This window comes from Paludibaculum fermentans, from assembly GCF_015277775.1.
GTDB lineage: Bacteria > Acidobacteriota > Terriglobia > Bryobacterales > Bryobacteraceae > Paludibaculum > Paludibaculum fermentans.
Genome location: NZ_CP063849.1, coordinates 7228791 through 7286096 on the forward strand (window position 1 = coordinate 7228791; position 57306 = coordinate 7286096).

The following is a 57306-nucleotide window of genomic DNA, read 5'->3' on the forward strand; positions in this document are numbered from 1 at the left end:
CTGCCTGTCCGGCCGGACCGGCCCTAGGAGATAGCAATGATCAAGCAGTACTCAGATACACCCACAAATGGCACGACCAGCTCGCGGAACCGTTTGGCCCTGAATCGTCTTGGGCCGCAAAAGGGTTCCACCACGCCAATCGAGGCGAGGAAGCTCCCGGAGTCACGCGATCAGGCCGATGACCTCTCCCAGAGCCGCCTCAGCGCCAGGAAACTGGCGGAGGAAAAGGCGCGCGCCAGGACCGTTGCCCGCGCACAGGCCGTGGCGGAGAAACTGTCCACCGCCACAGACCAGGTAGCCAGCGCCATCACCGAGGCCACCGGCGCGGTGGAAGAGTTGGAAAAAACGATGCACACCATCGCGGCCGGCGCAGATCAGGCGTCGGCTGCCGCCGAGGAGTCACGCGCCGCGATCAACCAGATTGAGAAGGCGTCGGACGGTGCGAACGGCCGCGCCGAAGAATCCCTGCGCCGGGTAAACGATTTACAGGGGCTCGTCAGGTCCACGACGACGGACCTCGAAGCGCTCATCAAGGGAGTCGGCGAAGCCGCTGACGCCAATATCGATTCCGCCAAAATGATCGGCGAACTCGAACGGCAGTCCGAAGAGATCGGCAAAATTGTCCATGCCGTAACCCGGATTGCCGATCAGACCAACCTGCTTGCCCTGAACGCAGCCATCGAAGCGGCCCGCGCTGGCGAACACGGCAAGGGATTTGCCGTAGTCGCCGATGAAGTGCGAAATCTTGCCGAGATCAGCGAGAAGAGCGCCCGCGGCATCCAGGAAGTTGTCAACGAGATTCAGAACCAGGTGAAAGTGGTAGCCGGGGACACGGAAGCGGCCGGCAGGAAGGGCCGCGAAGAGGTGGACAAGGCCAAGGTCATCACCCAGGCTCTGCTGGCAATCGCCACGGACTTCGAGGAGATTCAGGCAAATTGCGCGGAGATTCAGAAGAACGCCGCGGAGGCCCTCTCCGGCGCCAAGACCTATCTGAAGGGAGCCGAGGAGATCGCCGCCGCCGCCGAGGAAGCGACCTCTGCCTGCCAGGAAGCGCAGAAATCGACTCAGGAGCAGTCCAAGGCGTATTCCGAAATGAGCGACGCTGCGCGCTCGCTGGCCGAGATGGCGGAATTGCTCAAGACGTCGACCAATGCGCAGAAGTCGGCCGAGGAACTGGCCGCGACAGCCGAGGAACTCTCCACCAATGCCGAAGAGCTAAAAGCGTCGTCTCAACAGATTGCCATCGCCATCGAGCAGATCAGCAAGGCCGCTGGTGCCCAGGCCAAGGCTGCGGAAGCCTCCAACACCTTGGGCGCTCAAATGCGGCATGCCGCCAAAGGCATGAGCGACCGTGCGGAATCGAGCGTGGAAAGAGCCCTGGCGACCCAAAAACTTCTCGCCACCAACAAGGTCAACGTGGATGCGCTGATCGTCAATGTGGGCAAGAGCGCCGTGGCCGCCGTCGATTCCGCCAGAAACATCCTGGAACTGGAGGAACGCACCCGTCGCATCGACAAGATCGTCGACGCGATTGTGATGGTGACGGTCCAGACCAAGATGCTTGCCGTGAATGGAAACGTCGAAGCGGCGCGCGCCGGAGAATATGGCCGGGGCTTTTCGGTGGTGGCTGGAGACATCCGGTCGCTCGCCAACGAAAGCAGCGAAAACGCCGATCGCATCAAGGATCTGGTCAAGAACGTACAGACTCAGATCACAAAGGTCGCGGGGGATATCGAACTGGCCGGAAGCCGGGGCCGGGCCGAAGTGGAACGCGCGAAGGTTTCTACGGCGAATCTGGATCGCATCGCAACGGAATCCAACATCGTCGTGACGGCCATCCGCGAGATCGCGAGAGCCTCCGTGGAGGCTGCCGCCGGGCTGGAACAGGCGGGCAAAGCAAGCCAGCAAATCGCGGCCGCCGCTGAGGAAACAGGCCGCGCCTCCACTGAAGCGGCGGGCGCCTCGGAGCAGGGACTGAAGGCCGCGCAGGAGATCGCTCAGGCCATTGAGGATATCGCTTCCCAGGCCGATGAACTGCAGAACGGGTAATCGGTAGCGAGTTCTTGTCGAAGGAGATCCGAAATGCAAAACGACACTCTACCAGCCTCCGGCGGCCTGAAGGACGAAAGCCAACTGGTCACCTTTCTGCTGAACGATGAAGAGTTTGGCTTCGACATCATGTCGGTCCAGGAAATCATCCGTCCTCCCAAGCTGGCGAAAGTCCCCCGTACACCTCCCTATGTGGACGGCATCGCCAATCTGCGCGGCGTCGTCCTGCCAGTCATTGATATGCGCACCCGCTTTGGAATGGAGCGGGCTCCGCAGACCGATCGCACCAGGGTTCTGGTCGTCGATATCAATGGAGTCAAGACCGGTTTACAGGTGGACCGCGTCAAACAGGTCACCAGCGTATTGCGCAGCGAAATGGAACCGCCCCCCGCGGCGATCCGAGGTACCACTGCGGACTATCTCGAGGGCGTAGTGAAACTGGACAAGGGACAGCGCATCGTCATGGCCCTCAACGCGGCTCATGTCTGCGAAATCGGCGTGACGGCAACGACGGCTTCGTCGAACAAGCTCGCTGCACGCGAAAAGCTCGCCGGCGCGGGATCGACGGGTCCCCTGACAGGCGCCGACGCCAAAGTTCAGAAGGTGGTCACCTTCCGGCTCGCAAAGGAGGAATTCGCCTTTCATATGGAGCATGTCCGGGAGATCCTGCGCGTGCAGACGCCAAAGCAGGTTCCGGACGTGCCCGGCTACGTGTTGGGCGTGCTGACGGTTCGAGGTCAGATTCTCCCGGTCATCGATCTGCGCAGGCTGCTTCACCAGCGTCCGCTGGCGGATGAGTTCGCGGATAGCTGCCGGCAATTGCGGGAGGACTATGAGTGCTGGATTGATCGGGCATCGAAACTCTTCGCAGGCGGGACGCAATCAAAGCTGGAAGCTTCCGTCACCGAGCAGTTCCGGAAGTGGCAATCTGAGACAAACAGTTCCAGCCAACTCCTGATGGAGTCCCTGGCTCAGGCCCGTGGGCTGAACGAGAAAGTGATCAAGCAACTCCAGATGCGGGCCAGGCACGAAGAGTGCGGTGATCGCGACGCCGCGGCCGCCTGCGCCGGCGAGGCGCTCTCGGCAGGCCGTGAGACGCTGGCTGCCCTGCGCCAGTTTGAACAGCAGGTGGCCCAGAACATCCAGGAAGACCAGCGCATCATTGTTGTGGATGCCGAAGGACTCGCCTTGGGTCTGGTGGTGGATCACGTTCATGAGGTGCTCAACGTTCCAAAGAACCTGATGGAGCCGCCGCCTCGCGTTAAGTCGAGCGGCGGCATGGAACTGTCCGGTGTCGCCCGGCTGGATGAAGGCTCCCGGCTGATCATGATGTTGGACGTCGGCAATCTCATGAAAGACCAAACACTACGCGCCGTCCAGGATTCTTCCCTCCATGCGGATGAAGCGGCGCTGGCCGGGGAGGTCTGTAGCACCGGCGCGGGCTCACAGGACTTGAGTGAAGTTCAGCTGGTGACCTTCATGCTCGGCCCTGAAGAATATGGCATTCCTATTTCGCAGATCCAGGAGATAGACCGTCTTTCCAGGATCACCAAAGTACCAAAGGCTGCCGAGTTCATCGAGGGGATCACGAACCTGCGCGGAGAAGTCATCCCCGTGCTGGACACACGGAAGCGCTTCGATCTCGAGGTGCGACCGGCCGACGACCGTACGAGGATCATCATCGTCGATCTTGGCGGCGTGAAGACGGGGCTGGTGGTCGACTCCGTGCGCGAAGTCCTGAATCTTGCCAGGAAGGACATCGCTCTCCCGCCCGATTCGATCGGTTCCGGAATCGATCAGCAGTTCATCTCTGGAATCGGCAAGGTCGATGCCGGCAAGCGAATGATCGTGGTGCTTGACGTGGAGCGGATTCTCTCCCGGCAGGAGCAGGCGCAGCTCTCCGAGACTGCCAACTAGGCCGGAAGAAAGGGCCGGCTTGCCCGGCCCGGTAGCATTCCAATGAGAAAAACCCGAGTGTTGGTGGCGGATGATTCTGCCCTGATGCGGCAGACCTTCAAACGGATCATCGCCGCTTCAACTGATCTTGAACTGGTGGGGCTCGCCCGGGACGGCGAGGATGCAATCTCCAAGGCCCGGCAGTTGCGGCCCGATGTCGTCTCGATGGACATCAATATGCCGAAGCTCGATGGGATCACTGCTCTCCAGATGATCCTCCAGGAGAAGATCTGCCCGGTCGTCATGGTTTCATCCCTCACTCAACTCGGAACTGCGACAACCTTCGAGTGCCTGGAGTTGGGGGCGTTCGATTTCATCGCCAAGCCGGATGGCACGGTCTCCTCCAACATGGGCCTCGTGGCGGACGAACTGCTATCGAAGCTCAGGGCCGCGGCGTCCCGAGGCATCGTGAACCGTCCTCCGCGCAGCCGTGAACGCCGGCTTCCGTCCAGGCCGCCACTCCACGAGGCATTTGCGGGCACTCCACAAACGAGAGCGGTTGCGATCGGAATCTCCACCGGCGGGCCGGCGACTCTGCAGGAGGTGCTGCCACAGATCCCGGCGGATGTGCCCGCCAGCATCTTCCTCGTTCAACACATGCCGCCCTCCTTCATTGCCTCGTTTGCGAAGCGGCTGGACGACCACTGCGCACTCAAGGTGGTGGAAGCGCGTTCGGGGATGCCTGTCGAGCCCGGCATCTGCTATGTGGCGCCGGGCGGAATGCATCTGTGTCTGCATCGCAAAATGACCGGTGAGGTGGTCATCCGCACGCCCACCACGCCCACCACGCTGTTCATGCCATCGGTGGGCGTCATGATGGCGTCGATTCTGAACATTTATGGCTCCGGCACGATCGGCGTCCTGATGACCGGCATCGGCGATGACGGCGCGGACCAGATGGTGGCCATCCGCCAGGCTGGAGGCCACACCATCGCCGAGAGCGAACAGACCGCCGTGGTCTACGGAATGCCTCGCGAAGCCGTCGAACGCGGTGGAGCATGCGTGGTTGCTCCCAGCCACCAGGTGGCGGAGGAAATTCTAAAGGCGGTTCGGAGAACAACGGAATGAGCACTCTCAGGGAACACATCGCGAAGTTGGGCAGCTCCTGTGAAGCAGAACGAATTGATGCGGTGGAGGATATCGGCTATCTGAACACCTCCGGCGGCGCGGCCGTGCTCCTGGATCACCTCTGCCGGGAGCCCTCGCGGACGGTACGGGCTTCCGTTTTCCAGGCCCTGCTTCGAATCGATGGAGACACGGCCATACAAGGCTGTCTTGGGTTGCTCGAAAGCGAAGATCCCCAACTCCGGAATCAGGCCGTGGATGTGCTGCGCCGCAAAGGCCCGAAGGCGATTCCGTTCCTGTCCGCGGCCATGCGGGAGGGCGGCAAGGACATCCGGAAACTCGTTCTTGATGCCATGAGCGGAACTCAGGTCAGGGGCGCCCGGGAGATCTATGCCGCCGGGCTCTCCGATGAGGATCCGAACGTCGTGATCACCGCGGTGGAGAATCTTGGACGGATTCGCGCCCAGGAGTTCCGCGGCCCCATCGAGGACCTGCTCCACGCGGCCTCGCATCCCATGCTGCTGGTCGCTTGCGTAGAGGCGCTGGTCAGCATCGGCCAGCCGGAATCGTTGGCCGCAATCCGGCGCCGGTTTCCGGATCTGACGACGCTGCCGGATCTCTTTGTGCCGGCGTATTTGAAGGCTATGGCCGCCCATGGGGCTCAAGCTGAGTTTGATGAGGTAGTGGGACTCCTGCAGGCGCGCGGCCGGAACTTGCGCCCCGCAATTCTTGGAGCCCTCCTTGCCATGTGCCCGCGCTGCCACACGCCGCAGGCGGGCCGCCATCTGCTGCCCATCCTGGGCGCGGTGGTGGAGGATGGGGGTCCTCCGCTGTGCCGTTACCAGGCGACCAAAGCAATGGGCTACTGGGCGGGCGGCGATGAAGTTTATGCCTTCCTCCTCCAGTGCCTGGCAAGCCCGGAGCGTCTCGTTCGGCTGGGGGCCGTTGAGTCTCTTCGTCTGGCGAACCGGCGCGAAGTAGGACTCATTCTTGCTGCGCATGCGCTTGAGGAATCCGACGACGAGGTCCTGCAGGCGCTGAACTGCAACGAGGAGCATCATGCCAGATATCTCAGTTGAGCAATTCCAGAAGCTCAGCCAGCAGATCTATCAGAAGCTCGGACTGCACTTCGACGACAGGAAGTTCTACTTCCTGAGAACGCGGGTAGCCAGGCGCATGGCCTCGTTGGGCATCGACGACCCCAAAGACTACCTGTTCATGCTGAGTTACGCCGACCCGGACGGTCTCGAGATGCAGGCCCTGGCGAATCTTGTTACTACCAACGAGACGTACATGTTCCGGGAGTATGACCAGTTGCAGGCCTTTGCCAATCACTGCCTGCCCGAGGTGCTATCGGCCAAGCAGGAGCGCGGCGAAAGGACGCTGCGAATCTGGTCCGCGGGTTGCTCCTCGGGCGAAGAACCGTACACCCTGGCGATGATCCTCCAGGAAGTGTTTCCCCAGGCACAGACCTGGGATTGTGAAATCGTCGCCTCCGACATTGATGAGAACATGCTCAGGAGGGTCGAGGCGGCGCGCTACGGACCGCGCTCCGTGAACGAGGTCCCGGATCAGTACCGGGAGAAGTACCTTGCCGAGGACGGCGGGGAGTACGTGGTGCGGCGAAGAACCGCCGGCCTGGTTCGAACCCTGCACCTGAATCTCAGTGACCGGATGGCGATGCGAGCCATGCGAGGGTTTGACTTCATCTTCTGCCGCAACGTCCTGATCTACTTCGATGATCTCTCTCGCAAGGCAGTAGTTGATCACTTCTACAACGCCTTGAGGCCGGGAGGATTCATCTTCCTGGGCCACTCCGAATCCGTGGGGCGAGTGACGACCGCCTTTACGCTGAAGCGGTTCGAAAACCACCTGGTCTATGTGAAGGAATAGCTCTGTGGATACCAAGCAAACGATCCTCATCGTGGATGACTCTGAATTCGTCAGGAACTATCACTCCTACATCCTGGAACAGGCTGAGTTCCGCGTGGTTACGGCGGTGGACGGTAGTGATGGGCTGGAGCAACTGTACACGCATTCCTGCGATCTGGTGATCACCGACATCAACATGACCAACATGGATGGCTACGAGTTCATCCGGCGCGTGCGCGCCAACGGGAAATACCGGTCGCTGCCCATCATCATCGCGTCCACCGAAAGTGATGGCAAAGACAAACTGAAGGGATTTGAAGCAGGGGCCAATCTCTACATTGTCAAACCCTGCGCCCCGGAAGTGATGGTCGAGAACATCCGCATGATACTGCGCGCCGCCTGAGGCATGGACGCGGCGGAGGAAACAGATACAGCCAGGGAAGGTTTCGAACTTGATGCCATTTTCTCTCTCTCGCCGGCAAAACCGGCAGCTTCTTAAGCTCGAAGGTACGGTTACCATCCGGCACGCGCAGGATCTCGCCGCCAAACTCGGCGAGTCCCCGGACTACGGCGCTTCCGTCGAAGTCGATACCAGCAGCCTGGAGGACATCGACACCTGCGTCCTGCAACTGCTGTGTTCACTGCGAAAGACGGCCCCGGCTCTTTCATTTGCCCACCCATCCGATGCTTTCGTCCGCGCCGTGGATCGCTGTGGCATGCGGCGGGAGTTCTTCCGGACGAGGGAATCCTTGTGAAGACGATCTTGACGGTAGATGATTCGTCCAGCCTCCGGCAGATGGTGAGCTTCGTGCTACGCAGCAACGGCTATGACGTCGTCGAGGCCGTGGACGGAGTGGATGGGCTGGCTAAACTCGATGGCCAGGCGGTGGACCTGGTTCTGACCGACATCAATATGCCAAGGATGGACGGAATCGAATTCACACGCCAGCTTCGAGCCATGACGCCCTACAAGTTCGTCCCCATCGTCCTGCTGACCACTGAATCGCACCCGGATAAGAAGCAGCAGGGTAAGGCAGCAGGCGCAACAGCCTGGATTGTAAAACCATTCCAGCCAGACCAGCTTCTGGCGGTGGTAAAGAAGGTCCTGCGCTAGGGCCTGGCAGGGAAATGGAAACCGAAAGCGGCAGTTAACGATGTCAATAGACGTGATGGAACAGATGCGGAGTGCATTCCGGGCAGAGGCTCTCGATTTGCTGATCGAACTCGACTCCGCCCTTCTGGCACTCGAGGAGGTGACGGCTGATTCAGCTCTCGTACATCGCGTCTTTCGGGCCATCCATACCATCAAGGGCTCGGGGGCAACCGCTGGTTTCACGCGCCTCGCTCGCTTCGCTCACTGCATGGAGGAGGCCTTCGATCTCGCGCGGGAAGGACGTCTCACCGTCACTCCGGAGTTGATCGATTGCGGACTGAAGGCGTGCGATGTCATTCGCCTGCTCATTGAGCAGAACTCCGAAGGAGCCGCTATACCCGGAGAGGCGGAAGCGGCCGGCGCGTTCGCGAAACTTCTGCCTGCGTCGTCAAATCCTCCTGCCAGGCAAGGCGAAGATCAAATGCCGGCGACGCTCACTCGCTCGGCATTCGAGATTACATTCAAGCCGAAACGGGATCTGTTCTATTCCGGAGCCGACCCGGTCACGTTGCTCGACGACTTGCGTGAACTCGGACAGGCACACATCACCGCCCATTCCGATCAGGTCCCGCTCCTGCCTTCGCTCGAGCCCGAGCTCTGCTACCTCTGGTGGGAAATCCTGCTTGTGACAGACCGCGGTCCCTCCGCGATCAGGGACGTATTTGTATTCGCTGAGGACGATTGCGAGCTCCGCATCCGGCTGCTGGACGATCAGGAATCGGCGGTGTCCCTGCTTGGTTCCGTGCCCGCGGAGGCGTTTGAACTGTTCGTGCTGGAGTGCGAAGACCACCTGGAAGCAATGGAACGGGACGCGCTCGCCTTGGCCGCTGGTCCGGCCGCAAGGGACGAGTTGGATTCCCTTTTTCGGGGAATCCACAGCATCAAGGGTAACGCGGGCCTGCTTTTGAGCGATGTCAAGGGCGAGACTCTTACTGCCGGCCATCCCTTGCCGCTATTGCTCCGCGTGGCTCACGGGCTGGAATCGCACCTCGATCCCTACCGGGCAGCGGGCGCCGTACGGCCCACGGAGCAGACTGTCCAGACCGTGCTCGAGACTTGTGACGCCATCCGCAACCTGTTGGGAAGGCTGAAGCACACCGGCTCGGGCGGTCCGGCCCCGCTGGAACTGCTCGCGCGTTTGGGCGTTGCTGCGGGAGACGCGCCGGCCGCACAGCCGGCCAACCCCAGGGAAGCCGCTTTTCTGAACACGGCGTCACAGTGCGTGGAGTTGATCGACAGTTGCTTCCAGCGCATCGGCAACGGCGGCGAAGCTACCCGGCCTGTTCTCGAAACCTACCTGCGTGGTCTCAAAACCTTGTCGGCTGCTGTCCAGTACCGGCACTGCCCTGAGCTGGAAGAACCCTTGGCGCAACAACTGCGAATCCTGGATGCCGCGATGAGTGCGGGCTCAGCCCTGGGCGGAGAAGATCGTTTGGCTCTCGACAGCGCGTTTCGCGCAGCCCGTTGCGCCCTGGATCGAATTTCGGCCGGCGGAGCTGTGAGCGGCAAATCGGAACCTGCCTCAGCCGCACCGCTCCCCCCGGGGACTTCGGAGGTTCGCACTGGCGGCTCCGCCTCGCCGTCCACCATTCGGATCGATCAGAACAAACTGGATAACCTGATGCGGATCGTCGGCGAACTGCTGGTGGCGCGCGGCGCCTTCCCCCTGCTGGTGCGGAAGCTGAATGACCGCGAGACTGGCACAGGACTGGCGAAGGATCTCAAGGACGCGGGCTCAAATATCTCGCGCATCGCCGACGAACTCCAGAGTAGTGTCATGTCGATTCGGATGCTGCCGGTCAAAACCGTTTTCCAGAGATTCCCTCGCCTGGTGCGGGACCTCGCCCGCTCGCTCGGTAAGGAAGTTCAGCTCGTAATCGAAGGCGAGGGCATCGAACTGGACAAGACGATTCTGGAGCAAATCGGAGACCCGCTCGTTCACGTTATCCGCAATGCGGTGGATCACGGCCTCGAGCCGCCGGAGAAACGTCGTTCCGCCGGAAAAAGCGTGTCCGGACAACTGGCCTTGCGAGCGCGGCACGAGGCCGGCGGTGTGGTGATTGAGATTGCCGACGATGGGCGTGGGCTCGACGCTGCAGCGCTTAGGAGAAAGGCCGTCGACAAGGGTCTGCTCGCGCCCGAGACCGTCGCTGGGATGAGCGATGAAGCCGCTTTTCAACTCATCTTCCTGCCGGGCTTGACGACCGCTGCGAAAGTCACCGATGTCTCCGGCCGCGGAGTCGGCATGGACGTCGTCCGCAGCAATGTCCGCGCTCTGCACGGTGCCATCGAGATCCGTTCGCAGCCCGGCCGCGGCACCACCTTCCTGATCAAACTGCCCACGAGTCTGATTGTTTCCAAGGGAATCCTGTTGGAGGCGGGAGGGCAGCAGTATGTCCTGCCTTTGAGTAGCATTCACGACATGGTCAAACTGCCGTTGGAAGCGGTGCACCTGTACCGCGGGGTGACCTTGGCCCAAGTCAGGGGCCGGGTCTATTCCATCTTCAACCTCGCGGAGATGCTGGGCCAGGCGCCCGCCCGGCAAACTGAGCTTTCTGTCGCAATTGTGGAAGCAGGCACAGTCCGATACGGTCTGGTTGTCGACAGGTTCATGACTGAAGTCGAGGTGCTCGTCAAACCCCTGACCGGCGGCTTGGAGCAATGCAGGGAGTTTCAGGGCGCTGCCATCATGGGCGACGGACGCGTGGTTCTGGTCCTGAATCCGCTGGAGTGCCATAGTCTGGTCGTCACGGCTTGCACCTAGTGGCTTGACTCGAGAGGGCCGGAAACTGATCGTCACCGCGGTCGCGAGGAAATATCTCCTTTTGTTTCATCCATCCCCGGTGTCGTGCTGCGGCTGCGGCCCGTGCCGTCTGCTACGCTTTGTGCGCGGTGGGGCGGTTTCGGCCGCACTTTTGTGCCGCCTGGTCTTTGAAATCCAAACCTGCGCGTCAATGATGGGGGCCGCAATGGCGGCGGAGCGCCTTGTCTTCTCAGAGGATGCTCCCTTGCCCAAATCGGGCAACCCAATCCACTCTCCCTGCGGCATCAAACCCATCCTGCTCAACCGTCCCCACCCAAAAGGGACCGCCGGGACAGGCTCCGGCAAACCCATTCACTGTTTTTGAGGGATCAAACCCATTCCGCCCAACGGCGCCCGCCCGGGTACGACCGCCAACAACCGAAACTGGCAAGCCAATCCACTCTCTCTGAGGGATCAAACCCATTTATTCCCACTTTGTTCTTCCTTCCGCCGCCGCAGCCTCTTCGCTTTGTTTACTTGACCTCCCTCCACACCCATGGTTCACTATCCCTAGAACTGTACCCCTAGCGTAATAGGTATGCCTCCACAGAACTCCGCCCAAACCGCTCTCGACCTCCTCATCCTCACCCTGCTCGACCGTCGCGGACCCCTCCACGGCTACGCCATCGCCAACTTCATCGAGGACCTCTCCGACGAAGCCCTCAAGGTCGAGGAAGGCTCTCTCTACCCAGCCCTCCACCGCATGGAGGAGAAGGGCTGGGTTGCCGCCGAATGGACCATCACCGGCAGCAAGCGGCGGGCCCGCCAGTACAGCATCACGCATGGAGGCCAGAGCCAGCTATCCGCCGAAACCCAACGCTGGGCCGGCTTCTCCCTGGGCGTCGCCCGTGTCCTGCAGCAGGCGTAAGGAGGTCCCATGAGCTGGCTAACTCGATTCAGGAACGCTCTGCGGCCGGAACCTCTCGAAACCGAGCTGGAAGACGAATTTCAGGAACACCTCGAGCAGCGCGCCAAACGACTGGAGACAAAAGGTTTGTCGCCCGAGGAGGCCCGCCGCGAGGCCGCCCTCCGCTTCGGCAACTCCACCCTCATCCGGGAACGCAGCCGAGACATCCGACTCTGGCTGGGCCTCGAAACCGGCCTCCAGGACCTCCGCTACGGCTGGCGCGCCCTCCGCCGCAACCCGGTCTTCGCCATCACCGCCATCCTCTCCCTCAGCCTCGCCATTGGCGCCAACACAGCCATCTACTCCGTCGTCGACGCCGCCATCCTGCGCAAACTGCCTGTCCCGGACCCGGACAGTCTGATCTACCTGGCCACTCCGCCCATCCAGCAACCCGGCTCCGAGACCAGCGACGAGAACACCTCTTTCAACTACCCTGTATTCAATAGCTTTCGGGAGGCGGCTGGCGATTCCGCCCGGTTGGCCGGCGTCGGCTTTCCCGGCCGGGCCGAAATCAGCGATTCCGCCCCAGGGGCACCCATCGAGAAGGTCACCCGCGCCTATGTTTCCGGAGAGTTCTTCCAGGTATTCGGCGTGACCCCGGCCCTGGGGCGCCTGTTCACCGCCGCCGAAGACAAGGTCCCCGGTGGCCACCCCGTCATGGTCCTCAGCTACGACTTCTGGCAGCGCCGCTTCCATGGCGACCCTGGTGTTATCAACCGCACACTGCTCCACGACAAGACTCTGTACACGATCGTCGGGGTGGCGCGAGAGGGCTTCTTCGGCAATGAGCCCAGCCGCTTCGTCGACATTTGGGTGCCCACGATGATGTATCAGAAGGAGGCCTTCACCAACGATCGCTGGCAATGGATGCGCATTACGGGGCGGCTCGGCCCCGGCACGACGCGCGAGCAGTTGGCCGCCCGCTTCCAACCCGTGCTCAGCCAGTCCAACGAGAACAGGCTGAAGCGTATGACGACGGTGCCTGACGTTGTCCGGAAACAGATTCTGGAGATGAAGATCTTCGTCCAATCCGGTGCCCGCGGCGTATCGACCTTCCGACGGACCTTTGCCCGGCCGCTCTGGGTTGTGCTCTGTGTCGCTGCCGCCATCCTGCTCATCGCCTGTGCGAATGTCGCCAGCTTGCTCCTGGCCCGGGCCTCGGCCCGCGCTGCCGAGATGGCGATGCGCATCTCTCTCGGTGCGGCGCGCTTGCGTCTGGTCCGCCAATTGTTGACGGAGAGCCTCATGCTGGCCGGTCTGGCCGGAGTAGCCGGCTGGCTCATCGCCCGATTGGCGGCTCCCGCGGTCGTCGCGATGCTCGCTACCCCTGGCGACCCCTACCGGTTTGCGCTCGAAATGGACTCTCGTGTCCTCTTGTTCTGTGCGCTCATCTCCGCCCTGGCCACCCTGCTCTTTGGCATGCTGCCCGCCTGGCAAGCCTCGGGGACTCAGCCCATGCAGGTGCTGCGCGGCGCGGCCAGCCATGGCGGACGCCTCCGCCTGGGCCGCCTCTTTGTCAGTGTTCAGGTCGCCTTTGCCTTCTGCCTCGTCATGGCCGGAGCCTGTTTCCTATTCAGCCTAAGAAACTTGCGGGCTGTCGACGCCGGGTTCGACCCGCACCAGTTGGCCCTCTTCTCCATCAGCAACGAGGTGCCCGCCCAGGAGAAGGCCCCAAAGTCTAATTTGATGATCCAGATGCGAGACCGCATGGCGGCGCTCTCCGGAGTACAGGCCGCGGCCGTCGCCCCCTGGGTAGTTCTGGAAGGGAGCACCTGGACGGACCAGATCTTTCTGCCCGGCAAATCGCCCAGTGACCGCGAAGAGATCTTTTACCCGGTGTCGTCCGGCTACATCAACACGATGCGGATGCGCATGTTGGCGGGCCGCGACTTCACGCCGCGCGAGGCGAACAACGATCCGGTCGTCGCCACCGTGGTCAACATGGCCTTCGTGCGCAGGTACTTCAATTCAGAAGACCCGGAGGCCGCACTGGACAAATCATTTCAACGCTCCAGCCAGCCCTCGATGGTGACTCACCGTATCGTCGGAGTCGTCAGCGACTCACATTACTCCAGCTTGCGGAAAGCGCCTGTCCCCATCGTCTACATGCCGGCGGAGGGCAGCAGTTACTACACCCTGCATGTCCGCTCCAATCTGGACCTGCCTTCGCTAACCAGGCTCGTCGAAAGAGAGGCCGCGGCCGTCGGCTCAGGCACCCGTCTGCGCGAGGTCACGACGCTCGACACCCTCGTCGGCAACACGCTTCTGCGCGAGCGGCTGCTGGCTGTCATCGGTGGAACCTTCGCCCTGTTGGGCCTGGTTCTGGCGGCTATCGGCCTGTTCGGCCTGTTGAACTACTCCGTCGCCCGCCGGACCCGCGAAATCGGCATCCGTTCCGCCCTCGGTGCGCAGCGCGGGGAGATTGTGATGTTGGTGGGCAAGGACTTAGCCGGTATGGTAGGGGGCGGATTGCTCACTGGCCTGGTGGCCTCGCTCGGCCTCATGACTCTCGTCCGATCGCTGCTCTTCGGCATACGGACGGTTGATCCGCTCGTCATCGGCTCCGCCACGGCAGTCTTCTCCCTGGTCGCCCTGATGGCCGGAGCCTTCCCCGCCGGGCGGGCCGCCGCCGTCGATCCGGTCGTGGCCCTCCGCGGCGAGTAGGCGCTAGAACTTATAGTTCAGCTCAATGTAGGAGAACTGGGCATTCTGGTCGTTCGGGTAGATCGCCCGCATGGCCGTCTTGCCGTCCACATAGGCGTAGAAGCCCGTGATACTCCAGTTCTTGTTGATGGTCCAGTCGATGCTCGTATCCCACTGATTGGCCAAGCTCTTCGCCTTGCCCGTGTTGCGGCCGATGAAGCCGAAGCTCCACGGCTGGAACGCTCCGCCGCCGACATACCAGAGGTCGTTCCGGTTGGACAGGCTCAGCGAATGGAACTCAGACCGGATGGTCACGGCCTTGTGCGGCCGCAGCGCCAGGATGCCGTAGATGTCCTGGTTATTCATCATGTTATAGAAGGGGATGCGCGCATAGGGCCGTGGCGTCGGCAGCATCTGGAAGTACGAACCGTGCTTGTTGTCCGTCGGGTCGTTGTCGCCGCCTGTTCGCGTAACCCCGCCCATCAGCCACGGCTTCAGCTTCGCCATCACTTTGGGCTGCCAGCCCGCTTCCAGGTCGAAGGCATTCGACCGGTGATCCTGCCTGCCCCACTTGCCGCTCTGCAGCATGCCCCACAGCATGAAGTCGAAGATGCCGGCCGAGGACTCGATTTTGTGCAGATAGTGGCCGCCATACGTCCCGATACGGATGTTGTTCATATCCGCCAGCCGCACGGCCGCCGCCCGGTTGTCCGTCTTCAGGACGTGGCGCCAATCCTGGTAGTACACCGCCAGGGCGCGCCACTCACCCACGTTCTTCCCCTTGCCCACCTGGCCGGTCGCCGAGCCGTACGAGAAGCCGGTTTTCAGGTTGCCCCAGCCGTCCACCTGGAACGCGCCGCGCGTTGTCAGGGCACTGACCACCGAATAGGTGATGGCGCCCTTCGATGCCTTGTACTCGAACCCGTCGAAGCTGCGGCCCACATGCGACCAGCCAAATGGCCCGATCAGCCGCTGGTTGACGCGGTCGCGCTTGAGCGCCGCCAGGGTTGCGTCCTTCGGGGTGACTTCTCCGCCGTCCATCCACTCGAAGCGGCCCACCCGCAGGCTCTGGTCCTTGTCGCCAAACAGCCCCTTAAAGCGCAGATAGCCCTGCTTGGGGAAAATCATCGCGGCATGGCGGCGTGCGCTGTTCGCGCCGAAGTAGTTGCCGCCCAACCCGAGCTGAAGCTGCGGAGCCGGGGCGATCGCATCGTTGGGAAGACCCAACAGGAACGGCGCCGCCAGCTCAAACTGCCAGTCCACCTTCTTCGCCGTCTGCGCGAAGCTCAGCTTGAAGATGTTGCCGCTGAACGCATAGTCGTTGTTGGCCGCCCCCTGGAAGTAGTCCCAGATTTCGGTCCTGGAGCGCAGGCTCCCGCTGATGGTGACGTTGCCTACCTTAATAGGATCCTGGCCGAAGGCGGCGGCGGTCCAGAGACAACTGACGACAAGTAGGGTGTAACGCATGGAGGTGTTGGCAATCCCAGAGATTTAAACGCGACTGTGACCTGGCTACCCGAGGAGGTGTCACCCATCATACTAAGTTCCAATCGACGAAAGATATGCCGGAAATGGACCGACGGTACCGCAGGGTCCAGAATGCATTCCTCAGGCCGCTCCACGCGCCAGGGAGGCGCCGGCAGGCGGTTTCCACCATAAGCGGGATCCAAGTTTTCAATTCCCCTCGCCAGAATCTACCCATTCGATAGCCTGATGGGACGCTACACTAAGGATGACCCATGAACCGTAACGGGCTCCTGCTGTGCCTGATCAGCTCTCTTGCACTCGCCGCTTGTCATGCCTCGGAGGGTCCGGCGACCTCCACCACGAAATCCGCTCCTGAAAAAACCGCGGTTGAACCGGCGAAACCCGCCAACCGCGAAGCCGATGACGCCGCCCGATTCCTCGCCGGCATGCCCGGCCGGGAAGGCAGCGCCTACAAGGCTCTCGAAAGCCAGAAGGCGTGGATCGACCACGCCCGGCAGATGGACGAAGCCTGGGCCGGCTTCGAGAAGCGCCGCAAGGCGGGGATGACCAAGTTCCAGCAGGCTGAACTGGTGGGCGCGCCGGTGGACGGCAGCCCCATCTGGTATCCGTTTTCCGGCGGCGACGCGCTGACCATGCTGGTGTTCTTCCCCGGTCACACTACTTATTCCATGGCCGCGCTGGAACCGCCCGGCCGCATACCCACTGCGGCTCAGTTCGAGAAGCTCGACCTGGGCAAGGAGCTGCCGCAAATCGCCAGCACCCTTTCCTCCCTGCTGGGCAAGAGCTTCTTTGTCACGCGCGAGATGGACCGTCAACTGCGTGGCCAGGTCACCGATGGTGTGGCCGAGCCGATGCTGATCCTGCTGGCGCGGCTGGGCTACCAGATCAATGGCTACCAGTACGTCCAACTGGACGAAAACGGGAAGCTCGTTCCGCGCGGCGTGGACACCCAGCGCGCGGCTTTCGGTAGAAACCGCGGCCTGTCCCTGGACATCGAACGGGCGGGCGAGAAGCCGGCCACCCTCGTCTACATCTCGCTGAACCTGGACGACGCCCACATGAAGGACAACCCGGCGTTTAAGACCTACGTGGCCGGGCTGGGCAAGAGTTGCACGCTGCTGAAGTCGACCTCCTACATGATGCACAGCGACGGCTTCAAGCTCATCCGCCAGATGGTGCTGGACGACAGCGCCCTGATCATCCAGGACGACTCCGGTGTGCCGTGGAAGTACTTCACGCCGGAACACTGGCAGGTCCAGCTCTATGGCGATTACGTGTCGCCGTTCGGCGCGGACTTCCAGTTCCGCACCCAGAAGGACCTGCGGGCGGCCTACGAAGCGCAGCGCAAGGACGTCAAGCCGATGGCCTTCCGCATGGGCTACGGCGCAGGCAAGATCGAATCGAATCTGCAGGTTGCGCGGCGGAAGTAGACTTTACTCCAGCACAACAGATCATTCGTACGGGGCGGAGCCGATCCGCCCCGTACGCGCGTTTGGACGCGAAAAAGCCCGGAGCGCCTGGTCAGGGCGCGCCGGGCTGGAATTCCCGCAGGAGAGGGACAGTTACTTCTTCAAAAGCCGGATATTGCCGTTGGAGCTGGTCAGGTCCAGCAGCGCGCCGCCGCCATTCAGTTGGCCACTCACCTTGGTCTTGCTGAACTGGTTGGTGTTGATGGAGATGTCCGAGGTGATGCTGCCGTTCGAGGTCGAGGCGCGCAGGTCGGCATGGATGTTCTCGGGCACGCGCAGGTTGATGGACGAGTTCGAGGTGCTGGCGCGGATCGCATTGTTATTCCAGGAGTCGAGTGTCGCGTTGATGCTGCCGTTGGAGCTCTCAAGCTCCATCGACCGGCCGGTCTCCAGCGAAACCACCTGGGCGTCGATCGAGGCATTCGACGTGTGGGCATTGAAGGCGCCCTCCACGCCGTCGGCCTTGATGCGGCCGTTGGAGGTGACGAGGGTGGCCGCGCCCTTGAACTTATCCAGCTCGATGCTGGAGTTGGACGTGGTGGCTTCCAGTGAGCCTTCGACGTTCCAGACACGGATGGAGCCATTGGACGTCTTCAGCCGGGCACTGCCCTGGATGGACTCAATCCGCATGCTGCCGTTCGAGGTCTGGATGTTGTCGAGAATCACCTTCCTGGGGAGCTTGATCACGAAGCGGGCTCCGCAATTGCAGTTGCGCTCGATAGGGCGCAGGGCTCGAATGCGAATCGAGCCGGGGTCGGAAATGACGTCGATCTTCAGGTCTTTCATGACCTCTTCGCGCGATGCGTACTTCGTTCCGCTGATGTCGACGCGGTCTCCATCCCAGCCGAGTACCTCAACGGAGCCATTGAAGGTCTCCAGTACGACACGGCCGCCGGGGGTGAGCTTGTGCTGATAGGAGAACTCCTCCTTATACCGGTCTGAGCTGCCCCAGTCCGACGGATCGATGTCGCAACCGGTGAGCGTGAGGGTTCCAAAGACTAGTGAGAGAGCGAGCCAGTTTCGTTGCATAGAGACCTCGTCGTCTTTACTACGGACCAAGCGGTCCCAATGTTCCGAAACTTCGCCCTTGGGATCAAAAAACCTGGCCGGGCGCCGGCGCTCCCGATCCTGGCCAAGCGGCTGGAAACTGGCGTACAGATTGGGTGTCCGGGCTTGGGCGCCATGTTAGCCTGAACTTAATGAAGAAGTTACTGGCGCTGAACAGAGGGGAAATTGCGATCCGGATCTTCCGTGCCGCCAACGAGTTAGGGCTCGGAACGGTGGCTATCTACAGCCAGGAAGACCGGTTGAGCCTGCATCGCTTCAAGGCCGACGAGGCGTACCTGATTGGCGAGGGCATGGGCCCTGTCCAGGCCTATCTGGACGTCGAGGGCATCGTTTCGCTGGCCAAGGAGAAGGGTGTCGATTTCATCCACCCGGGGTACGGATTCCTGAGTGAGAACCCGGCCCTGCCCAAGGCTTGCGCGGCCGCGGGGATCACCTTCGTGGGTCCCAGCGAACGGATTCTGGGGATGCTGGGCGACAAGACCGCGGCCCGGCGCCTGGCGCACGAGGCGGGTGTTCCGACCCTGCCTGGCACCGAGAAGCCCGCGGCGAGCTTCGAGCAGGCCAAAAAGCTGGCTCCGAAGATCGGTTTCCCCTTGATTCTAAAGGCGGCCTTCGGTGGCGGCGGACGTGGCATGCGCGTCGTCAACAAGCCCGAGGAACTGGAAGCGCGGTTCCATGAAGCGACGGCCGAGGCGCAGGCTGCGTTCGGCAACGGCGCGGTGTTCATGGAGCGCTACATCCGGCGCGCCAAGCACGTGGAAGTGCAGATTCTAGGCGATACGCACGGCAACATGGTCCACCTGTGGGAGCGCGACTGCAGCGTACAGCGGCGTCACCAGAAGGTGGTGGAAGTGGCTCCGGCGTTCGGGCTGGACATGAAGATCCGCGAGGGTCTATGCGCCGCGGCGGTGAAACTGTGCTCGCATGCCAAGTACTACAGCGCCGGCACGGTGGAGTTCCTGGTGGACGTGGACTCCGTCGAATGGTTCTTCATCGAAGTCAACCCGCGCGTCCAGGTGGAGCACACGGTCACCGAGGAAGTGACGGGCATCGACATTGTGCGGGCGCAGATCCAGGTGGCCCATGGGCTAGAACTGCACGGCGCTGAGATGGGGATTCCGGCGCAGGACGAGATCCGGGTGACCGGCGCGGCGCTGCAGTGCCGGGTGACGACCGAGGATCCGGCCAAGAACTTCCTGCCTGATTACGGCAAGATTCAGACCTACCGGTCACCGGCCGGCTTTGGTGTGCGCCTGGACGGTGCGTCGGCCTATGGCGGCGCGGTGATCACGCCGTACTACGACTCGCTGCTGGTGAAGGTGACGACGCGCGGCAACAACTTCGTGCAGGCCTGCCAGCGCATGGACCGCGTGCTGCGCGAGTTCCGTATTCGCGGCGTGAAGACGAACATCCCGTTCCTCGAGAACGTGATCCACAACGCGAAGTTCCAGGCGGGCGAGGCGACGACAACCTTCCTGGAGCAGACGCCGGAGCTGTTCCGGTTCAAGGCCCGGCAGGACCGGGCGACCCGGCTGCTCACCTATTTGGGCGACGTGATGGTGAACGGCAATCCGGAGATGACAAACCGCGTGGCGCCGGCGGTGACGCGGGTGGCTCCGGTACCGGAGCACAACGCGGCCGAGCCGCCCAAGGGTACCCGGCAACTGCTGGACGAGTTGGGCGCGGCCGGGTTTGCCGAGTGGACCCGCAGCCAGAAGCGGCTGCTCATCACGGATACGACGATGCGCGACGCGCATCAGAGCCTGATGGCGACCCGCATGCGGACCTACGACATGCTGCAGATCGCCAACTACTATTCGCACCGTCTGAGCGGGCTGTACAGCCTGGAGATGTGGGGCGGGGCGACGTTCGACGTGACCATGCGGTTCCTGCACGAGGATCCGTGGATGCGGCTGCGGCGGCTGCGCGAACTGATTCCCAACATCTGCTTCCAGATGCTGTTCCGGGCGTCGAACGCGGTGGGTTACACGGCCTATCCGGACAACGCCGTGCGGCGGTTCGTCGAGGTGGCGGCGGACGAAGGCATGGACATCTTCCGCATCTTCGATTCGCTGAACTGGCTGCCGAACATGAAGGTGGCCATGGAGGCGGTGCGGCGGACGCCCAAGGTGTGCGAGGCGGCCATCTGCTACACCGGCGACATCCTGGATCCGAAGCGCGACAAGTATCCGCTGGCCTACTACGTGAAGATGGCCAAGGAACTGGAGAAGATGGGCGCGCACGTCCTGGCCATCAAGGACATGGCGGGTCTATTGAAGCCCTATGCGGCGCACAAGCTGGTGAAGGCACTGAAGGAAGAAGTCGGGCTGCCGCTGCACTTCCACACGCACGACACCAGCGGCTTGAACGCGGCTTCCATCCTGAAGGCGAGCGAAGCCGGGGTGGATGCGGTGGACGCGGCGCTGTCGTCGATGAGCGGCTCGACGTCGCAGCCGAACCTGAACTCGATTGTGGCCGCGCTGCAGCATGACAAGACGCGCGGGACGGGGCTCGATTTCGAAGCGCTGAACCGGGCATCGGATTACTGGGAAGTGGTGCGGGCGAATTACGCTCCGTTTGATACGGCGCCGCGGTCGGGTACGGCGGATGTGTACATCCACGAGATGCCGGGCGGGCAGTATACGAACCTGCGCGAGCAGGCCGAGAACCTGGGCCTGGGTCCAAGATGGCCTGAGATTGCCCGGATGTATGCCGATGTGAACCACGCCTTCGGCGACATCGTGAAGGTGACGCCGTCCAGCAAAGTGGTGGGCGACATGGCGCTGTTCCTGATCCAGCACGGGATGACCGTGAAGGAGTTCGAGAACCTTGGCGCGGGCCACAGCCTGAACATACCGAACTCGGTAGTAGAGATGTTCGAAGGGACGCTGGGCGAGCCGGAAGGCGGCTGGCCGAAGAAGATCTCGAACGTGATTTTGAAGGGTAAGAAGGCGGGCAAGGGCCGGCCGGGCGCCAAGCTGGCGCCGGTGCAGTTCGACGAGATTCGGACAGTGGTGGAGAAGAAGACGGGCCACAAGCCATCGGAGACCGACCTGATGAGCTATGTGATGTACCCGGACGTCTTCACAAAGTTCGACAAGGCTCGGGCGGCCTATGGCGACCTGACGGTGCTGCCATCGCCGACCTTCTTCTACGGGATGAAGACCGGGGAAGAGATCACCGTGGAGATCGAAGCCGGCAAGGCGCTGGTGATCAAGTTCGTGGCGGTGGGTGACCCGCATCCGGACGGCACGCGGACGGTGTTCTTTGAACTGAACGGCCAGCCGCGCGAGGTGACGATCCGGGACCGCAAGCTGAAGGCTGAGACGAAGGCGCATCCGGTGGCGGATGTGGCGGTGCCCGGTCAGGTGGGCGCTCCGATTCCCGGTGCGGTGACCAGTATCGCGGTGGAACTGAACCAGGAAGTGAAGAAGGGCGAGAAGCTGCTGGTGATGGAAGCGATGAAGATGCAGACGACGGTGTATGCTCCGGTGGCGGGCAAGATCAGCGCCCGGCATGTTTCCGTCGGACAGACTGTACAGCCGAAGGATCTTCTGGTGGTCATCAGCTAGAAGACCGGCGGCCCCAGGCTGAATAGATTTCGGGCTCTATCCGTTTGGAAGAGAATTATCTTCCTCGCGCATAGAGCCCGATTTGTCTATATCAGGTCAAAATTACCGGCCGCAGTCTAGAAGCGGACGTTTATCAGGAAGTCGACCTGATTCTGATTGGACTTGAAGAAGCCTGTCGGGTTGGAAGCGAAGTTTTCCCAGCCCCAGCGTGTATATCGAATTTGCGGTTCGATCTTCAGTGCCTTGGCGCCCAGGCTGACGCCGCCGCCCACCGAGAAGCCCGGCGCGAAGCTGTTCTTCAATTCGCGCGGCACGAAGGCCGGGGCGTCCTGCGGATTGCCGCTGAGGATTGAGGTGCTGCGTTCTCCTTCAGAGACATACCGGAAGTTGGGACCCGCCACGAGGAAGGGGCTCAACGGGCCCTTGAAGACCCTGTATTTCAACAGGATGGGGAACTCCCAGGTGTTCGAGCTGGTTTTGGTGGTGACGATGCTGTTGAAGGGCGCCGCATCGGAGGTGTAGCTGTAGCGGCGGTAGAGCGCGTCCACTTCCAGGCCCAGATGCAGCGGGAGATTGAACTGGACCATGGGGCCCACGATGTAGCGGTGGTTAGAGAACGAATATCGAATATTCGAGGGTGTCAGGATATCAACATTACGGGAATCGAACGGATCATTCAAGCCGACTCCACCGATGACGCCCACCGAAATGGGACGTTCTTCCGTCTGCGCATTCATCGTGCATGCAAAAACAAGCGCACATGCGGATGCGGCGAAGATGCGGTGAATATTGGGGTTATTTCTCATAAGCATTCCTCTTGTAGGAGAGACGCTGCGGCATTCGCAAGAGTTGCGGAAATCAGGCCTATGATGAAGATGAAGTTACAGACGCAGCAAATCTACACGAATAGTGTATGTGTGCTGTTTGGTGAAAAGAGGAGCGCCTGATTTATGCCAGGCGCAGTTCGTCGCCGATGACGCGGGCGGGAATGCGGCTGTCGCAGGCGCTGCCGGCGGCGCTGAGGATTCGCTCCAGGGGCTCGTTCGAAGACTCGGAGCTGAGGTGGAAGGTCTGGTGGTGGACGGGGAGGACGAGGTCGGCGCGGGCGTCGTTGGCCATCTGCCAGGCCTGTTCGGGGTTGCAATGGACGCGGATCCAGGGGTTGTAGGCGCCTACGGGCATGATGGCGAGGTTCGCGCCGCCCACCTGGCGGAAGGTATCCGTTATGGCCGTGTCGCCGCCGAAGACGACGCGGTAGCGGCCGGCCTGGATGATGTAGGCGTTGTAGCCGCGATAGGTGTCGCTGCGCAGGCGCGCGCCCCAATGGCGCACTTCGAAAGCCTTGATGGTGGCCGGACCGACGCGCACCTGCTGGCCCCAGCCCACTTCCTGGACGCGGCGGTAGTTCTGAATCCGCAGCAGGTCGGACGTGGCGTTGGCCGTGACAACTTCGGGCTTGCGCGCTTCGAGGGCGCGCAGGCTGGGCAGGTCAAAGTGGTCCATGTGAGCATGCGAGAGGAGGATGAGGTCGACCTTGGGGAGCTTTTCGAGCTCCAGGGCCGGCTCCACCAGACGCTTCATGCCGAGGGTGAACGGGCCGATGCCGAGACCGATCCACGAGCTGAAGACCGGGTCCGTAATGATGGTGAACCCATCGATCTTCATCAGAACCGTGGAGTGTCCAAGCCAGGCGGCATGGATGCCCTGGTCAGGCCACTTAGCGGGATCGGGATGTTTGGGCGCCGGGGCGATGGAGGTCCCCAGATCCTTGGCGAACTGTTTCCAGAAGAAGGGCGCGGCCCGGTAGACGAGGCCCGCACCGACTCCGGCCACACCAACGCCAATTCCACCGAGCCAGGCGCGGCGTCCAACACGCCGTTTCGCCGGCGCCATTTGGTCAGTAGCCAAAACGTTCCTCCCGCCAGGGGTCTCCATTCATATGGTAGCCGTTGCGTTCCCAGAACCCGGCTTTGTCGTTCTCGATGAACTCGAGGCCGCCGATCCACTTGGCGCTCTTCCAGGCGTAGAGCCGGGGCACGATGAGGCGGGCCGGGGCGCCGTGTTCGACTGAAAGGGGTTCGCCGTCATGGTGTGTGGCGATCAGGGCGTCTTCCGCCAGGAACTGATCGAGGGGCAGGTTCGTGGTCCAGCCAAAATCGTACCCATGCACTAATACATACCGCGCGCGAGGGGAAATAGTTCCAACGGCCTTCATCAGGTCGCGTGTGGAGACACCCTCCCAGACGTTGCCCAGGCGGCTCCAGCGTGTGACGCAATGGAAGTCGCTAAAGACTTTGGTTCGAGGGAGTTGCTGGAACTGGGCCCAGTCAAACGAGGCTTCCTTTTCGACCAGGCCATGGAGCTCGAGCCGCCACTTTTCCATGTCGATGCGCGGCGGGCCGCCGGCGTCCAGAATGGGCCACTTGCGGGTGCGGCTCTGGCCGGGCGGGATGCGGTTGGCGCGGTGGGTGTCCGGGCTGACGATGATGTCTTCGGGCAGGCCCTCGGGCGTCCGGGGCTCCTCCGTCTGCAACTTCTTCAACTCGAGATCGAACATTCTTTCACCTCACCTGAGAAGATCCGCCTCTGCGGGCCACTAATTCCGGCAGCAGCCGTATGAGACTCCGAATCAGACTCTATCTAGTACTGATGCTCACATTCGCCTGTGGATTCGCCATCGCCCGGGACAATGGGGCGCCAGCCGAGTATCTGGGCGGGACGCTGGCGGCGCTGGAGACCGGGCAGGACGGCCGTCTCAGTGCCACGGATCCGATTTCCTTTGTTTTCAACTCTAAACGTTCGGTGGTGCGGGTGCCGTATGAGCGCATCAACCTGCTGGAGTACGGGCAGAAGGTGGACCGGCGGCTGTGGGAAGCGATCGTGATTTCGCCGTTGCTGGTGCTGAGCAAGAAACGATCGCACTATCTGACGATTGGATATGAAGCGGAAGACGGCAAACAACAGGCGATGTTGTTCCGGGTCGAGAAGAATGCGGTGCGCGCGATGCTGGTGAGCCTGGAGGCGCGGACCGGACGCAAGGTGACCTTCATGGATGAAGAGGCGCGGAAGGCGGGCAAGGGATGAAGTGTCTTGCGCGGCTTTGTTTTGCCTGTTGTTTTGTGTTGGTTGTGCGCGGACAAGCCCCGGAGGAACTCTCGCTCCAGTTGCGGACCCTGAAGCGGGTGTACGTGGATAAGTTCGGCGGTGGCGAGGGCGCGGCCCAGATCCGCGACATGCTGATCGCCAGCCTGCAGGGGGCCAAGCTGTTTGTGATCACAGAGAATCCTGAGCGGGCCGATGCCGTGCTGCGCGGATCGGGCGAGGATCAGGTGTTCACCGATCTGTTCCAGACCTCGGACGGGATCAACGCGCGGTCGAACCTCGGGGTAGGGAAGGGATCCTCCACTAAGGGCCGGGACTACCTCAGTTTAGGCGGCGGAGTGGGCGACAACGAACAGTCAAGAATCCAGGAGCGGAAGCACGAAGCGTCGGCGTCGGTTCGGATTGTGAACAAAGACGGGGATGTGATCTGGTCCACAACGCAGGAGAGCCAGGGTGCGAAGTTCCGGTCGGCCAGCGCGGATGTGGCCGATAAGATCACTCGCCAGTTGGTGCTGGAGTTCGGGCGTGGGCCGGCGCCGCCTTTGAGCGCTCCACCACCGCCAGGAACCGCACCGTCGCGTTCGGTTGCACCGCCGTCGAAATGACGATGCGGGCGCCGGGCTGCGCGGTGATGGGCTCCGCCAGCAGGTAGAGGCGGGGCGCGGCGGGCTGGAACTGCCGGATCCAAAGCAGCGGAGTACGGGTTCCATCGGGTTGGTGAAGCAGGAGATGGGCTTCGGTGCCCTTCGGCATCGCCGCGATGCGTATGCCCATGAGTGTGGCGGTGAAGGAGAACGTTCCTGCCGGAGTTTCCACCGCGCCGCGCGGGAGCTCTTCCGGGTGGTAGGCGTGGGGGATTACTCCACTGGCGAGTTTCGGATCACCCTCGGGCGCGCCGCCGTTCACCCAATCGGTGATTGTCTGGATCTCCTCCTGGGTGAGCGCCATGTCATTGCGGAAGGTCCCGAAGCCCTTGACCGCGTTCCAGGGGGGCATGGTGCGGTTGGAGACCTCTTCGCGGATGGCTACCGCCCAGGGCCGGGCATCCTCGTAAGTGGTGAGGGTAAAGGGGGCTTTGCCGCCAGGTTGGTGGCAACCGAGGCAGCGTCTCTCGAGGATACGGGAGATCTCTTTCGACCAGGTGAGCGGGGTGGTGATGGGGTCGTGCGCCAGCAGTCTTGTGCTGGAGATCAACAGAAAACCGATGGCGCAGCCCGATTTCATTTTCGGCTCGTATTCGCCGGATTAGTCGCCGGAGGACGCCGGCTTTTTCGCGGACTTTCGGCGCGGATAGAGTTCGCGGCGGTCCATTTTGGGGTCGATGGCGATGTCGAAGAAGCCGATCATCATCTCCTCCCAGCTCTGGTCACCCCAGTGGACCTCCTTCTTGGGATCCGGGTTGAACGGGTTGTTGGCCGAGTTGTCGTAGGTGGCGATGCACTCCATCTGGGTTCCGGCGGGCAGTGTCAGGTCGCCGGCGGGTTCATAGACGAGCTGCCAATTGAAGTCGTAACGCGGCACGTTGAGCAATTCCCGGGTGCGGCCGTCGGGATAGATCAGCTTGTAGGAGAAGGCCTTGCCCCGCAAGTGCATGTGCGGCTGGAGGTTGACGAGCCTTGCCGGAGCGGCCAGGGTGGTGACGGCCTTCACCTGGTAGTTGGCGTCGCCGGGCGGGATGGCGAATTTGCTGGTGGAGGCGGCGGCCATGGTGACGCGCTCGGCTACGGGTCCGGTGGCGAACTTCAACCCCAGACGGGAACGGTCGGATTGCGCCTTGCCGTTGGCGGTGTAGTGGACCTGGAAGACGATGTCGCTGCCGGCGGGCACGAGGCGGGCCTGGCCGGGTTTCAGCTGCATGGGTGGGGTGCCGGGTGCGTAGCCGGCCAGCCACTCGTCGGCCATGCCGTCGCGGCCCTCGCCGCCTGAGCCTCGCTCGTCCTTTGGAATGAAAGGAATACCAGGTTTGGCGTCGGCCATCCACTTGGATCCGGGCGCGCGTACAAAGGCGATCATGTGGTGCACGATGGCACGGTTGCCGGGGCGGGCTTCGGAGGCGGTGACCCAGCGGTCCTCTGTGAAACCGGTGGGGATGACGAAGTAGGTGTATTCCAGGGTGCCGGAGGCCGGGACCTGGAAGTCGACGGGCATCTCATAGACACGGTCGGGTTTACCCATCTGCCAGCCGTCGGCAAACTGGACGGGGGCCGGTGCCTGCTTGGGGTCGCCGGCCGGGGCTCCGGTGTCGGCCCAGCGGGTGAGGAGGTCGATGTCGGCCTTGGCGAGAGAGCGGTCGTTCGTGAACTGGCCGGTGTGCGGATCGGCGAACCACGGCGGCATCTTGCGGGTTTGGACCGCCTGTTTGATGGACTTAGCCCAGGGTCTGGTGGTGTCGTAAGTCTGGAAGGACATGGGCGCCGCTTCGCCGGGCCGATGGCAGGACTGGCAGTTCTTCTGCAGAACGGGCAGGACGTCCTTGTAATAAGTGACGGAAGCCGCGGGTGCGGCCCAAATTGGGGCACACGTCAGGCCCAGGAGCAGATAACGGATGAACAAGTCGGAATCGCCTCTCTTCTGATTTCAGTATACGAGAATGGGTGAATCGGGGACTTTCGAGGGCCATCCGGAAACGGAGGGTGGTATCCTGTGGGTTGTTCCGGGGTACTCAGTGCCTAAGAGTAATAGACGGCAAGAGACACCAAGACGGGTAACCACCTCGGGTGGGGCGCAGGGCGCCAAGCCATTGCTCCTGCGGGAGCACCGGATCAAGCGCAAGGTGCGCCTGGAAGATATCGCCGAAGCCACCAAGATCAGCCGCCGGTTTTTGGAAGCGATTGAGATGGGCGAGTATGGCAAGTTGCCGGGTGGCGTGTTTACTACGAGTTACATTCGCCAGTATGCGGCGGCCATTGGGTTTGAGGCGGACGAGATTCTGGCGGACTGCCAGTCGAGTCTCGGAGAATCGCAGCCGGAGCGGCGTGAGCCGGGCAGCGAGGCGCCTGCGAGTGCGACGAAGTGGTATCGATTCCTGTCGCTTGGGTAATTTGCCGATTGTGAGAGAGTTTCTCGAAAACTCGCTCGGGCATTCGATAAGCACAGTGGATCACATCCAAATCAAAATACTTTAAAGGCGGCGGATCCGGGCCGATAAGCGGTATGAAGGAGCTGGCGATCCCTTTTGGGGTAAGCTAGCAGAACCGGATGCGCATAGACACCAACAATATGGCCGGTATCGGAGCCTCAGGGCTAGATCGTACCCAAAGTGCGGACGCGGTCGAACAGCAGGCAGGGCAGGCGGTTGCCAAGCGTGGCGCCGGGGGCGCTACCGATCAGGTCAATCTCTCTGTTTTGGCGGAGCGGCTGCAATCGATGGAGCCGCAGTCTCCTGAGCGGCAGGCGCGGTTGGAGCAACTGTCGGCTGCCTACCAGGCCGGCACGTACAACCCGGATCCGATGGCGGTGAGTGAAGCGATGATAGACGATGCCACGAGCTCGAGCGGTGACGCTTCGGGCCGCGTGGGTCCAGGCTAGAAGGCGACAGGCGTAAGCGGACGCCTCCCCCTTGCGGCCGGGTGAGATTCGACGGAACCAGCCCGGCCACTGTCACGGCACGTTGCTGCCAACTCCCAGAACTGACATACGGGAAAGTGGTGTCTGATGACCATTGCTTCGTCGTCGAGCGGTCCGGTGGCGGATGTGGTGTGTGCCCACCTCGACTCAGTGGAGCGCCGGTTGCTGGCGCGGCCCAGTGTGGAAGAGATCCAGGAAATCCAATCCGAACTTGAGCTGGTAGTTTCGCTGGTGCGTTCGTTCCCGGTTCCGGCAATCGCGCCGGGTATTTTGGAGCACACGTTCCGGCCCATCCAGACGCGTCTGCGCAGGTTGTCGGTGCTGCTGGAGCAGGCGCTTTCCTTTTGTGAAAGCTGGCAAGCGTTCTTAGGGACGCAAGCGGGCTACAACCCGGCCGGGGCGTGGAATGCGGCCCCGCCGGCTTCCGGGCTGCTAGATCACCGGGGGTAGGGATTGTCCGGCCGGTGCAAAGCCGGCACAGGAGCACGTGATGGGCAGCTTGATGGTGTCGCTGCGCAACGCAGCCGGATCGATGGGTGTATTTGAGAAGGCGATGGGCGTCGTGCAATCGAACGTCACCAACGCCTCGACGCCGGGCTATGCGCGGCAGCGGGTTGAGTTTCAATCACAACGGATCCAGCCCGAGTTAGGGTTATCCGGCGGCGTCACTTGGAGCGGAACGCTGGATTCCCGGAGTTCTTTCGCTGAAGACAACGTGAGAAAGCGGGCCACTGAATTCGGAGCGGCCGATGAGATGGCGGCGCAATTGAAGAGGGTGGAGCCGCTGTTTGACATCACTGGCGATTCGGGCGTGCCGGGGGCGCTGACGAACCTGGTGGAGGCGTTCTCGGCCTTGACCACTGCGCCGAATGACAATGCGATGAGGCAGACAGCGATCGACCGGGCGACGCAGGTGGCGGACAGTTTCCACGCCCTCTCCAACGGCCTTGCCGAGGCATCGCATACGGTGGACCGGTCGTTGCAAGATCAGGTCGGCACCATCAATTCCACGTTGGCCAAGATTGTCGAGATCAATCGCGAATTCCGTTCGGACGCACGCGCGGTGAGCGATGCGGGTCTGCAGGCGCAGATGGCCACCCTGCAGGAAGATCTTTCGGAGAGCGGGGACTTTACCATCCTGAAGGCGGAAGATGGCAGTGCGACGATCTTCCTGGGCGGGCAGGTGATGGTGGCGGCGGGGGATAAGGCCTATCCTCTATCGGTTGACGCGAGTGGAGCCCAGACGCGACTGCTGGATTCGCACGGGCAGGACGTGACGGACAAAGTAGCGGGCGGGCGCATCAGCAGTCTCCTGACGCTGCGGAATAGTACGCTCCCCGAGCACCAGTCTGAGATTGATCGGATGGCGCAGGTTCTGGCCGATACCGTGAATACGGCCCTGGGCGGCGGGGTGGATCGTACCGGTCAACCACCTACACAGAACTTGTTTGAGTACGATGCCGGACTGGGCGCGGCACGGACCCTGCGGACGAATGCCCTGCAGCCAGGGGACCTGGCGTTGGCCGACAGTTCGGCTCCCGGTGGCAATGGGGTGGCGTTGAAGCTGGCGGACCTGTCCCAGGCCAAAAGTATCGACGGACTGACGTTCAGCGAGTTCTACGGCAACCGGGCGGCCTCGCTTGGCCTGCAATTGCAGAGTGCCAAGGAGAGCGTCGATACCAAGACCCAACTGGTAGCCCAGGCCCGCCAGTTGAGAGACGAGGTGCAGCAGGTGGATTTGAATGAAGAGGCGATTCTGATCATTCAATACCAGCGCGGCTATCAGGCGTCGGCCAAGCTGGTACAAACCCTGAACGACATGACCGAAATCGCGCTGGGTTTGCTGCGGTGACGACAGGCCGTCCGGAGTGAACTGGAAGGACTTTTGCACTCATGATTCGATCCATTGACGGCAGTACGGATCTGTACCTCAACAGGCTGCGGCAGATCAACGAGCGGATGACGAAGGCCCAGAGCGAAGTCAGTGGCGGGAAGCGTGTCGAAGCGGCGTCGGATGATCCGGCGGTGCTGTCGAACCTGCTGCAGGTGCGGACTGACCTGGCGCGGCTGACCCAGGTCAGCACGAACCTCGACCGGGTCCGTTCCGAGGCGGATTCGGCTGAAGGCGCGATGCAGAACGCGGTTAGGATGTTCGATCAGGTCCGCACGCTGGGCTTGAGCGCCGCCAACAGTGAGCAGACCGCTGTGTCGCGGGCGAGCGTGGCCGATCAGATTGGAACGCTGCTGGAGCGGATGGTCGGGCTGGGCAACACGCAGGTGGCCGGGCGCTTCATCTTCTCGGGCGATGGCGACCAGGGGCCCGCCTATCAGCTTGACCTGCAGCAGAACCCGCCCTGGAGCAGTTATCTGGGGTCGGCCTCCAGCCGCCTGGTGGCGCATCCCAATGGCGGTGTCATCGAGGTCGCACAGGACGCCCAGACGATCTTCGACAATTCCGATCCCAGCAGGAACGTGTTTCAGGCCATGGAGAATCTACGCCAGGCTTTGGTCGCCAACGACACGGAGGCGATTGAGGCCGCGCTGGCGCCATTGCCCGGTGTTTCCGACCATCTCAACTCGTCTTTGAGCTTCTATGGGAATGTACAGAATCGATTGGAAGACGCGGTGAATACCTCATCGAGGGAGCAGGTGCGGCTGAAGCAGGATCAGAGCAGCCTGGCCGATGCGGATCAAACCCAGGCGATTCTGGATCTCACGCAATTGAAGTATGGCCAGCAGGCGGCCCTGGAGGTGCACGCCAAGATGGGGAAGACCAGCCTGTTCGACTACATGGGGTAGGGCGAATCCGGGGGCCGGCCAGCGAAAGGGGGCTAGGAATATTCGATCCGGCCGCTGCCGCAAACCGAGGCAGGCGACGCCGCGGAGACCTTTTGGGCGGCCAGTTGCAGCAGGTCGGCTGAAGAGTCGTCGGTGCGCAGCAGCGCCAAAACGCTCGAAGCATACGCGGCTGCGATTGAGGTGCCACAGTAATCGTCGTTGTTGTCTGACACGGGAAACTCGGTGGTGCGGCCGTTGGCCTTCTCGCCACCCGGCGCCATGACGTAATTGGAGTGTTGATAGGATCCGTATGTGCTGAAACTCGAGCGCTGACCCTTCTGATTCACTGAGCCGACAGCCAGGGAGACATCGTAGCGGGCCGGCAGGAAGAAGCCCTGGCCGCTGCCGTCGTTGCCGGTGGCGGCGACATAGGTGGGCGGCTGCAGACCGGGGAACCAGTGACTGGCCATGCGGCGCAGGGCCTTCATCAGATACTCGAGTGCGAAACCCCGGGCAGTGGGTGAGGCTCCGCAGCGGGTGCAGGTTCCGGTAATGTTTGCCAGGCCCAGGCTCAGGTTCAATATCTCGGCTTGCGCATCGATCACGGCCATGGCGATGCCCGCCAGCAAGTGCCACAACGGAATCGTCGTGCTGTCCGTGGTCCGGATCACGGTGAGGGTGCACTGCGGAGCTACTTCACGGATCAGCGTGGCGAGGGCCGTGCCGTGACCCACCGCATCGGCCGCTGCCGCTTTGCCTGGGTGATAGGTGATCGGATCCAGCAGGTCGTAGTAGTCGTCGATGGCGACGCCGTCCGCACCGGTGTCGATGAGCGCGATGTGAGCGCAGGCGCCCTGGTTGCCCTGGGCATGCGCCTGTTGTACCTGGAGTTGGGCCATGTACATGGCGTGGGCCGGCTGAAGTACGGGGCTTCCTCCGGGCGGGGCGCACAGGCTGAAGCCCCAGTTCGGCTCGGCCGAGAGGATGTGGCCTCGTTCGCCCGAGGTGGCGTCCGGCTCGCGGTGCAGGCCCAGGAAATCGCGGATGAGCGCGTCGCCGATCTCCTCGCGGACCTCGATCAGATGGAAGCCGGCTGGGAGTTGAGGAAGGTATTCGGTCAACAGGGAGCCGGGCAGGAAGCGCGAAAGGTCGCCGAGATAAAGGTAGTCGCGGCGCTGTTCGCCCCGGTTGCGGATGGTGTCGAGGGCGATCGCGCCGGCGCGGTTGTTGGGCACCGTGAGGACGATCTCACTCATGCTGCTTCTTCTTCCCGAGGAACGTGGGTACGTAGAGAGTCGACCCGTCGGCGAGTTGGTCGCCCTGCAGGGCTCCCTTTTTCACCAGGGAGTGGAGCAGTCCAGCCAAGTCAGGCGGGGCCTCGAAGCCCTTTGCTGTAAACCAGGTGGCGACTCCGGCGGCCGTCGGATGGGCATCGGGGTTGGAAAGGCCGCGGCGCAACTCGCTCACGGTGTGGAGCTCCACCACAGCGCCGAAGACGTCCACTTCGTCGTCTGTGAGTTTTCTGTAGATCTCGCCTGCCTCTTCGAGGAAGTGGATCGCCTCCAGCGCTTCGAGGAGTGGGGACTCGAGGCCGGGGGCCATCAGGACCGCGGTCTTGACGAGGATGGCCGAGACCGCCGTCTTCACCAGCGGCCGGAGATTGAAGACGTGCTTTTTATAGACAAACTGAACCGGCGCGCCTGTCTCCGCCTGGAGGTTGGGGAGGGCCGCGAGTTCCTTTACGGCGGCTACGAGTTGGGTGCGGGCGTCCGGCGCCAAGGCGATCTGTTGCCAGTTCGGATCTCCGGCCAGGCCGGTCCATTCCGTCAAATGCTCGAATAATTGCTGATCCTCGGAGGGTTGGAGGCCTGCATCCGGCGGGTTCATGAGCGAAATTCTACCGCAGAATCCAGATTGGACCACGCGGTCCCGGCTTACGGCGGTCCTTCGACGAGAACGATGTTTCCGTTGACCCTCTCGTAAAGGCTGAGGATGCCAAAACTCTCGTCTGGGGCGATTCATGGTTTCTGCCGTGCCCGCCTCCACTTTACGCATTGACATTGTTGTGCAATCCATATATATATCGATGCATATCTATATGGAGCAGGAGCTATGACCGAGGCACACACGCCTGAGAGTTTCCTTCCTCTCAAGCCCAACTGGTTTCACGTTCTGCTGTCACTGGCTGATGAGGAGCAGCACGGCTACGGCATTATGCAGGAGGTGCTGGACCGCACCGGCGGGAAATTGCGGCTGTGGCCCGCCACTCTTTACGGCACGATCAAGCGGCTGATGGAGGAAGATCTCCTCGAAGAGTCGGATGAACGGCCCAGCGCCGAACTGGATGACGCGCGCCGCCGCTATTACCGCCTGACTCCGCTGGGGCGGAGCGTGCTCAAGGCCGAGAGCGAGCGGCTGGAGGATCTGGTGCGGGTGATCCGCGGCAAGCGGGGCTTGACGAAGAGCGAGGCGGAATCATGAGGCCGGATTCGACCGACTCGCCCCGGCCCGTTGCGCTCACGCTGCGGCTCTACCGCGCCCTGGAACGGTCGTTTCCCCACGAGTTCCGGAATGTCTATGGCGACGAGATGCTGCAGGCAGCCGAGGATCTGATTGAACCCGTGTGGCGGCGGCACGGGGTGGGCGGGTTGCTCCGGTTGCTGCTGGACCTTGCCTGGCGAATCCCTGTGGAATACGCCGCGGAACTGCGGTACGACATCCGCTACGGCTTGCGCAGGCTGGCCGGCTCGCCGGGATTCACCGCTGTTGCCCTGACTTCCATCACGCTGGGCGTCTGCATTGCGACGTGTGCCTACTCCGAGATGAACGGATTGCTGCGCGACCTGCCCGGCGTGGCTCAGCCGCAGCAACTCGTCTCGCTGCAGGCGCCGGTTTCCTATCCCACTTATCGCCGGTACCGCGAGCTTCCCAACCTGTTTGCCGGTTCCTTTGCTTACGTGGCGCCCGTGCCTTTTGGGGTCAGAAGCGGCGCGCGGACCGGGCGGATCTGGGGCCATCTGGTGACGCCCGGCTACTTCTCCACTTTGGGTGTACATCCTGTGTTGGGGCGGTTCCTGGATGAGGCCGACGGGCTGGCGGGACAGGCTCCGGTGGTGGTGGTGAGCTACCGGTACTGGCAGGAGCACCTGGGTTCGGATCCCGCGGTGGTGGGCCGCAAGCTCTCAGTGAATGGCAGCCCCTGCACGGTCGTCGGCGTAGCCGCGGAGGAGTTCCTCGGCGCGTCCCCAACCATCTTTCCCGCCGATTTATGGCTGCCGGTGTCCGTCGATGCCCGGCTGGTTCCGGAGTTGGGCGGTAACGCACTGGAGCGCCGTGACCTTACGATGTTCCAGATGGTGTGCCGGCTGAAGCCGGGGACTTCGGAGGCCAGCGCCCTGGCTCAGTTGAATGCAGCCGCGCAGCAGTTGGCTGACTCCTATGGGGACGCGGACCGCTACCAGAAAGGGATGCGCGTGCAGTTGATGGGCGGCGGGAAGATCCTGCCGCTGCGCAAACAGGACGTGCCCTTCTTCAAAGAGTTCCTGATGGTGCTGGGCGGGCTGTTGCTGTTGATCGCCTGCGCCAACGTCGCCAACATGATGCTGGCGCGTGCCGTCGACCGGCGTAAGGAGATTTCGGTCCGCCTGTCCCTGGGCGCCAGCCGGGCACGACTGATCAGGCAGTTGCTGACGGAGAGCGTGCTGCTGTCGATGGCGTCGGCTCCGCCGGCGTTGCTGCTGAGTTACTGGATCATGCACGCCTTGTCGCAGTTGAAGATGCCGTTACCCATTCCAGTGGGCTTTGATCTGACCCCGGACTGGCGCGCCTTCCTGTTCACGTTTGCAGCCACAGGCCTTGCCGGCTTCGCCTTTGGATTGGCGCCCGCACTGCAGGCGACGCGCACAGACCTGGTGCAGGCTTTGAAGGAGAGCGGCGGGCTGCGCGCCAAGGTGCGCAGGGTGCCCCGGCTCAAGAATGGGTTGATGCTGCTGCAGATGGCCGCCTCCCTGACGCTGCTGCTGCTGACGGGCTATCTGGGCATCGGGATCCAGAGCACGATGGGCGTGCAGGAGGGGTTCGATCCCAGGAACCTGTACATGGTCTCGCTCGATCCGGTGCGCGATGGCTACGCTCCGGACCGCGCTGGAGACTTCCTGGAGAAGTTGCTGGAGAGCGTGAAGGCGAAGCGTGGAGTGGTCTCAGCGAGCCTCACGGATACACTGCCGGTTTCCCTCGACGGCAACGCCGGAGTCCGGTTCCTGAACGCTGATTCCAGCGAGGATGGGCGGCGTGCCGCGAATTGGGCACGCAAACATACAGTGGGCCGCGATTACTTCGCGACGGTGGGTATTCGCATCCTCTCCGGCCGCAGCTTCCAAAGGCAGGATGAGCGGGCCGGGGCCATGGCGGTGATCGTGAGCCAGGAGGCGGTTCGCAAGATCTGGAAGGGGACCGATCCGGTGGGACGGCGCATTGAGCTGGGCAACGCGGCCGCGCAGGGCGCGTTCGCGGCGATGCCGGGAACCATCGACTTGCGGGCCAGTGCGTTGTCGGCGGCGCCTGCTAGCTATGAAGTGGTGGGCGTGGCCGGCGATGTTTCGGAGGACCTGGTAGCAAGCAAGAAGCATCCAGCGGTCTATTTCCCGTTGCGCCCGGAGGACCATGTCCAGCCCTCCTTGCGCGGAGTGACGCTGCTGGTGCGCGGCGCTCCAGGTGTCGATGTGGTGAGTTTGGTGGAGAGGGAGATCGCGAGCCTCGACGGACGGATCACTCCTTTCCATGCCGGCAGCATGATGGAGCACATCGCGCAATTCATGTCGATGCTGAAAGCGGCCTCGTGGACCTACGGCCTGATTGGCCTGTTCGGGCTTGTGCTGGCGGCTGTCGGACTGGCTGGAGTCACGGCCTATTCGGTCGCAAGGCGTGGCCACGAGATTGGGATCCGGCTGGCGCTGGGCGCCCAGAAACGGGATGTACTGGTTCTGGTGATGAAGGATGGGGCGCTGATGGTGCTGCTGGGAACGGCGGTGGGGCTGGCGCTTTCGCTGGCCGGTGTCCGGGCATTGTCCGGCATCTTCTTCACCGTGGCCAGTGTGCAGGGCTACGACCCCATGCTGTTGATTGGGGCTCCGGCGTTGCTGGCCGGGCTGGCCTTGCTCGCCTGTTATGTGCCCGCGCGGCGGTCCACCAATATCGATCCGGCGGTGACATTGCGGTCGGAGTAGCCGGGGCGGCGGCTAACCGCGGCGGGTTCGCCAACTGATCAGCTTGGGTTCCGTCATCTCCTCGATGGCGTAGCGCGGACCTTCGCGGCCGGTGCCGCTGAGTTTCACGCCGCCATAGGGCATCTGGTCGAGGCGGAACTGAGGGACATCGTTGATCAGGAAACCGCCCACCTCGACGCGGTGCGCCGCGTGGAACGCCTTGTCGAGATCGTTTGTGAAGATGCCGGCCTGCAGGCCGTAGTCGGAATTGTTCAAGCGCGCGATGGCGTCGTCCAGGGCGTCGTAAGCATTGATGGCGGCCACGGGTCCGAAGGCCTCCTGGCGGAAGACGCGCGACTGCTCCGGGACTTCCGTCAGGACGACCGGCTGCAGGGTGGCGGTGGAGCGAGGGCCGCCGCTGTGGCGGACGGCTCCGGCGGCGACTGCCTCTTCCACCCATTGCTCCACGCGCCGCGCCTCGGTTTCGGTGATGAGCGAGCTCACCTGCGTCGCCGGGTCGAGCGGCGGGCCTACGCGCAAGGCTCGCGCGGCGGTGGTGAAGCGTTCGACGAACTCGTCGTGGATGCGGCGGTGGACGAAGATGCGCTGTACCGAAATGCAGACCTGTCCGGAGTGCGCGTAGGCGCCAGGCACGGCTCGTTCGACACAGTCGGCCAGATCGGCGTCCGGTTCCACCAGGAGGGCCGAGTTGTTGCCGAGTTCCAGGGTGACGCGCTTCAGGCCGGCGCGGGCACGGATCCGCAGGCCTACTTCGGCGCTGCCGGTGAAGGTGATCATGCGGATGGAGGGGTGCTCCACCAGGAAGTCGCCGATGGCGCCGCCGGGTCCGGTGACGACGTTGAGCGCTCCGGCTGGGAGACCGCAGTCGTGCAGCAGGCGCGCCAGTTTCAGGGCACAGACGGGGGTGGCCGAGGCCGGCTTGTGGATCACCGTATTGCCGCCGGCCAGCGCGGGCCCGATCTTGTGCACGCTGAGGTTGAGCGGGAAGTTGAAGGGGGTGATGGCGGCGATGACGCCGACGGGTTCGCGGACCGTCATTGCCATGCGGCCCTTGCCGGCGGACAGCGCCTCCATGGGTACGACTTCTCCGGCCAGGCGGTGGGCCTCTTCGGAGGAGAAGAGTAGCGTTCCGGCGGCGCGCTCCACTTCCACGCGGCCTTCGCGCAGCGGCTTGCCGCTCTCGGAACTGATGGTGCGGGCGAACTCTTCCTTCTGCTCCAGCAGACGGTAGTGGGCCGTGCGCAGGATGGCGCTGCGTTCGTCCAGGGTGAGGGCCCGCATGACGGGCGCTGCCGCCACGGCGGCTTCCACGGCCTGTTGCAACTCATTCGGCCCGGCGGCAAAGACGGTGGCGAAGGGCGACCCGTCGTAAGGGACGCGAACGGTGAGTGGTGAGGCGGTGCGGATCTCCCTGCCGGCGATCCACATCGGGTATTCCGGAGTGTGCGTGTTGAGAGTGGTCACAGCCAGCCGCTCCTAGGGCTTTCCAGCTTTTCCCATCCTGCCAAAGTCGAAGCCTTCCCGCACGACACGGCCCTGGGCGTCGACGATCCACTCGGCCGTGAAGGCGTTGTCGCCCGGCACGCCAAAGCGCAGATCGTGGATGGTGACGCTCACCGCGCCTTCCGGCGACGGGGTAGGGGTGATGCGCCACAGCGGGGCCTGGGAGAAGTCGAGGAAGACGCGGGCGGTCTCGGTGGCGAGGACGGCGGCGCGCACAGGGGTGGTGTCCAGCTTGGGGAAAGTGCGCCCCGATTCCGGATCGAATTCACGGTGAAGATCGAGCGGGACGACGTGCCAGGCACTCGAGGTTTCCACGACTCCGGTCCACTGCCAGGGGTTGAAAGCGCCTGGGAGGGCCAGAACCCGGCGCGGCATCTCGTGCCGGTACATGCGCGCTTCCAGTGCCCTGACCGCCTGGTCGTGCAACTGCGCGCGTCCGCCGATGTAGAGGGCCACCAGCAGCAGGCCGGCCACTGCCATGCCGCGCCCGGCTCCGCGCCGCGCGCCCATTTCGCTTTCCACCAACCGGCCCAGCAGCGGGCCCAGGGCGCACAGCAGGAGAATGGCCCAGACCCAGACGTCGACGATGTTGAGGAGGTCGAGGTGCAGCCACTCGCCGGAGAACGGGAGCTTCAGGCGGATGCCGTAGACGTTCATCCAGTCGAGCATCAGGTGGCTGAACAGGGCGACGGCGGAGACGAGGTAGGCTTTCAGCCAGTCCAGCGGGCGGACGCCCTGGCTGCGGGCCAGCAGCCACCAGAGGGGCAGCGGAGCCAGCGCTACCAACGGTAGCCAGAAGAGGGCGTGGGAGAAGCCGCGATGGTTTGCGAGATAGCAGAGCCAGCCGCGCAGTCCGGTGACGATGTCGAGGTCGGGCAGATTGGCCGCGATGACAGCCAGCACCGTGGCGCGCGGCACCAGGCGGTTGAGGCCGGCGCGCGCCAGCAGGACTCCGGTGAGCGAGTGAGTGAGATTATCCATGGCGGATCACCGCGTTCATGAGGCGGGCACTTCCGCGGCATAGACCTGCGGATGGCCGGTGCGGTCGCTGGTGAAGATCACCAGTTGCTCGTCGGGAGAGAAGGAAGGATGCGGATGGGTCCACTGGGGACCGTAGACGGTGTCGGTGGAGACTTCCATCCAGCTCAGGGCTCCTGACTTGGCGGCGCTGCGGGCGGCAGCGAAATCCTCGGCCAGGGCGTAGCGCGAGGTGAGCCACTGCGTACCGCCGCTAGAAGCCTGCGACTGGCAGATGGGCTGGCGCGCTCCGGTGGCGGCATCGATCAGGAACAGGCCGAGGTCGGGATGGTTGGTGTCGCACAGGACGAGGGTGCCGGCGCGATTGGGGGTGATGTGCCAGGCGTTGAACTCGCAGATGCGGTGGTGTTCGCGGGTCTCCCAGTTCATGCGCCAGAGCGCGAACGGCCAGACGGTGTAGACGAGGTCGCCGGTGCGGCCCAGGAAGGTCTCGTGCACCACGAACTCGTCGTTGCCGTGTTCGTACAGGCATTCCAGCCTGGTGCCATCGCGGCGCACGCGGTGCATGCGGGGCGCGGGGTCGCCTGCGAACTCGATCCACTCCGGGTCGAGCGGATGGAACTGCGGATGGATGACGGTGCGGGGAAAGGGAATCAGGCGCCAGTCGGTGCCGTCGGTCCGGCCCACGACCAGGCCGCTCTGGGATCCTTGCTTAGCGGCCGCCGTCAACCATTCACCGTCGGCGGACAGCGAGACTTCGCCGAGTTGGGCTCCTTCAAAGCGGGCGATCAGCCGCTCCTCCAGGTTTTGGCGCTGGATCGACCAGACTGAGCCGGAGCGGACGAAGTAGACCTGCTGGCCGGTGGAGTCGATGGCCGGGGAGAAGGGATGGATCGCGTCGCCGTCGGTCCACTGCCGGATGGGTCCGTGAGGGAACTCCTCAATGGAGAAGAGTTGAGCTGAGCCGGTGCGGTAGCTGGTGAAGATCAGGGTGCTGCCGTCCGGGGTGAGTGAACTTTGTAAGAAGTAGGTCGCGTGGTTGATGCAGGCGGCGGAAGTGAGGCGGTGGATGGCCGCGCCGGTGGAGGGATCCCGTTCCAGGGCGTGCTCGGAAGGGTAGATTGTTGATTTCACTTGCGAAAGATAAGGATATGCTGCCAGGGGAGATCAGGCAACACCTTCTCAAAACGGAAGCCTTCGGGCTCCACTTCTGCGCGCACCCCGGCCACGCTCATTTTGTGCTCTTCGCGGATGGGGACCGCCGCGTCTTCCTTCCTGTATTCCAGCAGCACCAGGCGCCCGCCGGGCTTGAGAGACCCCCGCATGGCGCGCAGCATTTCCTGGGGTTTGGAGAATTCGTGGTACACGTCCACCATCAGGATCAGATCGAGCGCGGCGTTCGGCAGGTTCGGCGAAGCCTCGGACGCCTGGACCACCTGAATATTCTTCAAGCCTTTCTTTTCAATGCGTTCGCGGATCAGTTGAAGCATGCCGGGCTGCAGGTCAGAGGCGTAAACCTTGCCGGCAGGACCTACTCGGTTGGCCAGTAATTCCGTGTAGTAGCCGGATCCGGCGCCCACGTCGGCGACGATGTCTCCGGCCTGAATGCCCAGTAGTTTTACGGCCAGTTGCGGATTTTCCTCCCGCTCGCGGTCGTCGCGATCGAGCCAGGGGGCGCCACCCATACCCATCACGCCCGCATAGGCCCGGCCGGTGATCGGGTGCCTTTCCTGCTGTCCGGAAGCTACGTCGGCCATGGACAAAAGAAGGGCGAAAGCCACTATTCGGGATGATTGCAACATGGTCCGCATTTCGATAAGGTTCTACAGTGGAGAGATTCGGAGCGACCTCGGAATGATTTTGAAATTTATGAGACTACCAACCCTAAGCCTGCTTCTGGCTTGCCTGGGGTTAGCATTGATCGCGCCTGGGTGTTCCCGCCTCAAGAGCGGTGCGAACAGTTCAAGGGTATACCAGATGGGTTCTCCGGCCGCGGTGGGTCCTTTGACCTATACCGTGCTGGACACGGAGTGGAAAGAGTCGCTCGAAGGTTCCCTGGGAGCCAAATTGCCGGAGCATCGCTTCCTGGTGGTGAACGTTTCGATCACCAATGGCAGCGGCGGCGACGTCAACGTGCCTTTGCTGGCGCTGATCGACGCCGATGGCAAGGAGTACCGCGAGATGGACAAGGGCGAGGGCGTGGCGCAGTGGCTTGGTTTGTTGCGGCCGGTACCGCCCGCGCAGACTCTCAACGGTCACATCCTGTTCGATGTTCCGCTCGGGGGCTACAAACTGCGCATCTCCAGCGGTGGAGACGCGGAGTCCGAGACGACGGCCCTGGTAGATCTTCCGCTTCGGGTGGAAGCGCCACCTATCAAGGGTGTCGATTCACTGGCCACTCCTGCGAGCCCCAAGTAAGGCGCACAATGGAAGCGTGAAGCTTCTGTTCTTCGCGCCATTATTCCTCACAGCGGCGGTTGGCTTTGCCCAGCCGCCTGCTGCCGCCACTCGTGGACTTTCCGTCGTCAGGCCCACCCTGCACTATAAACAGGAGGAAGGGGCCGCTATTGCCGATACCTATCAATACACCGCCGGCGAGTTGCTGTACTTCAGCTTTCGCATCGGCGGCTTCACCGTCCAGAAAGACAAAGTTGACCTGCGCTGGCAGTTAGTCGCCGTCGATCCGGAAGGGCTGCTCCTGATGGCTCCGTTGAACGGAACCATCCAGGAAGAGATCACCGAGAACGACAAGAACTGGCTGCCCAAGATCGCCCAGACCCTGCCTTTGCCCGCTCAATTGCCGCCCGGCGCCTACAAGCTCAAACTGCACGTGGCCGATGAGTTCGCGAAAACCAGCATCGACACCGAAACGCGCTTCAACGTCTCCGGCCGTCCCTTGCCCGTCGTCCAGGGGTTGTCGATCCTCAACCTCCGGTTCCTGAGAACTCCGACCGACCGGCAGGCGATGGAGAATCCCATCTATCATGCCGGCGAGACGCTGATTGCCCGTTTTGAGCTGGCAGGCTTCAAGTTAGGGGAAAAGAACAAATTCGAGGTGGATTACAGCCTCTCGGTTCTGAATGCGGCAGGAAAGGTACTGTTTACACAGCCGCAAGCCGCCTCGGAGTCCAACTCGCCTTACTACCCGCAGCGTCTGCTTAATGGAGAGCTGACCCTGAATCTGAATGCCGGGGTTCTGGCGGCCGACTACACGCTGCTGGTCAAGGTGAAAGACCATGTCGCCGGGGTCGAAACCGAGTCGAGCGCGAAGTTCGCGGTGGCGCCCCCTCCAAATTAACTTCACTCCGTTGAGAACTTCCTGCGCGGCGGGGCACTCTGTTTTGTCAGGTCTCTGACGGTTCATGCCGCTCTTTCACACGCGCAGCGCTGCCATTTTCGGGATTGAAGCGCGTCCCATCGACATTGAGGTCGATCTGTCCCAGGGCGGATCGCAGCGGGATTTTGTCGTGGTGGGGATGCCCGACACGGCGGTCCGTGAAAGCCGCGAGCGCATCCGCTCGGCCATCCATAACTCCGGCTTCGGCTACCCCAATCGCGCCGTCACCATCAACCTGGCGCCCGCCAATGTGAGGAAGGAAGGCGCCGGGTTCGATCTGCCCATGGCGGCGGCCATCCTGGGGGCGACGGGTACGGTGCGGAAGTGCGACCGGCTGATGATGGTGGGCGAGTTGTCGCTGGATGGCGGTTTGCGGCCGGTGCGGGGCGCCATTTCGATGGCTGCCTGTGCGCGGGTCGAAGGGGCGCACAGCATTGTGGTGCCTCGTGAGAATGCCGCCGAGGCGGCGGTGGTGGAAGGGCTGAAAGTCTACGGAGTCTCCCATCTCAGCGAGGTGGTGGGGCTGCTCTCGAATCCCGAACGCTTCAAGCCGCAGCAGCCCAGTCCACCGGTTGCCGTGGATCCAAACGTTGAGGCGCCGGACTTTCGTGACGTCCGCGGGCAGACCACCGGCAAGCGGGCAATGGAAGTGGCGGCGGCCGGAGCACACAACCTGCTGCTGGTGGGTCCGCCTGGGTCAGGAAAGACGATGCTGGCGCGACGGCTTTCCGGCATCCTGCCGCCCATGACGCTCGCCGAGGCTTTGGTGGCTACGCAGGTCCACAGCGTTGCCGATGCCTTGCCGAGAGGAACGGGCCTGCTGGGCGCGAGGCCGTTTCGCGCGCCGCACCACACGATCTCCGATGCTGCCCTGGTGGGGGGAGGCATCGGCATGCCGCGGCCCGGTGAAGTGAGCCTGGCGCACAACGGCGTGCTGTTCCTCGACGAATTGCCTGAGTTTCCCCGCAATGTGCTGGAGATGCTGCGACAGCCGCTGGAGGAGGGCTCCGTCACGATTGCGCGTTCGCAGATCACGCTGAACTTTCCATCGACGTTCATGCTGGTGGCGGCGATGAATCCCTGCCGCTGCGGCTACCACGGCGACCCGACGCGGGAGTGCCGTTGCACCGGCGCCCAGATCCAGATGTATATGGGCAAGATCAGCGGGCCCCTGCTCGACCGCATCGACCTGCATATCGAGATTCCTGCCGTCCCGTACCAGGAGTTGCGCAGCCGTGATACCGGGATGTCTTCGGCTGAGATGCGGCAGCGCGTCTTGGCGGCGAGGGCCATCCAGCAGCAGCGCGGATATGTGAACGCCACTATCCCTCCCGGACGTTTGCGCGAGATATGCCCGTTGGACGACGCAGGCGAGCGCACCATGGAGATGGCGGTCCGCCGCATGGGCCTCTCGGCGCGGGCGCACGACCGGATCCTCAAAGTGGCTCGCACGATTGCGGACCTGTCCGCGAGCGAGCAAATCCAGGCAAAGCACGTGGCGGAGGCGGTGCAGTACCGCTCGCTGGATCGCAGTTTCTGGAATTGACGCGGACCGGCCGCCTGCCGTCAAACCCACCTCGTCTTGCCCGCACGGCATTCGCCCCGTCATTGCCCGCGCTGGCTTTGTGGCTTTACGTGAGGTCCAGCCTGTGAAATAGGGTTAATTCCGCAAGGATGCCTCGTGAATTGAATTCTGTTTGTAAGCCGATTGTTGCGAGAAGTCGTGATATCTTCAAGTCCTATGCGTTGGCTGAGTCCCAGGAATCCGATCGGCCAAGGGCAGTATCTGGTGGCTCATCTCATCGGTATCACATTCGCTGACGCACTTCTTCCGAGAAGGGCATTGGGCCCATCTGAGTCCTGGTGCTGGATGGGTGGAGTGATCTTGACCTGGGCATTCCTGGGTCTGGCGACCGTGCAGCGATTAGGGAGTGTCGGCTCGCCCCGAGGGTGGGGCGAGCTGGCGCTGGGGCCGGCTGCGTTCCACTGCTCCTCGTGAGCCCCGCGCGGGTCCGGCATCACCCGAGTCTGGAATGGGCATCCCTCCTATTCGTCCCTACCGCGGCCGCCCTCGCCGCCTACGTGTCGATGATGGTACTGCTCTTGTTGCGGTCGAATCGCGCAAGCACCAATGGGGCCGGGTGAGGTGGTCTTGATCAGATGAACGCATTCGCCAAGTACATTGTGGGGCCCATCGACCGCGAGCGATACATTCTGGCGAGCCTGGCTGCGCTTGGAGTCGAATCGCGCTATGAGTTGAAGTTCCCTGATCATCCGTTAGCCGTATATGTTTTCGGCTGCGTGCTGATGACCGTCCTGTCGAGTGCGCGGCTTGTGGATCTCGGCGCCTCGCGTTAGTGGGCGGCGCTGGTCTCGTCGCCCCTGCTGCTTTTCGCATGGTCTATCCGTACGCACCCGAGCCCAACAGCGATGGTCGCCAGCGCCCTGCTATGCGCGATTCCTGCGGCACTTCTACCCCTCCTTCTGATGTTCGTCGCATCCGCGCCCCGCACCGAGGAGGGGGCTCAGGGGAAGGAGCCCGGCCTGTCCGGCGAAGGGCAACCGGAGTGACTGGAAGGCGGATGGGAGAGTGACTGACCTGTGCCATCCTGGACGCCTGCGCCCGTTTCGCGTGTGGAAGCCTGAGATTCTTCCGGAGCGCATGGCAATTGAGCTGTTCGGCTCAAAGCAAATACTGAGCTTCTGGCTGTTCATTCTGTCAATGCGTGGACTCGCGTCGCGCGCGTCGAAGATCGGGCGGCCTCACTGGGACCTATTCGAATGGTCGATGTTCCTGCTTGCCTGCACTGCGGCGAGCTATGCGACCGCGTTGTCGATCACGGCCACGATTGGGGCCTTGAAGGCAGTTGGCTGGAAGCCTGCCTGGGCAATACTTGGGTTGATCTGCGCGCTCAATTGGGTGGCGCTCGCGGCCACCGCTTTAGTGTCAACTGCCCCATTTCCTCATACCTCGTTGGGAGTAAGGTTGATCGAGGGCGGCGCCATCGCTGGTTACTTTGGCTACGCGGTGCTGTCCGTGCTGCTCTGGGCCGAAATAGAATCCCGGAAGAGCGCCTGAGCCTGCCGGCGCCCCAGCGGAGAAATGGATGGAACTCCACCAGTCAATGAAAGCAGGGCATCGTGCTCTATAGAACACGGCGGCTCCTCCTTTGGCTCATCACCCTGTGGACGCTGGGAACCGGGGTTGGGTGTATTGCGGATGACCTCAGAAGGCCGCCAGTCTGTCCAGGCATCTGCACGCCATTTGTCGGTGCCTCGGCGTTTCTGGCGGTGTCTGCCCTGCTGTTCGCAGCCAGGGGCCGGGCACTCAAACTGCGGGATCTCACTTTCGTCACCGCCGGCAGCGCGCTGGGTACCGGCCTGGTCACCGCTTTCGTGAATCCGCTGCAGGTTTGGTCCCTCAGCCTTGCGACGGGCGGCGGCGCCCTACTGGGTGCAACCGCGGAATATGTCGTGTCGAGGTTTCTCCCGAAGCTGAGGCAATCCGCTTTTGTACTTCGAGCCGGAAACGTCTTCTCTTTCCTCCTGCTTGCCATGGCCAGCGGTCTTGGCGGAGGGTTCGTGCTCATGTACCTGGAGGCGCATGACTATCTCGACCTGGCCTGCAGTTCTGGAGCCGAAGGCGCTGCTCTTGGCGTGCCCATCGTCGTGATCGCCGGAGCCCTGCTGTGCGGCTTTCTCTTTCCACGTCCGCTCAACCTGACGCACCTGATGGCGACCGGTTCCTGCTCGCTGGTCGCCGGCGGAACCGTGGCCTATTTTCTGTCTGGAGGGCAGATTGTCGTGTCTCTCGGTGTTGCCCTCGTTGTTGCGCTTTGTGCGATGCAGGAGCCCGCAAAGGAGTAAGCCACGATGTCTCCCGCTTCCTCCCGCGTCAATCGATGGTCCCATGCCTGGCGATGGTTCTCCGACGATCGCGGATCATTCAGCTATTTCGGGGCCTGTTGCGGTTTCCTGCTCCTGTCACAATTGGCAACAAACGCCCTCAGGCCCTTGCTGCAAATACGTCTTCAGGGAGGAAGCCCGCCCTTTCTGCGGTTCTTCGGTCTGTGGCTCTGTTTGGCCATCCTGGTGGCGGCTGAGGTGAGAAACTCGCGCCGCCGGTTGATCGACCTTGGATGTGGCGCATGGTACCTGTACCTGGGGATCGGGGTGCTCGCGGCCGGGCTGGAAGCTGCCCTGGTGCTGCGGGAGAGCAGTCTTAGAGCATGCTTCCTGATCTATCTGGTAGTGCAGTTACCGCTGATTCTCGGCAGGGCAGCAGGCCGGCCTGCAGGGGCAGGAGGCGAATCATGACCGCCTCGTTGTGGACGTGGGACACCTTCCACGTTGGCGGCTTGGTGATTGGGGTTCTCTGGACTGCGGCCGAAATGTACATCACCTACCGGCAGGGACGGGATAAAAGAAGCTGGGGGAAGCGCGAATAACCAACCCAGGCCGCCCGGGCTAAACCGGCTTCACCCACTCCATGACCAGGAACCAGGGGACACGCCGGTAGCTGGCGGCCTTGGCCGGCGGAGTTGCGGCGATGGGCGCCGGCTCGTCAAAGTGGGTCAGTTGCAGGCCCGTGTCCAGCAGCAGCTTCATGTAGGTGCTCAAGGGCCGGTGATGGTTCACGACCCGGATGTCCCGGTAGTCGATCCAGACCGAACGTTCCTTCAGGTAGTCGTCGATGGGGAAATGCAGGCGGCGGCCGCTGCTGCCCTTGATCCAGCCATCGCCGGCGCAGGCCGTATTGAAGCTGGTCAGGTTGGCGATCAACAGGGAGCCGCCGGGCTTCAGTACGCGCGCCATCTCCGCGATGGCCGCCCGGATGTCGGGGATATCGATCAGTGTCAGGTAGCTGACAACGAGATCGAAGGACGCATCCTCAAACGGTAGCCGCTCCGCCGTGGCTTCCAGGTAGACGCCGGTTGCATCGCGTTTGCGGGCCGCGGCCAGCAGCGCCGGCGTCGGATCGATGCCTGTTACCTCCACTCCGTGACGCTTGAGCATGCGGCAGAAGCGGCCCTCGCCGCAGCCTACATCCAGCGCCGATTTCGGAGAGTGCGCCAACGCGCGGGGCAGCATGACCGGATCGAGCACATAGCGGCGACCGAAATCGCCGGCTTCCCCCATATCCGCGATCCAGGCACGCGCCGACTTCTGCCACCCGTTGTCCATATCCACCATGGTAGCGAGGCGCTTCTCTCCAAAACGAATTAAGGTTTGTTTCCCGCGCGAAAGAACTCACTGGCCAGGGCCGCCAGTTCCCTGGGCGCCAGAAGCACGGCGGAATGGTCCTGGCCTTCCAGCGTGACGTACTGTGCGTGCGGCAGCATTCCGGCCAGTGCCTGCGCGCCATGATGAAAGAACAGTTCGCTCCTGCTGCCCACCGCGACCAGGGCAGGCGTGGACTCACCGCTCCAGCGATCCCGGGGCAGCGGCTTCCCGGTCTGTGTACCAGCCACAATGCTCAGATCATAGGGGATCGTATGCGCCATCCCCGTCATCTTTGACCATCCGGGCATCAGGTAGCGCATCGCAGTGACCGCGGGTGGGGGAATCCCCATCCCTTTCGAGAAGAAGAGTTGGACCGCCTCATCCCGGCGGCCGGCCGCCGTCAGCAGTGCGGCCTCCCCCGCGAGTCCCTCCGCCATCGGCGGCCAGCTGTTGTCCACGATCAGGGGGGGCTCGTAGAGGACCAGGCGCCGGACCTTCCCACCCAGGCGGCTCGCCGCATCGAGGGCCAGCACAGCTCCGGAAGAGCTGCCGAAAAGGTGTACCGGCCCTCCGCAAGCATCGATCAGCGCCTCGATATCCTCGACTTCGCGCTGAAGGTCGTACGGCTGGGTGTCTGAGCTTTTGCCCCGGCCTCGCCTGTCATAGTTCAGCACGGTGAAGTGCGTGGCCAATTGTTCCGCGAACCGCCGGGCGGCGCCGCGATCGGCCAGGGCGGAGGCGACGAGCAGGACCGGCGGCCCCTGGCCCGTCTGTTCGTAGGCGAGGTTCGTGCCGTCCCTGGAGGTCACGTGCTTCTCCACCGCTCCGGCTGGAGCCCTGTCCGTGTTCAACGCCATGCTGGCTGCGATCCACAGGCCGGCGAGGATCGTCACCAAGACGGCCAGGATTCCGCCCGTCCAGCGAAACAGCCGGCGGGCACGGTGGCCCGTGCTCATGACCCGGCCGCTTCCTTTGCCGGGAGCCGCGAATCTGTTGATTCCAGCAATTCCGCCAGCTTGTCGTAACTTTCCGCGGCGCCATGCTCCATGCCGGTGCTGATCACGATGTCGCGGACCTCGCGCGAGGGATAGAGTACGGTTGCGGTCATCGTAGTTCGCCCGCCCTGCTCCACCAGGACGGTGGTCACCTGAGACTCGCCGGGATAGTCGTCGAACGATTCCATGTGGACTGAGCGCTCCGGCGGCGTGATCTCGCGGTAGACGCCGCGCATGCCCATGTCGCGGCCATCCGGTCCGCGCAGGACAAAGCGGAACGTGCCGCCCACTCGCAGGTCGATCTCGCAAACTACCAGTTTCCAGCCGCGCGGGCCAAACCAGCGCTTCAACAGTTCCGGTTTCGTAAATGCGTCGAAGACCATGCGTCGCGGCGCATGGAATACCCGCGTCAGGACGATCTCCCGCTCAGTAGGTGTTGTGACTGTGAGCGTCCCTGTGTTCTTCATCTTTGGACCCCTTTCATTTCTTCTTGCGCTTCTGCTTCTTCTCGCTGGCTTTCATCTCGTCCAGCAGTTCGTCCAGGCGTTCGAAGCTGCCTTCCCAGAACTTGCGATAGTCTTCGAGCCAGCCTGCGATATCGGCCAGCGGCCTTGCCTCCAGGCGTCGCGGCCGGCGCTGCGCGTCGCGGCCTCGCGAGATCAGGCCGGCGCGCTCCAGCACCTGCAGGTGTTTGGAAATCGCAGGCTGGGAGATCGCGAACGGCTCGGCCAGTTCCATCACGGAAGCCTCGCCGGCCGCGAGCCGGGCCAGGATGGCCCGCCTCGTCGGATCGGCCAGGGCCGCAAACGTGGCATCCAGACGTTGTGTTTGATTCATTGCTGATTCATTATATAACCGCGCGATTATGCAATAAGACGCAAAACCTGTCAATACCCGGCTGGCCGCGGGATGAGCAAGCCTCTGTCCGGCAGGTCGATTCTTTAGGTGGCGCGGGTGCTGGAGTGGATGGAGAGAGGAACGGCGGGGGTCGGGGATTCGTCCGCCGGCCAGGGTATTGCGAGCTGGATGCCTGGCCCGTCTACTCCTTGATCCGCCCGTAGTGCGCCCTGGTCAGTTCTTCCAGGTTGCGTTCCTTACGGCCGCTTTCCAAACCCTTCAGGATCCCGGCGCGGTCGGAGGCCGAACGCTCCTGGCCCAGTTTGAACTTCGCTTCCACCTGGTCGATCACCATCTCGTAAGCCACGATGCCCTGCCGCATCCCCTTCAGGTAGGACTCCGGCAACTTCGCGAATTCCCAGCGGTCTCCGCCGCCATAAGCGCCTTCATTGCGGGCCACCAGTCGCTGCAGTGACTTCGCGAACGCTGCGTCGTCGTCCACTCGTTTGGGTTTACCCGTCGCGTGCACGACGGCGAAGTTCCAGGTGGGAACCGCATTCTTCGTGGTGTACCAGTTTGGGGATATGTAGCCGTGAGGACCGTGAAAGACAACCGTGCATTCCGTGTTTCCGTCGAACACCTGATTCTGCCCGTTGCTCTTCGCCAGATGCCACCAGACCTTGCCCCAGCCCTCCGTCGAACGGTCGAACAAGGTGGGGACATTCGTGATGTGAACACCCCCTGCGGCCGTGACGAGCATGGCGAAGGAATACTCTTCCAGGAAGTCGAGAATGACTCCGCGATCCGATTCGCGCTGGCGGTCCGGGATGTAGATGGTGCTCTTGTCGGCTGTTTCCATGGGAGCGCCCAGGCCGAGAGAAGAGAGGGCGCCCAGAAACTCACGGCGTTTAGGCATGCAATTAGGAAAGCACGCCCGGGTTCAGGCTTCAACTCGATCACGGTTCGGCCAGTCGAGCACCCACAGGGATTCTCGGCCGGGTGGCAAGCCATTTGCCTGTTGCCGCAGTGTCGGGGGTCAGACGGCCGGCGCCACTTGGACTCCTGGCCTCCCGCCGCTGGCGCACTTCCTGCGAAGTGTCCTTGCGCGGCAATTCTATGTCATTGCATCCGCATCCAATCGGCATAGACTGGGTTCGAGATGAAGCAGTCGTCGAAAGGGTCATCCAGGGCTGTCTCCCCCGTGCAGGTTCTGGCGCTGCTCATGACCGGCATCGCCGTGGCGGGATTCTTCTACCTCCTTCATTTGCGCCGCGAGTTTGACTCCGAGGTGCATCTCAGGGTGGACGCCGCGGCCAACATGAAGGCAGCCGATGTTGCCGCCTGGCGCGGCGAACGGCTCGCCGACGCGGAAGTGTTGGCCGCCGGCATTAAGCACACGCCCCTGCTGCTGCACATCCTGCATGGAGAAGCTACTCCGCTGGAGCAGGCGCAGGCGCGCGAGTGGCTTGGGATTCTGCGCACCCAATACCGCTATGCCAGCGTGACCCTCGTCGGCTTGCGAGGCGAGGTGCTGCTGTCGGTTGGGCAGACCTTCGAGGATGCCCAACAACTGCAGGCATGGATTGCCAGAATGGGGGACACTTCGGGCATCGCCTACAGCGCTCCTGAGGCCGTCGCTTCCAGGCGCGCTCCCCTGCTCAGCGCCAACATTGTCCTCAGGTCGCTTCAGGGAGAGAAGCTTGGTTATCTTCTGCTCGGCATCGAACCGGAGAACTACCTGTTCCCCACGCTCCGCGATTGGGTGGGCGCCGGGCAGACCGGAGAACTGTTGCTCGTCCGGCGTGAGGGCGACAGTGTCCTCTTCCTGAACAGTACCCGCCTTCGTCCCGGTTCCGCACTGACCGTCCGCCAACCTCTCTCCAAAACAGAGCTGCCCTCCGTTCGGGCCGTACTGGGAGAATCCGGATCTATCGACGGGATGGACTACCGTGGGGCGGCCGTTGTGGCCGCTGCCTGCCTGGTCCCCGGCTCGGACTGGTATGTAGTGGCCAAGATGGACCGAAGTGAAGCCTTGGCCCCAGAGCTTCGAGCGACCATACAGTTCTCCATTCAACTGGCTGTCCTGATGCTGCTCAGCGGTGCTCTCGTCTGGTTGATCCTGCGGCGCCAGAGCGGCCGGTTTTACCTTGAGAAGTACCGTTCCGAAATCGAGCGGAACCGGCTGCTTAGCATGTACAACTCCCTCTCACGCCATGCTAACGACGCCATCCTGGTCTTTGAGCGCGACGGCCGCATCATCGAAGTCAACGACCGCGCGGTCGAAATGTTCGGCTACTCGCGCGAAGAAATGCTGGCCATGCGCATTCCGCAGCTGAAGCCCGATCAGCACGCCGACGATTTTGAGCGGGTCATGAAGGTGGTCGAAGAGAGGAAAAGTGTCGTCTTCGAAACAGCCAATCGCCGCAAGGACGGCCGTTCCTTCCCCACTGAAGTCAGCTCGTCGGAGATTCTCGTCGACGATCACTGCGTCTACCAGAGCATCCTGCGCGACATCTCGGAACGCAAACTGGCCGAGCAGCAGATTCAACGTCTCAACCATCTGTACGCTGTCCTCAGCCGCTGCAATGCCGCCATCGCCCGGGCCCGCTCAGAGGACGAACTCTTCCACGAAGTTTGCCGCATCGCCGTGGAATCGGGCGGCTTCCACGTCAGTTGGGTCGGGCAGGTGGATCCGGAGACGTCGATGGTGCTGCCTCTCGCAAAGAACGGGCCGGCAGCGGCTTACCTGGATGAAGTCAGGATTGAGACCGGCAGCGGTCCCCTCAGTTCCGGGCCAACCGGCGCTTGCATCCGGGAAGGCCGGGCCGTCGCTTCCGCCGATTTCGACACCGACCCCCACATGACGCCCTGGCGCGAAACCGCTGCCCGGTATGGTTTGCGGTCCTCGATCTGCCTGCCTGTTTCGCGTCGTGGCAGAACGGCCTATGTTCTTGGCCTGTACTCGTCGGAACCCGGTTTTTTCTGTGCGGAGGAGATTGATTTGGCCGAGGAAGTGGGCGAGAGTCTCTCGCTCGCTTTGGCTCGCATCGACCTGGAGCGCGACCGGGAACGCGCCGAACGCGATCGCCTGCTGGCACAGGAACGGCTCGAATTCGCGCTGGACGCGGCCAATGAGGGGTACTGGGACTGGGACATCGAGAAGGACCAGCGCTTCTTGAGCCCAAGATTCTGCACCATGCTGGGGTACCAACCGGGCGAACTGGCGTCGGACTACGCCACGTGGCGGGAGGTCACGCATCCTGATGACCGGGCCAGGCTGGACAATGAACAGGAATCCCTCAAGTCAGGAAGGATCTCCAGTACCTCGGTCGAGTTTCGGGCGCGCCACAAAGATGGACATTACGTCTGGATTCTTGGCTCAGCCAAGGTGGTGGGACTTAATGACGCGGGCCGTCCCCGGCGTATCGTAGGCTCCCGCGTCGACATCACGCAGAGGAAATTTCTCGAACAGCAGGTACTCCAATCCCAGAAACTGGAGTCGGTCGGACGCCTGGCCGGAAGTGTTGCCCATGACTTCAACAACCACCTGACCGTCATCAACGGCTATTCAGGACTTCTGCAGCAGGAGGCTGCGCCCGGCAGCGTCCTGGCCGAATCGCTCAATCAGATTCATGAAGCGGGCGAACGCGCCGCGGCGCTCACCCGCCAATTGTTGGCCTTCAGCCGCAAGGAGATCGAGCATTGCGAGGCGCTGAATCCCAATTCGGTGATTGAAGGTCTCCAGAAGATGCTCAGCCGCCTCATGGGGGAGAACGTGATACTCCATCTGGACCTGGATCCGGAGGCCGGCTTCGTGATGGTCGATGCGACTCATCTGGAGCAGATCCTCATGAACCTCGCCATCAATGCCCGCGACGCCATTTCGCGTTCCGGTCACGTGCACATCAGGACCGCGAAGGTGATTCTCGAGGGCAACGAAGCCTGGCCGAACCGCAGCGGCCCTCACCTGGAGCTGACCGTGACCGACGACGGTTCCGGCATGACCCCTGAGGTCCTGCAGCACATCTTCGAGCCGTTCTTCACCACTAAGGACCGGACCCACGGCACCGGCCTCGGGCTCTCCACCGTCTATGGGATCGTCGAACGCAGCGCCGGCTTCCTCGACGTGGAAAGTGAGACCGGCCGGGGGTCGTCCTTCCACATATACCTCCCATCCATCCCGGACCCCGAAGGCGCCACGGCCGGCCTCTCCCACTCCCGTGACGGCCTAATGGGCCACGAGACGGTCCTGGTGGTGGAAGACGACGAGAGCGTGCGCGGAATTGCCGTCGGGATTCTGAAGCATTACGGCTATCAGGTTCTACAGGCAGCGAATGGCGGTGATGCCCTGGCCATGCAAAACAGGTTTGAGGGCCGCATCGATCTGGTCATCAGCGACCTCATGATGCCGGGCATGAGCGGCACGGAACTCGTCCAGCATCTCCAGTGCGCCAACCCTCAATTGAAGGTCCTGTATGTTTCCGGCTATGCGGGTGAGTCCATCCGGAAAGAGGAGTTCCTGAGCACAGGCGCCCGCTTTGTCCCCAAGCCCTATACGCCGGAGACTCTCCTCAGGGTGGTGAGGGAATTGCTCTCGAATCCCGGAACAGGCAGAGTGGAGCCGGCGGTCTAGACAGCAGCGGATCCCATCGCAATCGCTCCAGAGCGGTCTGGCCCGTGTCCGCCAGCGTGTCGATATGATTCACAACGATCATACGACCGCTGATTCGCGGCTGGCCGACTATCTGCTCGACTTTAACCCGGCCACCACCAACGCACTAACCAACCTCACCCTGGGCGGCTACTTCTCCAGCGGCCGCATCTGGGTGCTCCATAGCCGTTTCCGCAACTTCGATCCCGTGCGGCGCCGCGCCGGGCTGCCGGAGGACGTCGGCGCCCTGGTCGAAAAGCCCGGTGCTGACTCAGCCGCGGTCACCCTCGTCAACACGAATCCGATCGAGTCACGTGAAGTCGTGGTGCAGGCCGGCGGCTATGGCGAGCACCGTTTCGAATCGGTCACCATTGCGGGAAAGCGGACTCAGTACCAGCGTCCGGTCATCACGGTGCGGCAGGATCCCGGCGCCGGAGCCCGCCTGGAGTTCCAAATGACGCGCTACGCCAACAGGTCCACCTTTGCGTTCCCCTGGGATCGCGGCTGGTATCCGGCCAAATGACCGTAAGGCGAAGCAGCGTGCCTGGCAGGATGCTGCTTACCCCTCACGCAGCGCCTGGATCGGGTCCGACGACGCGGCCCGGATCGCCGGACCGAGTACCGCCAGCAGCGCCGAAATGGCCAGCGCGCCGGCTGCCCAGGCCACGATGACAGGATCGAGCGGCTCCATGCCCAGCCGCTTGTAGTCCACATACCGCCGCGCGGCCCACCAGGCCATCGGCGTCCCAATTACACATCCGGCCATCGCCACCCCGACGCCTTCCCGAATCACCTGCCGCAGCAGCCTGCCCGGCGATGCGCCCAGCGCCATACGGATCCCGATCTCCTGGCGGCGCCGCGACGTGGCATAGGCCATCACGCCGTACAGGCCCACCATGCACAACACCAGCGCCAGGACCCCGAATGCGCCGCACAGCCATGCGAACAGCCGTTCCCGCCGCAGCGTCGTGGCGATCTGCTCCTGCATGGTCACCGCCTTCACGATCGGCAGATTGGCGTCCAGATCGGCCACCAGCTTGCGCACTCCGCCCATCACCTGCAGCGGTGGGATCGAAGTGCGCACCAGCACCGTCGTGGTGTCGTGGTTGAGCGTATGCGGCAGGTAAAGCACATTTGGCTGCGCAGTCAATCGCGAATAGCGCGCGCGTGCCGCGACGCCCACGATCTCGATCGGCTTGCCGTCCATTTGGAAGGTGAGCCCCAGTGGCGACCGTCCCAGTTCCTTGCCGAAGTCCTCGCTCACAACGGCCACCTTGGCCTGCGATAGTACGTCTTGACGCGTGAAGGCGCGGCCTGCAATCACCTTGACACCAAGAGCATCGAAATAGCCGGACGTCACGAGGTTCACCGCGGTGGAGACGGGCTTCGGATGCCCAGCGATGCGGATGTCATCCCAGTAGCCTCCACCCTTCATCGGCCGGATACGAGCCAGGCCGGTCGACTCCACTCCAGGAACCTCGCGCAACCGTTGTTCCAACTGGATGTAGAACTGCCGCAACTTCTCCTCGTGGTATCCGGATTCACCCGGTCGCAGGTCGAACATCAGGATACGCGTCCGTTCAAAACCCGTATCGCTTGTGACGATCTTTCTCAGGTGTGCGGTAAAGGCCGCGCCGGCCGCTACCAGCAGGACGCTGAACGCCACCTGCGCCAGCACCATAATCTTGCCTGGCGCGATCCACGTATGCCGCACGCCGCCGCTCGCCCCGCTGCCCTCCTTCAACGCCGGTGCCGCGTCCAGGTGGACGGCGCGCCACGCCGGGTACAGCCCAAAGGCCAGAGTAGTGACCGCCGTTACCGCCAGGGTCGCCAGGATCACGCGCAGATCCACATCAATGTTCAGCCGCAGATCGCCCGGCATCAGCGTGACGGCGAAATTGGCTGTGGCGTAGGCGACCCCAATACTCAGTACGCCGCCCAGGGCAGCCAGCAGCGCGCTTTCCGTGAAGAACTGGCGCATCAGCCGCGCCCGGCTGCAGCCCAACGACACCCGCAGCGCCACCTCCCGGCGACGGCTGTCCGCCCGTGCCAGCATCAGGTTCATGATGTTTGCACAGGCGGTCAGCAGCACGAAGCCCACCAGCACCAATAGCATCGCCAGCGGATTTCCGAAATCGCGGCGCAGGCTGCCGATGCCGCCGCTGGCCTCTTGCAGCCGGATCGCCGGAGCACTCTCCACGTTCTTCGGCTGAGCCGCCCACGTCCCCCGGAACAGGGCATCCATCTCCGGCGCCAGCGCCTCGGGCGCCACGTCGGGTGCCCGTCGAGCCAGCAGCTGCAGATACCAGGTCATCGGATCGGACGCCCCTTTTCTTTCGCTGCTATCCGGCTCAAGCACCGCGGGCGCGTGCTCGATCGTGGTGTAGAGATCGGTCGAGTCGCCGGCTGCGATTCCGCCAAACCGTGGCGGCAGCACGCCCGCAATCGTGTACGAACGGTTGTTGATCCTCAACACGCGCCCCACTGCCCTCGCATCGCTCCGGAGGTTCGTACCCCAGAAGGTGTGCGTGACCACCACCGTCAACGGCGCCTCTGCCCGGTCATCCGCCGGCTGCAGCAATCGGCCCGCCATGGGCTGCACTTGCAGCATCGCGAAGAAATTCCCTGTCACGGCCCGCAGCCGGGCCACCGACGTAACGCCCGCATAACTCGTGCTGACGTCATCGGGATTCAGATGCGCCGCGACGTTGGCGCGTTGGAGCCTGGTCCGGAACGCATCAAACGCCGAACGGCTGAAGAAATCAGCGACGTGAATCGCCCCGTCTCGATACATGCTCCCGTTGGAGTTCTGGTAGATGCCCTCGGGCCGCCCCTTCGACTGCCACAGGATCTCGGTCAGTTGCTCAGGCTGCGGCACCGCCAGTGTTCGCCACAGCACGGCGTCCATCAGTGACAGAATCGCCGTCGTCGCCCCAATGCCCAATGCCAGCGAAAGCACAGCGGAGGCGGTGACGGCCGGGGCTTTGCGCATCATGCGCGCGCCGAAGCTCAGATCCTGCCAGAGCTGCGCCAGCGGCTGCCAGCGCCTCTCATCCCGGCACTGC

51 protein-coding genes (1 of these 51 cut by a window edge) are annotated in these 57306 nt (G+C 62.8%); 32 read left to right on the forward strand and 19 right to left on the reverse strand.

All coding sequences use genetic code 11. The features are described 5' to 3' along the window. The first annotated feature begins 36 nt into the window (after window positions 1-36). From IRI77_RS28660 to IRI77_RS28710, 11 genes are all read left to right on the forward strand, one after another. Entirely contained in the window at window positions 37-2049 is a 2013-nt protein-coding gene (locus tag IRI77_RS28660; RefSeq protein WP_194448395.1) for a methyl-accepting chemotaxis protein, read from the forward strand. Window positions 2050-2082: 33 nt separating this feature from the next. After that, complete coding sequence (locus IRI77_RS28665) at window positions 2083-3966, forward strand: chemotaxis protein CheW (RefSeq protein WP_194448396.1); 1884 nt, start codon at window positions 2083-2085, stop codon at window positions 3964-3966. 42 nt (window positions 3967-4008) lie between these two features. Next, the gene (locus IRI77_RS28670) at window positions 4009-5073 is read left to right on the forward strand and encodes a protein-glutamate methylesterase/protein-glutamine glutaminase (RefSeq protein WP_194448397.1); all 1065 of its coding nucleotides are present in this window, start codon (window positions 4009-4011) and stop codon (window positions 5071-5073) included. Then, window positions 5070-6149: a HEAT repeat domain-containing protein gene (locus IRI77_RS28675; protein ID WP_194448398.1), complete on the forward strand. Its 1080-nt coding sequence runs from the start codon at window positions 5070-5072 to the stop codon at window positions 6147-6149. Before IRI77_RS28670 ends, IRI77_RS28675 begins: the two co-directional genes overlap by 4 nt. Next, window positions 6130-6963 carry a CheR family methyltransferase gene (locus IRI77_RS28680; RefSeq protein WP_194448399.1) on the forward strand — a complete coding sequence of 278 codons (834 nt, stop codon included), beginning with the start codon at window positions 6130-6132 and terminating at the stop codon, window positions 6961-6963. The genes IRI77_RS28675 and IRI77_RS28680 overlap by 20 nt, the downstream gene beginning before the upstream one ends. A 4-nt stretch (window positions 6964-6967) precedes the next feature. Beyond that, window positions 6968-7345 (forward strand): response regulator, encoded by a 378-nt coding sequence (locus IRI77_RS28685; RefSeq protein ID WP_194448400.1) that lies wholly within the window; start codon window positions 6968-6970, stop codon window positions 7343-7345. A 52-nt stretch (window positions 7346-7397) separates the two neighbouring features. Beyond that, window positions 7398-7697, forward strand: coding sequence for an STAS domain-containing protein (locus IRI77_RS28690; RefSeq protein WP_194448401.1), 300 nt, complete (start codon window positions 7398-7400; stop codon window positions 7695-7697). After that, entirely contained in the window at window positions 7694-8056 is a 363-nt protein-coding gene (locus tag IRI77_RS28695) for a response regulator (protein WP_194448402.1), read from the forward strand. The genes IRI77_RS28690 and IRI77_RS28695 overlap by 4 nt, the downstream gene beginning before the upstream one ends. Before the next feature lie 64 nt (window positions 8057-8120). Then, window positions 8121-10859, forward strand: coding sequence for a chemotaxis protein CheA (locus IRI77_RS28700; protein WP_194448403.1), 2739 nt, complete (start codon window positions 8121-8123; stop codon window positions 10857-10859). A gap of 577 nt (window positions 10860-11436) precedes the next feature. Continuing rightward, the gene (locus IRI77_RS28705) at window positions 11437-11766 is read left to right on the forward strand and encodes a PadR family transcriptional regulator (protein WP_194448404.1); all 330 of its coding nucleotides are present in this window, start codon (window positions 11437-11439) and stop codon (window positions 11764-11766) included. A gap of 9 nt (window positions 11767-11775) precedes the next feature. Then, window positions 11776-14469 (forward strand): ABC transporter permease, encoded by a 2694-nt coding sequence (locus IRI77_RS28710; protein ID WP_194448405.1) that lies wholly within the window; start codon window positions 11776-11778, stop codon window positions 14467-14469. Window positions 14470-14472: 3 nt separating this feature from the next. Here IRI77_RS28710 and IRI77_RS28715 read toward each other — a convergent pair whose 3' ends face one another. After that, the gene (locus IRI77_RS28715) at window positions 14473-15915 is read right to left on the reverse strand and encodes an alginate export family protein (RefSeq protein ID WP_194448406.1); all 1443 of its coding nucleotides are present in this window, start codon (window positions 15913-15915) and stop codon (window positions 14473-14475) included. Between the two features lie 272 nt (window positions 15916-16187). Between IRI77_RS28715 and IRI77_RS28720 the strand changes: the two genes are divergently transcribed. Continuing rightward, complete coding sequence (locus IRI77_RS28720) at window positions 16188-17366, forward strand: hypothetical protein (protein ID WP_194448407.1); 1179 nt, start codon at window positions 16188-16190, stop codon at window positions 17364-17366. A gap of 132 nt (window positions 17367-17498) precedes the next feature. On the opposite strand, the gene IRI77_RS28725 is transcribed toward IRI77_RS28720, so the two are convergent. Beyond that, window positions 17499-18434: a DUF4097 family beta strand repeat-containing protein gene (locus tag IRI77_RS28725; RefSeq protein ID WP_194448408.1), complete on the reverse strand. Its 936-nt coding sequence runs from the start codon at window positions 18432-18434 to the stop codon at window positions 17499-17501. 170 nt (window positions 18435-18604) lie between these two features. Between IRI77_RS28725 and IRI77_RS28730 the strand changes: the two genes are divergently transcribed. Then, window positions 18605-22045 carry a pyruvate carboxylase gene (locus IRI77_RS28730; protein WP_194448409.1) on the forward strand — a complete coding sequence of 1147 codons (3441 nt, stop codon included), beginning with the start codon at window positions 18605-18607 and terminating at the stop codon, window positions 22043-22045. Between the two features lie 116 nt (window positions 22046-22161). Here IRI77_RS28730 and IRI77_RS28735 read toward each other — a convergent pair whose 3' ends face one another. The 3 genes from IRI77_RS28735 to IRI77_RS28745 form a co-directional block, all read right to left on the reverse strand. After that, window positions 22162-22851, reverse strand: a complete 690-nt coding sequence (locus tag IRI77_RS28735; RefSeq protein ID WP_194448410.1) for a porin family protein — start codon at window positions 22849-22851, stop codon at window positions 22162-22164. Window positions 22852-22993: 142 nt separating this feature from the next. Next, on the reverse strand, window positions 22994-23953 hold the full coding sequence (locus IRI77_RS28740) for an MBL fold metallo-hydrolase (RefSeq protein ID WP_228486367.1): 960 nt from the start codon (window positions 23951-23953) through the stop codon (window positions 22994-22996). Beyond that, window positions 23943-24602: a sulfite oxidase-like oxidoreductase gene (locus IRI77_RS28745; protein WP_194448411.1), complete on the reverse strand. Its 660-nt coding sequence runs from the start codon at window positions 24600-24602 to the stop codon at window positions 23943-23945. Before IRI77_RS28745 ends, IRI77_RS28740 begins: the two co-directional genes overlap by 11 nt. 59 nt (window positions 24603-24661) lie before the next feature. Here IRI77_RS28745 and IRI77_RS28750 point away from each other — a divergent pair, with 59 nt between their 5' ends. Together IRI77_RS28750 and IRI77_RS28755 are read left to right on the forward strand one after the other, a co-directional pair. Beyond that, on the forward strand, window positions 24662-25129 hold the full coding sequence (locus IRI77_RS28750) for a hypothetical protein (protein ID WP_194448412.1): 468 nt from the start codon (window positions 24662-24664) through the stop codon (window positions 25127-25129). Next, the gene (locus IRI77_RS28755; RefSeq protein WP_194448413.1) at window positions 25126-25752 is read left to right on the forward strand and encodes a hypothetical protein; all 627 of its coding nucleotides are present in this window, start codon (window positions 25126-25128) and stop codon (window positions 25750-25752) included. The genes IRI77_RS28750 and IRI77_RS28755 overlap by 4 nt, the downstream gene beginning before the upstream one ends. Here the strand turns inward: IRI77_RS28755 and IRI77_RS28760 are convergent. Together IRI77_RS28760 and IRI77_RS28765 are read right to left on the reverse strand one after the other, a co-directional pair. Beyond that, the gene (locus IRI77_RS28760; RefSeq protein ID WP_194448414.1) at window positions 25643-26371 is read right to left on the reverse strand and encodes a hypothetical protein; all 729 of its coding nucleotides are present in this window, start codon (window positions 26369-26371) and stop codon (window positions 25643-25645) included. The two genes, IRI77_RS28755 and IRI77_RS28760, sit on opposite strands and share 110 nt — an antisense overlap. A gap of 21 nt (window positions 26372-26392) precedes the next feature. Further along, window positions 26393-27700 carry a thiol-disulfide isomerase gene (locus tag IRI77_RS28765; RefSeq protein WP_194448415.1) on the reverse strand — a complete coding sequence of 436 codons (1308 nt, stop codon included), beginning with the start codon at window positions 27698-27700 and terminating at the stop codon, window positions 26393-26395. 187 nt (window positions 27701-27887) lie between these two features. Between IRI77_RS28765 and IRI77_RS28770 the strand changes: the two genes are divergently transcribed. The 5 genes from IRI77_RS28770 (at window position 27888) to IRI77_RS28790 (ending at window position 31513) form a co-directional block, all read left to right on the forward strand. After that, entirely contained in the window at window positions 27888-28187 is a 300-nt protein-coding gene (locus IRI77_RS28770) for a helix-turn-helix domain-containing protein (protein WP_194448416.1), read from the forward strand. Between the two features lie 158 nt (window positions 28188-28345). Then, on the forward strand, window positions 28346-28675 hold the full coding sequence (locus IRI77_RS28775; protein WP_194448417.1) for a flagellar biosynthesis anti-sigma factor FlgM: 330 nt from the start codon (window positions 28346-28348) through the stop codon (window positions 28673-28675). A gap of 126 nt (window positions 28676-28801) precedes the next feature. Then, window positions 28802-29164: a hypothetical protein gene (locus IRI77_RS28780; protein ID WP_194448418.1), complete on the forward strand. Its 363-nt coding sequence runs from the start codon at window positions 28802-28804 to the stop codon at window positions 29162-29164. 40 nt (window positions 29165-29204) lie between these two features. Beyond that, window positions 29205-30566, forward strand: coding sequence for a flagellar hook-associated protein FlgK (flgK, locus tag IRI77_RS28785; RefSeq protein ID WP_194448419.1), 1362 nt, complete (start codon window positions 29205-29207; stop codon window positions 30564-30566). A 41-nt stretch (window positions 30567-30607) separates the two neighbouring features. After that, a complete protein-coding gene (locus tag IRI77_RS28790; protein WP_194448420.1) occupies window positions 30608-31513 on the forward strand; it encodes a flagellin N-terminal helical domain-containing protein in 906 nt (301 codons plus the stop codon). 32 nt (window positions 31514-31545) lie between these two features. On the opposite strand, the gene IRI77_RS28795 is transcribed toward IRI77_RS28790, so the two are convergent. Continuing rightward, complete coding sequence (locus tag IRI77_RS28795; RefSeq protein WP_194448421.1) at window positions 31546-32748, reverse strand: S8/S53 family peptidase; 1203 nt, start codon at window positions 32746-32748, stop codon at window positions 31546-31548. Beyond that, on the reverse strand, window positions 32741-33379 hold the full coding sequence (locus IRI77_RS28800; RefSeq protein ID WP_194448422.1) for a hypothetical protein: 639 nt from the start codon (window positions 33377-33379) through the stop codon (window positions 32741-32743). The genes IRI77_RS28795 and IRI77_RS28800 overlap by 8 nt, the downstream gene beginning before the upstream one ends. A 225-nt stretch (window positions 33380-33604) precedes the next feature. Between IRI77_RS28800 and IRI77_RS28805 the strand changes: the two genes are divergently transcribed. Both IRI77_RS28805 and IRI77_RS28810 read left to right on the forward strand, forming a co-directional pair. Further along, on the forward strand, window positions 33605-33973 hold the full coding sequence (locus IRI77_RS28805; RefSeq protein WP_194448423.1) for a PadR family transcriptional regulator: 369 nt from the start codon (window positions 33605-33607) through the stop codon (window positions 33971-33973). After that, window positions 33970-36717: an ADOP family duplicated permease gene (locus IRI77_RS28810; protein ID WP_194448424.1), complete on the forward strand. Its 2748-nt coding sequence runs from the start codon at window positions 33970-33972 to the stop codon at window positions 36715-36717. Before IRI77_RS28805 ends, IRI77_RS28810 begins: the two co-directional genes overlap by 4 nt. Before the next feature lie 12 nt (window positions 36718-36729). Here the strand turns inward: IRI77_RS28810 and IRI77_RS28815 are convergent, their stop codons facing one another. Genes IRI77_RS28815 through IRI77_RS28830 form a run of 4 tightly spaced genes read right to left on the reverse strand, consistent with a single transcriptional unit; the run spans window position 36730 to window position 41000 of the window. Further along, window positions 36730-38181, reverse strand: a complete 1452-nt coding sequence (locus IRI77_RS28815) for an aldehyde dehydrogenase family protein (protein WP_228486368.1) — start codon at window positions 38179-38181, stop codon at window positions 36730-36732. A gap of 12 nt (window positions 38182-38193) precedes the next feature. Beyond that, window positions 38194-39201: a metal-dependent hydrolase gene (locus tag IRI77_RS28820; RefSeq protein WP_194448425.1), complete on the reverse strand. Its 1008-nt coding sequence runs from the start codon at window positions 39199-39201 to the stop codon at window positions 38194-38196. Between the two features lie 15 nt (window positions 39202-39216). Beyond that, window positions 39217-40332, reverse strand: coding sequence for an oligogalacturonate lyase family protein (locus IRI77_RS28825; protein ID WP_194448426.1), 1116 nt, complete (start codon window positions 40330-40332; stop codon window positions 39217-39219). Then, window positions 40329-41000: a class I SAM-dependent methyltransferase gene (locus IRI77_RS28830; protein ID WP_228486369.1), complete on the reverse strand. Its 672-nt coding sequence runs from the start codon at window positions 40998-41000 to the stop codon at window positions 40329-40331. The genes IRI77_RS28825 and IRI77_RS28830 overlap by 4 nt, the downstream gene beginning before the upstream one ends. A gap of 175 nt (window positions 41001-41175) precedes the next feature. Here IRI77_RS28830 and IRI77_RS28835 point away from each other — a divergent pair, with 175 nt between their 5' ends. The 8 genes from IRI77_RS28835 to IRI77_RS38430 all read left to right on the forward strand — a co-directional run bounded on the left by IRI77_RS28835 (window position 41176) and on the right by IRI77_RS38430 (window position 46983). Beyond that, window positions 41176-41616, forward strand: a complete 441-nt coding sequence (locus tag IRI77_RS28835) for a DUF4352 domain-containing protein (RefSeq protein ID WP_194448427.1) — start codon at window positions 41176-41178, stop codon at window positions 41614-41616. Between the two features lie 16 nt (window positions 41617-41632). Beyond that, a complete protein-coding gene (locus IRI77_RS28840; protein ID WP_194448428.1) occupies window positions 41633-42496 on the forward strand; it encodes a hypothetical protein in 864 nt (287 codons plus the stop codon). A gap of 64 nt (window positions 42497-42560) precedes the next feature. Then, a complete protein-coding gene (locus IRI77_RS28845; protein ID WP_194448429.1) occupies window positions 42561-44081 on the forward strand; it encodes a YifB family Mg chelatase-like AAA ATPase in 1521 nt (506 codons plus the stop codon). A gap of 614 nt (window positions 44082-44695) precedes the next feature. Continuing rightward, window positions 44696-44893 carry a hypothetical protein gene (locus tag IRI77_RS28850; RefSeq protein ID WP_194448430.1) on the forward strand — a complete coding sequence of 66 codons (198 nt, stop codon included), beginning with the start codon at window positions 44696-44698 and terminating at the stop codon, window positions 44891-44893. 232 nt (window positions 44894-45125) lie between these two features. Next, the gene (locus IRI77_RS28855) at window positions 45126-45614 is read left to right on the forward strand and encodes a hypothetical protein (protein WP_194448431.1); all 489 of its coding nucleotides are present in this window, start codon (window positions 45126-45128) and stop codon (window positions 45612-45614) included. 212 nt (window positions 45615-45826) lie between these two features. After that, window positions 45827-46402: a hypothetical protein gene (locus IRI77_RS28860; RefSeq protein ID WP_194448432.1), complete on the forward strand. Its 576-nt coding sequence runs from the start codon at window positions 45827-45829 to the stop codon at window positions 46400-46402. A 6-nt stretch (window positions 46403-46408) separates the two neighbouring features. Continuing rightward, the gene (locus tag IRI77_RS28865) at window positions 46409-46852 is read left to right on the forward strand and encodes a hypothetical protein (protein WP_194448433.1); all 444 of its coding nucleotides are present in this window, start codon (window positions 46409-46411) and stop codon (window positions 46850-46852) included. Beyond that, a complete protein-coding gene (locus tag IRI77_RS38430; protein ID WP_267239354.1) occupies window positions 46849-46983 on the forward strand; it encodes a hypothetical protein in 135 nt (44 codons plus the stop codon). The genes IRI77_RS28865 and IRI77_RS38430 overlap by 4 nt, the downstream gene beginning before the upstream one ends. Before the next feature lie 19 nt (window positions 46984-47002). Here the strand turns inward: IRI77_RS38430 and IRI77_RS28870 are convergent, their stop codons facing one another. The 5 genes from IRI77_RS28870 to IRI77_RS28890 all read right to left on the reverse strand — a co-directional run bounded on the left by IRI77_RS28870 (window position 47003) and on the right by IRI77_RS28890 (window position 50506). Next, complete coding sequence (locus IRI77_RS28870; protein WP_194448434.1) at window positions 47003-47728, reverse strand: class I SAM-dependent methyltransferase; 726 nt, start codon at window positions 47726-47728, stop codon at window positions 47003-47005. A 29-nt stretch (window positions 47729-47757) separates the two neighbouring features. Next, on the reverse strand, window positions 47758-48714 hold the full coding sequence (locus IRI77_RS28875; RefSeq protein WP_228486370.1) for an alpha/beta fold hydrolase: 957 nt from the start codon (window positions 48712-48714) through the stop codon (window positions 47758-47760). Beyond that, complete coding sequence (locus IRI77_RS28880) at window positions 48711-49220, reverse strand: SRPBCC family protein (protein WP_194448435.1); 510 nt, start codon at window positions 49218-49220, stop codon at window positions 48711-48713. The genes IRI77_RS28875 and IRI77_RS28880 overlap by 4 nt, the downstream gene beginning before the upstream one ends. A gap of 13 nt (window positions 49221-49233) precedes the next feature. Further along, window positions 49234-49590 carry an ArsR/SmtB family transcription factor gene (locus IRI77_RS28885; protein WP_194448436.1) on the reverse strand — a complete coding sequence of 119 codons (357 nt, stop codon included), beginning with the start codon at window positions 49588-49590 and terminating at the stop codon, window positions 49234-49236. Between the two features lie 202 nt (window positions 49591-49792). Then, entirely contained in the window at window positions 49793-50506 is a 714-nt protein-coding gene (locus tag IRI77_RS28890; protein WP_194448437.1) for an FMN-binding negative transcriptional regulator, read from the reverse strand. A gap of 243 nt (window positions 50507-50749) precedes the next feature. Between IRI77_RS28890 and IRI77_RS28895 the strand changes: the two genes are divergently transcribed. Both IRI77_RS28895 and IRI77_RS28900 read left to right on the forward strand, forming a co-directional pair. Beyond that, window positions 50750-54223 (forward strand): PAS domain S-box protein, encoded by a 3474-nt coding sequence (locus IRI77_RS28895; protein WP_194448438.1) that lies wholly within the window; start codon window positions 50750-50752, stop codon window positions 54221-54223. A gap of 64 nt (window positions 54224-54287) precedes the next feature. After that, window positions 54288-54764, forward strand: coding sequence for a hypothetical protein (locus IRI77_RS28900; protein WP_194448439.1), 477 nt, complete (start codon window positions 54288-54290; stop codon window positions 54762-54764). Between the two features lie 36 nt (window positions 54765-54800). Here IRI77_RS28900 and IRI77_RS28905 read toward each other — a convergent pair whose 3' ends face one another. Then, window positions 54801-57306: the 3' portion of an ABC transporter permease gene (locus IRI77_RS28905; protein ID WP_194448440.1), read on the reverse strand. The gene runs 158 nt beyond the window's last position; the window shows 2506 of its 2664 coding nt (coding positions 159-2664); its start codon lies beyond the right edge, outside the window — the gene reads right to left on this strand; it ends in the stop codon at window positions 54801-54803.

Coding starts and splice junctions, on each gene's coding strand:
- IRI77_RS28660 (WP_194448395.1), top strand. CDS start 37: ATGATCAAGCAGTACTCAGATACACCCACAAATGGCACGACCAGCTCG.
- IRI77_RS28665 (WP_194448396.1), top strand. CDS start 2,083: ATGCAAAACGACACTCTACCAGCCTCCGGCGGCCTGAAGGACGAAAGC.
- IRI77_RS28670 (WP_194448397.1), top strand. CDS start 4,009: ATGAGAAAAACCCGAGTGTTGGTGGCGGATGATTCTGCCCTGATGCGG.
- IRI77_RS28675 (WP_194448398.1), top strand. CDS start 5,070: ATGAGCACTCTCAGGGAACACATCGCGAAGTTGGGCAGCTCCTGTGAA.
- IRI77_RS28680 (WP_194448399.1), top strand. CDS start 6,130: ATGCCAGATATCTCAGTTGAGCAATTCCAGAAGCTCAGCCAGCAGATC.
- IRI77_RS28690 (WP_194448401.1), top strand. CDS start 7,398: ATGCCATTTTCTCTCTCTCGCCGGCAAAACCGGCAGCTTCTTAAGCTC.
- IRI77_RS28700 (WP_194448403.1), top strand. CDS start 8,121: ATGCGGAGTGCATTCCGGGCAGAGGCTCTCGATTTGCTGATCGAACTC.
- IRI77_RS28705 (WP_194448404.1), top strand. CDS start 11,437: ATGCCTCCACAGAACTCCGCCCAAACCGCTCTCGACCTCCTCATCCTC.
- IRI77_RS28710 (WP_194448405.1), top strand. CDS start 11,776: ATGAGCTGGCTAACTCGATTCAGGAACGCTCTGCGGCCGGAACCTCTC.
- IRI77_RS28715 (WP_194448406.1), bottom strand. CDS start 15,915: ATGCGTTACACCCTACTTGTCGTCAGTTGTCTCTGGACCGCCGCCGCC.
- IRI77_RS28720 (WP_194448407.1), top strand. CDS start 16,188: ATGAACCGTAACGGGCTCCTGCTGTGCCTGATCAGCTCTCTTGCACTC.
- IRI77_RS28725 (WP_194448408.1), bottom strand. CDS start 18,434: ATGCAACGAAACTGGCTCGCTCTCTCACTAGTCTTTGGAACCCTCACG.
- IRI77_RS28730 (WP_194448409.1), top strand. CDS start 18,605: ATGAAGAAGTTACTGGCGCTGAACAGAGGGGAAATTGCGATCCGGATC.
- IRI77_RS28735 (WP_194448410.1), bottom strand. CDS start 22,851: ATGAGAAATAACCCCAATATTCACCGCATCTTCGCCGCATCCGCATGT.
- IRI77_RS28745 (WP_194448411.1), bottom strand. CDS start 24,602: ATGTTCGATCTCGAGTTGAAGAAGTTGCAGACGGAGGAGCCCCGGACG.
- IRI77_RS28750 (WP_194448412.1), top strand. CDS start 24,662: ATGAGACTCCGAATCAGACTCTATCTAGTACTGATGCTCACATTCGCC.
- IRI77_RS28755 (WP_194448413.1), top strand. CDS start 25,126: ATGAAGTGTCTTGCGCGGCTTTGTTTTGCCTGTTGTTTTGTGTTGGTT.
- IRI77_RS28760 (WP_194448414.1), bottom strand. CDS start 26,371: ATGAAATCGGGCTGCGCCATCGGTTTTCTGTTGATCTCCAGCACAAGA.
- IRI77_RS28775 (WP_194448417.1), top strand. CDS start 28,346: ATGCGCATAGACACCAACAATATGGCCGGTATCGGAGCCTCAGGGCTA.
- IRI77_RS28780 (WP_194448418.1), top strand. CDS start 28,802: ATGACCATTGCTTCGTCGTCGAGCGGTCCGGTGGCGGATGTGGTGTGT.
- flgK (WP_194448419.1), top strand. CDS start 29,205: ATGGGCAGCTTGATGGTGTCGCTGCGCAACGCAGCCGGATCGATGGGT.
- IRI77_RS28790 (WP_194448420.1), top strand. CDS start 30,608: ATGATTCGATCCATTGACGGCAGTACGGATCTGTACCTCAACAGGCTG.
- IRI77_RS28795 (WP_194448421.1), bottom strand. CDS start 32,748: ATGAGTGAGATCGTCCTCACGGTGCCCAACAACCGCGCCGGCGCGATC.
- IRI77_RS28800 (WP_194448422.1), bottom strand. CDS start 33,379: ATGAACCCGCCGGATGCAGGCCTCCAACCCTCCGAGGATCAGCAATTA.
- IRI77_RS28805 (WP_194448423.1), top strand. CDS start 33,605: ATGACCGAGGCACACACGCCTGAGAGTTTCCTTCCTCTCAAGCCCAAC.
- IRI77_RS28810 (WP_194448424.1), top strand. CDS start 33,970: ATGAGGCCGGATTCGACCGACTCGCCCCGGCCCGTTGCGCTCACGCTG.
- IRI77_RS28820 (WP_194448425.1), bottom strand. CDS start 39,201: ATGGATAATCTCACTCACTCGCTCACCGGAGTCCTGCTGGCGCGCGCC.
- IRI77_RS28830 (WP_228486369.1), bottom strand. CDS start 41,000: ATGTTGCAATCATCCCGAATAGTGGCTTTCGCCCTTCTTTTGTCCATG.
- IRI77_RS28835 (WP_194448427.1), top strand. CDS start 41,176: ATGGGTTCTCCGGCCGCGGTGGGTCCTTTGACCTATACCGTGCTGGAC.
- IRI77_RS28845 (WP_194448429.1), top strand. CDS start 42,561: ATGCCGCTCTTTCACACGCGCAGCGCTGCCATTTTCGGGATTGAAGCG.
- IRI77_RS28850 (WP_194448430.1), top strand. CDS start 44,696: ATGAACGCATTCGCCAAGTACATTGTGGGGCCCATCGACCGCGAGCGA.
- IRI77_RS28865 (WP_194448433.1), top strand. CDS start 46,409: ATGTCTCCCGCTTCCTCCCGCGTCAATCGATGGTCCCATGCCTGGCGA.
- IRI77_RS38430 (WP_267239354.1), top strand. CDS start 46,849: ATGACCGCCTCGTTGTGGACGTGGGACACCTTCCACGTTGGCGGCTTG.
- IRI77_RS28870 (WP_194448434.1), bottom strand. CDS start 47,728: ATGGTGGATATGGACAACGGGTGGCAGAAGTCGGCGCGTGCCTGGATC.
- IRI77_RS28875 (WP_228486370.1), bottom strand. CDS start 48,714: ATGAGCACGGGCCACCGTGCCCGCCGGCTGTTTCGCTGGACGGGCGGA.
- IRI77_RS28880 (WP_194448435.1), bottom strand. CDS start 49,220: ATGAAGAACACAGGGACGCTCACAGTCACAACACCTACTGAGCGGGAG.
- IRI77_RS28885 (WP_194448436.1), bottom strand. CDS start 49,590: ATGAATCAAACACAACGTCTGGATGCCACGTTTGCGGCCCTGGCCGAT.
- IRI77_RS28890 (WP_194448437.1), bottom strand. CDS start 50,506: ATGCCTAAACGCCGTGAGTTTCTGGGCGCCCTCTCTTCTCTCGGCCTG.
- IRI77_RS28895 (WP_194448438.1), top strand. CDS start 50,750: ATGAAGCAGTCGTCGAAAGGGTCATCCAGGGCTGTCTCCCCCGTGCAG.
- IRI77_RS28900 (WP_194448439.1), top strand. CDS start 54,288: ATGATTCACAACGATCATACGACCGCTGATTCGCGGCTGGCCGACTAT.